Raw genomic sequence first — 44,534 nt, forward strand, 5'->3', positions numbered from 1 at the left:
ATTAGTTCATATACACTATATTTTCTTATAAATAGTTTATTCGATAAGGGGCCAACTAGCATTACCAGCCATTTGGGTAAGGCTTTTTTAGGTAACGGAAATTTTTCAGAATATTTTTCAGATAATACATCAGCTAATTATAATAAATCGGCATCATGAGCAGATGTAATTTATCTACCTTGAGCATTTGTGTTAAAACCTGCATTAAAGTTTACATATGCAACATCTCTCACATCTACAATTGCTATGCCTATTTTTGGAGCCTCCATTTTAAATTGGCCATCACCCAACATTTTAACGATGTTCATGCTTTCAGAACTAGTGTTTTGGTTTTTCGCTATTTCCCAAGCCTTTTTTTAGCTAAAGTTTTGGAATACGCATAAGGTTGATAACCGAGTGAAGTAGTTTCATTCCACAATTTTTCAGTGAGTTTATCTTCTGTATTATTTATGGTATCCATTACGTACGTTACCATCGCTAGACTACTACTCGGCAACACAACCTTTTTAACTGAATGGACTTCATTAGCAGAGTTTAAAACATTTTCTGTACCTAGTACAGCTGGATCTATAAGTTCTTTCTGAGCATCTTTTACATGAAAAGTAATAGGAGAAGCTGTATAGAAAAACAGTTCACAATCCTCCATAGCTTTTTTATATGAACCGTTCTTTAAAAGATCAGATTCAAAAAATTTGATAGCACCCTCTGCCTTTTCTGCAACTTCTATTAAGTGTGCTATTTTCTTCTTATTATTTAAATTTATTACTGCAGTATGAACTGTGAGACCTTCATCTAAAAGGTTTTTTACTAACCAATTTGCTACATATGCATTAGCACCAGTTACCATTACTGTTTTGGCCTTATTTATATATATAATAATTTTTTAATTTCGATATTAATCCATTCCAGAAAGTACTAACTCACAAACACCTGGTATAAGGGAGTTAATTTAAATTTTTGAATTCACTGGGGCTAAGACCAGTTTTTGATTTAAATAGGTTGCTAAAATGTTGTGGGTACTCAAACCCCAATGCATAACCAATTTCACTAATAGAATCTTTAGAATTTAGCAACTTATTTTTAGCCTTTTCTATAACAAAGAGGTGGATGTGTTCTTGGGTAGTTTTACCAGTTTCTTTTTTGAGCAAATCACTTAAATAATTAGGGGATAAGTTTAAGCTTTTTGCACAATAATTTACACTCGGAACTCCTTTCTTATTTGGGTTTTCCGATTCATAATACTCTATTAATAACTTTTCAAATTTTGAAACTAAATCGTTGTTTAAATTTGTCCGCGTGTAAAATTGCCGATCATAGTACCTTAGGCAATAGTCTAATAGCAACTCTATATTTGAAATAATCAGGTGCTGACTATGTCGATCTAAATTCTGGCTATATTCTCTAATAACTTTCGCCAATAGTTCTTCAATCGTCTTTCTTTCCTTTTCGGAAAGATGGAGCGCCTCATTAACTTCGTAATTGAAAAAAGAATATTGATTTATTTTGTTTACTAGATTGTGTTTCCTGATTAAGTCTGGATGGAAAACTAAGGTCCAACCTTCAATATTTTCATCTCCTTTCTCAAATCCACTCTCATATTCCATAACTTGTTCAGTATTTGAAAAAATCAAAGTTCCTGCTTCATAGTCATATGTATTTTTACCATATTTAATTTTACCATGATAATTAGAGGATTTCAGCGTAATTCGATAGAGGTTCATCACTATTTTGACATCCTGAAGTATAGTTGCCGTTTCGTAATCTTTTGCCTTTATAACGGTCACTAAAGGATGCTTAGGAGATTCTAAGCCTAGCACTTTATGAGCTTTACTAACTGATTTTATTATAAGAGTATTAGACATATAGGTGGTGAAAACGGTTTCAAATAAAAGAAATTATTTTACAAAATTTGATTTACTTAAATCACAAATTTACTGTCGTAATAACGATAATGCTTATGGATATTACTGAAATGATAAATGATATTACAGATTTGAGAGTGTAATCATTCTTTGTTTTTCTTATTAAAAATGTATTTTAAAACTATAGATTTACTTAGTTACAAGCAAGTTTATAAAAATAAAATATACAATTTGAAAGATGGATAAAGCCATTATACTTTTTATTGAAGACCTTTGGAAGAAAAACACCTCAGAGCAGGGGTTAATAAAAATGAAGAAGTGTATGAGTTAAAGACTGTATAATTATTCTTTAAGCTTCCCTATTATGATTGTTGAATTTTTTCTCAGAGAAATAAGAAGTTAGTATTAGTAACATTCCTAATACAGCACCACCAAAATCTCCATCTCCAATATAAAGGTGTGCTGCTGCTGCTAATAACACATCAAAGAAAAATCCGGCATAAGCCCATTCTTTCAATGTTTGAGATTTTTTTGTCAAGATGGCAATCAAACCTAATATTTTGGCAACTCCCAAAGGGTAAATGATATAAGGAGGATATCCTAACTTCACAAATTCTTTAACCATCTCTTCGTGATTAAAAAACTCCATTCCAGCTGAAAAAAGCATCAATGCTGTTAACAAACCAGTTGATACAAAATAGATAATTCTTATATTCTTATTACTCGTAGTTTTTACTTTTTTCATATCCCAAAATTAGCTATTTAAAAATCTAATTCCTTAAAGATTTTCAGGAATGATTAAATGATTTTACAGATTTGAACGCGCAATAGGTTTCTTTATTCCTTTTAATACTAATTTTGGCTTTTATCTTGACATAAAATGGGTAACTATATAAAAGGTCGGATGTTTGTATGTTAGTATTGTTCAGAGGAAAATTAGATGCTACCAAACTACCATTGGTGAAGCTAAAAGCTGTAATTCTTTATATATAATGTGCCTGTTGCACAACTATTGCCTTAAAGATAAGAAAAATAGTATCTTTAGTTATGCAAGGAAAAAAAGCATCTGAAATGTACCTGAAACTCGGCAAAAGCGCATTGTTAAAACTGACTCTATTTATATTTATTTAATTCGGTTTTTATTATTTTTAGCAATACTTTCAATTCATCTTTAGAAGTATCTATTTCAATAAAAAAAGAACCATCCGTTATTTCAGTATTTACATAAGTCGCAATTAAAAGTTGATCTTGAATTATGAGCCCTAGTTTTTGATTATCTCTCATTGCAACTTTCGATATATTTTCAAATTCTGTCCGCCCTTTTTGATCCAATTTAAAAAAGAAACCGTAGTGCTTTTCTGATTTTTTGAAAACCTTGGTCTTAACATACGATAATTTAACATTACAGATATTACCAATAAATACTGAAGATTTTGGTTTTACAAAATAGTATTCATCAGTTCCCTGTAGTCTTCTTTGAAGACCTAAGGAATCGTTCAATAAGTAAAAACCAGATGGTAAACCATCCGACTCCGTTAGCGATTTATCCCTAAAAACATTAGTTTTATTAATCTTCTTGAATCCAAAAGCAGATATAAGAAGAGCGATGAGTACTATCTTTATAGTAATGTTCATTAAACTTGTGTAAAAGGATACTCTATGGTTAGTTGCCTTGGCTAGAACTAAATTAGTAAAACAAAATTAACCAAAGGAAAATTCTGAGAATTTTCTCAATACATCTAGAATTAACTATATGCATTATGTCTGTTGCACAACTATTGCTTACCAATATCATAGTGCTCAGGGCAGGTTTAGGAGAAATACGTAAAACTTATTGAAAATTGGGTGAAAAGTGGAGCGGGAAGTCTTCCTTTAGCTTACTAAAAAAAAATGCTTAACAGGTCTTATGCAAAGTGTCTTGTTACTAATCAAAGTTATTTTTGTATAATTTCCTTCAATTCAGTGGTTTCCCAATCGGGAGTTTTATCGATAAAATCTTTAAACATTCCAATGTGACTTGCGCCACCTAAAATCATTATTCTTTTATCTTCTGGTTCCACCGTTTTTTGTATGATTGAATACATATATAAATTACGCTTGTACCATTCTGATACTAAATATGAACCTACAAAATTATCTTTATTACCACCTTGATTTGCAATACTCAAATACCAATTAATATCAGATTTTCGATTCGTATCATCGTTATAATAAAAAAGAATTTCTGATAAAGATTTGTTCGATGAAAACAAATTATTTTCAAATTTCTCAATTCTTTCAAGTTCAAGACGATCCTTTTCCAACAAGTGAAACTGTTTTGACTTTTTCATTTGATTAACCAAACTGTCATAAGGAAAATCAGTTCTATAATCCATCGCAAAAACCTGGTTGTGTTTAAGCATTTTGGCTACTCTGAAGCCTATTTGAATGATTTCCTTTCTTGAGGCATTACTGTAATTTGTATCCTTAAAATTAGTGTAAATTGAATCTAATTGATTTTGCTTAGAGTGAGGATATTCTAAAAATATTTTATCTGGTTTAAAATCAGCTATTCCTTCAGCTATTTTTTCTAGTTCCTTTTGATTTTCATCAGTCAGTACATCGGCAACATCAATTTCTAGAACATCGCCATTATTTTCTGGATTAAAATTAGCAAAGTGGAAAGTACCAAGTAATAACACGTTTATTGAAGGTACTTTTTTACTTTCCTTGGTTGACCTATTCTTTTCAGGGTTGTTTTTGGAACAGGCAATAAACAATATTATAAATATTAGGTTTAAAATTCTTCTCATCTTCATTTTTAATTACCGCAGTGTTTTATTTGAAACTAGCCTCCTAAAAGACGCTAATTTCGTGAATTAATACAGCGCCCAATTTTTATATTTTGCCTTTCTTTGTTTTGTTTTGAAAGCCGAATTTTAAGGTTTAGCCGACTCGCAAATATGGCTTAACCTCAATTAATCAAGTCATTAAATATGATACGCTGTTGCGTCAAGTCATTTCATTATTTTCTAGATTATTGACAAACAAATATCTGCTTTCCAGAATTATCATTAAATGCTTCTTCTTCAAAATCTCCAAACTTATGAGTAATATTAAAACTGTTCCATTCTAGGTATGCACCTAATTCCTGAGGGAAAAACAGTCTCATATCCAAATTTTGAATTGAATCAAACTCACCATTTATATAATAATGCCATTCTATGCGATTTATTTGAGTTTTATTTTCATATCGCATTTTCTGCTTTATCAATACCTCTCTTCCATCTTTGGTAGTATATTGAGCAATTTTTTTTTGTTCTTTTTCACCCTCAACAATAAATTGAATATTCGGATTAAAGCAGTCTAACAGAAATAAACCTCCTTCTTTGAGATGACTTTTAACCGCACCAAATACCTTAAATAAATCTTCATTTTTATATAAATGATGGATTGAATTAAAGGGAATAAAAATCAAATCGTATTTTTCAGGCAAGTCCAAAGTTCTCATATCTGCTTGAATAAAATCAACTTTTAAGCCAGCTTCTGAGGCCTTTAATTTTGCTTGTTCAAGCATTGAGGAAGAATTATCAACTCCGCTAATACTATAACCATCTTTTGCAATTGGAAGGGTAAGCCTCCCTGTACCACAACAAAGTTCAAGTATACGTGCATTCTTATTTTTTGGCAACCACTTCTTGTAAAATTCCAAATCGGTTAAGTCTGTGTTCATTCCATCATAGATATTTGCATCATAAATTAAATCACCAACTTTGTACTTACTATCCATTTTCTATTTAATTTTTATATTATTTATCGTGTGACAATTACCCACAACGTGCTTCTTTAGTTAGTAATAAATAGGGGTAACTAGAAAAAGAGAAGAACTAATTTAGTCAATAAAACTAAAACATTGTACGTTTCAAAGTTTATTTCCAAAGGTTCAAGAAGTAGTAATGTATTCTGTACTTTGTTGGTAACAGGCTTTTATTCAAAAGTGTATTTTCATTCCTTCATGAGTAGCTTTAAATCCTAAATCTTCGTAAAATTTAATTGCTTTCGGTCTTTTTTTGTCAGTTGTTAATTGTAATAAATGAGCATTACGTTCTTTTGCTCTATTTATAGCCCATTTAAACATCGCTTTCCCAATTCCAAGTCCTCTTTTGCCTTTCCTTATTCTCACAGCTTCTATCTGCGCTCTAATTCCGCCACGATACGTCAGATATTGAATAAATGATAACTGTAAAGTTCCCATAATTTCAGCTTTTTCATTTTCAACAACTATTAATTCTTGATTTTGGTCAGCGTTTATTTTTTCAAACGCATTCAGATATTCTTTCGGTAAAGGATTTTTGAAATTTTCTCTTTTTTTTCCAAGTTCATCGTCAGCAATCATTTCCACAATTATGGAGACATCGTTTTCTGTCGCTTTTCTAAAATTCATTATTCATTAGGTTTTTTGCTTGTTGCTAACGTTTGAACTAAACTAAGCCTTGGCGAAGACAAATTATTTATTTCATGAAGCTTAAAGAATATAAAGTTTAGCTGCCTAAAATTAAGAAATTTAGTGGTAAATTAAACAACCTTTTAGCACAATCAACCCTCTTTTAAAAGCTCTTTTAGCTTCCTTGCCAATCAAATCGAAAGTTCCAATCGTATTCAATCAAGACTACATTCATATTGAGACGCGCCTACTATAGCATGTCCTGCCAATCTAGGGAATGCTTAGTTATCATAATCAGTTACCTTTTAATCAATAATGATTTAATCTTGTCGATCAAATTGTCGGATATATTTTCTGGCTCTCCGAATGTAAATTCGGTTTCAAAACTATTTTCTAAACTTCGCATTCTTTCTTTGTTGCATTTAATCTCTCCTTCAAACCAATTGTCCCAAACAAAAAGAATTTTTTCATCGTTTTGTTCTAATTCATACAAATCAAAGTCAATCCCCTTGTCAAAGTGATTATATTCAGTAACAACCTTCCAGCCATCTTTTTTCAGCGATGCTATAATGGAATACCATTTTTTAGTTTTAATAGTTGTTGCTACTAGCTTATCCATTTTTAAATTTCCCTTTCTTTCAATGAATTGTGAAAATTCCAAAATCTTCTTTGGTTGTATTTCATCCAATTCCTTTCAATGTTTTTGATTCTGTTTTGAGTTAAAAAAATTACACATTGTTAGCAACCAGCATTTAACTATTCTGTGTACTCTTTCATTTCTTTTTTTATGTACTTATCAAAACTATCTTTTGTTATTCCTAGTTTATCGTTAATTAATAAATAAAAATCTTCATCTGAAGTACCATACTTTAATGACTCTATTAATCCTTTGATACCTTCTTTTTCGTAAATATTCTTCATAAGCAAAGCTCCAATTACATAGCGAAAATCAGATTTATATTCTCCATTAGGAATCGTTTTTTTAAGCTTTGAAATATCAGACAAATCGTATTCAGGATATTCAGCTAAAAACTGTTTTAACTTGAGCATATGTTCATGAAAAGAGTAAGTTGAAGTTCCTGAGAATAATGTAGCAATGCCTTCACCAACCCAAAGGTGAGGATCTTTAGGAACAACATGATACGTATAGAGATGGACTAATTCATGAGGGAAATAGGAAGAATTATTCCCTGAATAAATAATCATGTTTCTCCAACTTGCAATTCCTCCTTTTCCACTTGGATTATACATCCTATTCATATATTCATATCCCCAAGTTCGAGCAATATCTCTAGCATTACTTGCAACAAAGTAATCAAATTTAAGTGGATTCACTCCAAATTCTTTGGCCATTTCCAAATTGAACGCATTCATTTGCGCTGCTTCTTCAATTTTGAATTGATGAAATGGATGAATGTAATAATTAATGTTTCCAACTTTTTGATATTTAAATACGGTCTTTAAATATTCTGCACTGCTTATCAATAAGAGTTTGTTATTAATTTCTTTTGCATACACCGATGAAATAACATCAAGATGTATTTCTCCAGAATTATCTATATGAGAAAAAGAACTTATTAAAGACCAATATCCATTTTCAACTTCAAAAATTCCGATTATTTTACATTGTACTTTGTATTCCTTTTTCTTTAAATTTACTATATCAATTGCCCAAAAATTTTCATCTGGGACATTCATCTTTTCAAATGACCAATATGGGGATTTTGGATCTTGAAAATTGCCATCTGAAATATAATTCTGCCATAACTCAATTAATTTTTGCGCTACTTTGCTATCTGCATTCGTTACTTCTTCATGTATAAAAAAATCTATACCTCCTAGACTTTTGGATGCATCTAATTGTGCAATACCATTATTACAAATTGAAATTAATAGAAGGGTGCAAATTAATTTTCTCATTATGTTCTGTATACTAACGTTATCATATAATTGGGCGTTCGTGTTTATTTTTTTATTCCTATCCCTTTAAAAAATGTATAACAAAATGTTTCCCCTCCCATTGCTGTTTTAAATGGGCTAATAAATGAAGAAGTATTTGAAAGAGGAATAAATTTACTTTTCGGATTTTGAGCCGCTACCGTTTTTGTTTGTGCTCCAACTCCACATCCTGCCTCAAGTATCAAAGAGTCCTCATCCCAGATTGAATCATAATGTAGTAAGCTTGCAAGAGAGTTTGCTTGGTCGTTTAACCTATTTGCTTCCATTTCGGAATAACCATGTACATATTTATTCATTTTTTAATACCCTATTACGGCAGTCTGTCTCAAAACTACTATAGATTTGGAATAAAAATACGTATTTCTGTTTTTGATGGTAAGAAAAAGTAATTATTTGCAGTTGTATATATTTTGGGCTAAAAAAGCATCTAATGCCTATTTTTATGGTTTTAAAAAAGAAAAGATACCCTTTTATGCCTTTAAATAACGTGAGTTCTATATAACCTGCATAAAATATAGTTTCAAAATTTTTAAATTGTTTTAATCTAACAATCTTATTTTTAGATCATTACTTTCATTTTCTTTGCTCGCACAGGGACGAACGTAAAGAAAACAGCTAGTAGCTGTTTTTAGTGAAGCAGCCAGGCGGCGCGGGGAAACCAAAAGAAAAGACACTTTTTAGTTCATGTCATATCTGTTTTTCTTGAAGGTATTCATGAATCTTCGATTTCCAAGGTATTTTTGTCCAGAAAGTGGACAAAACCACAAGGCTTTCCTAAATTTTAGTTCACTAAGTTCTATTTTCTGTAAAGGAGTTCATGAATTTACATTTCTCCCCCGAAGGATCCTTTAAGTTTGTACTTTATAAAATTACTATGATGATGATGATGATAAAAAGAGGGGTCTGGGGGAGACTCATAACTCTCTTGAATGTTTATAACTTTGGTTTAAAATAAAAAAGAAACACCATATGTTGATATTATGGCTTATGCAGCATAAAAGTGAAAATGAATTTGTTTTATCCATAGAATACAGGGCCTTCATGCTGGGTCGTACCAACCACAGCCTGTCCCGGGAATACGGGGAACGCTTAGATATTGAGTACAGTTGTTTTAATTGAAATTTCTAAACTCGCTTGGGCTAAAACCTGTCTTCGCCTTAAACAAGTTACTGAAATGCTGAGGATACTCAAAACCTAATTCATATCCAACTTGACTAATCGATTTAGTGGAATTGAGTAAGTTGTTTTTTGCTTTGTCTATAATAAATGAATGGATATGTTCCTTGGCTGTCTTGCCTGTTTCTTTCTTGAGCAGGTCACTTAGATAATGGGGGGATAGATTCAGGGCTTTACCGCAATACACCACAGTTGGTATTCCACTCTGTATATGGTTATCTGACTTGTAATAAGAAATGAGTAACTTCTCAAACTTTGAAACGATACCATTATTTAGATTGGTTCGGGTGTAAAACTGTCTATCGTAGAACCGTAAGCAATAATCGAGTAACAACTCAATGTTCGAAATGATCAGATGTTGACTGTGCTGATCTAGGTTTTGACAGTATTCTTTGATTATTTTTTCTACCAGCTCCTCGATAGTTCTTTGCTCATCATCGGATACATGTAGTGCTTCGGTCAATTCGTAATTGAAAAAAGAGTATTGACTAATTTTATCGGATAACTGATGACTTCTGATCAGGTCAGGATGAAAGGCCAGCGTCCATCCTTCAATACCTTCAACGGGTTCAGTCTCAATACCATATTGCATGACCTGACCGGGTGCCGAAAAAATCAAAGTACCTTCTTCATAATCGTATGAGTTTCTCCCATATTTTATCCTGCCACTGTAGCTGGATGATTTTAAGATTATTCGATAGAAACCAATGACTACTTTGACATCTTCAAAAACCTGCGCACCTTCATAGTCCTTTGCTTTAAAAACAGATACTAAGGGGTGCTTGGGCTTTTTCAGTCCCAGCAATTTGTGGGCTTCATGAATTGAATTTATGACCAGTGTTTTCGACATAAAGCATAAGTTGATAACCTAAATATACATTCTTTATTCAAGCCTCCTAACTATTAATTTCATTTAATTATCAATTTGCATCACAAGTTTTCCTTTGCTGCGATTGGACATGCTGGCCTCCATCATTGCATGTAGGGACTTGGTATTTAGTTCAAATGACCGAGGAATGATAATGGGCCTAACGTGCCCGGATTCTACTAATTTTGAAAGCTTTTTCATGTCTTCTGCCACTTCAGGGGGTTTTGTATTAATCCTGAAAAAAGTATAATACGGACCGAGTCCCAATTTGTATTTAAGGTAACGCCAGCTCCAGTTTCGAATAAGTCGCAGGATACTGTCATCACCGTCACCGGCTGTTGTGACATATTTCCCACCCTTTTTGAGTCCGCTTTTCTTGGCCGCTTTCCAAGGATCTAGGCCACCAACCGTATCAAAAATAATATCAAACTCTTGACCTTTAAGAGCTTCAAAAACAGACTCTTCCTTATAATTTATTACTTTATCTGCACCCAACTCTTTTATAAACTCCACTGAGCTGCCGGTTGCCCAAACTTCAGCTGCGCCCATCGCTTTTGCTACTTGAATAGCTATAGAACCTACACCCCCTGAACCCCCATTGATGCATATTTTGTTCCCAGATATAAGATTACCACTCTTCAGCAGACCCTGAACGGCAGTCAAACCTACAGCAGGCAGGGAAGCTGCCTGTATAAAATCGAGGTTTTTTGGGATTCTGTGGGCATTATCTGCACGTATGCGCAGGTACTCTGCAAAACTGCCGGGCATGGTTTCGCCTGGATCGCCATACACTTTATCGCCTATTTTTAGATCCGTTTGGGTACCTTCTGCAATTTTTACAACTGTTCCGCTCGCATCAACACCCACCAGCCCTTTTCGCTGCAGGGGAAAAATCCCTTTGATCATTTTCCAGTCCACAGGGTTGACGGAAGATGCAGCAACCTTAATTAGAATTTCACCCTTACGAGGGGTGGGTACCTGAACATCATCCTTAACCACCAATACCTCATCTGAGGAAGGGGAACCTTTCTTAAGCATTACAGCTGCTTTCATTGTCTTCTTCATTACTTGATTTTTTAGTAGTTAGTTTTCCGATAATGCATCCAGGAGCATTGCTGCCACAAAAAAGCTGCTCTGCTGCTGTTGACCAGTGATCAATCGCCCGTCTCTTATCCCAAAAGCTTCGAATGGACCGGCAGCTTCGAAAGTTGTATCTGGTATTTTTCGTGCTTCGGACTCAATCGTTTCCTCAAAAACTTTTACCCCAACCATTTCATCGCTTATTTTTTCTTCTGCGTCTGAAAAGCCGGTCCATGTTTTGCCTTTAGCCAAAAGTTCTCCGTTACTCAATTTCGTCCAGAGCAATAGGCATGAAGCATGACAAACAGTGGCAACAAATTTACCTTGCTCGTAGAAGTCGCTCACCAATTGATGAAGCTTATCATCATCTTTAAAAGTGATTAATGGAGCGCCACCGCCCGCCAAGAAGACTGCATCATATTCATCCACATTTACGTTTTGGATTGACGGAGTGTTTTCCAGAAGTTGGCTGTATTCTTTGTGATGATTGAAGCCGATGGTTATCAAGTCATCAGGAGCTTGCGTTTGTTCATGCTCCGGATCAGACATAAGGTCATAAGTGACTTTACCACCTTTAGGAGATACCAATTTTACTTTGTGACCAGCTTTAATAAATTCAAAGAAAGGTCGTGTGAACTCTTCTGCGTAGAAGCCTACAGGAAAACCCTTCAGCATCGCGGGGTTCGACACGATCATTAAGATCTTCTTTTTATTTGTAGCATTCACTGCATGCCTTTTCTCTATTTTGCTCATAATACCTATATTTTGAGATTGATAAAATCTAATCAATACTCAAAAGTACATCTGTGCAAATAAGGTTACTAAAGGATTTTAACGAAAGAATAAATGAAACTGCAGAAATGGAATTTACGAAAGTGGATTCTTAATTGAGCTTAAAGGATATCGGAGATCGATTGTCCAGAAGCTTGTGGCGATCAGGCTTCAAATTAGAAAACGTGCTAGCCGATACTGGCTAATCCAGTGGAGAGAACTACGCCTATCTAGAGCAGAAAGGTATTAACAGTTACATTCCACCGCATGGAACGTATAAGGGCGGACCAGATGGCTTTGTCTATGTAAAAGAACAAGATTATTACCTCTGTCCTAATAACGAAATCGTACCCTTCAAAAAGGTATTTAATGATTATCGTACTGGGACAAAGAAAAAAGAATACCGCATATCGAGTAAAATATGCAGTCATTGTCCGTTAGCGAGTAGTTGTCTAGGAAAAACGGCTAAAGAGAAGAAATTTAGCGTGACTTATTACCGGGATGAATACGAGCGAAATAATGAACGCTTACAGGCACAAAAAGGCAAAAGAATGAAAGCAAAAAGGCAGGCGACTGTGGAGCCCGTCTTCGGAACAATCACTCAATTTATGGGACTAAGAAAGATCAATACGATAGGAATAAAACAAGCCAACAAAGTGATGCACCTTTCAGCTATGGCATATAACCCTTCGACGAAATGCTCAGGGCAAGCTTGAAGAAATACTTAAAATTCACTCAAAATAAGGTGAAAAGTGGGGTGGGAATGAAACCTTCCCTTTTATAAAATGATAAAATCAGTACTTCCAAACTGTTTTTCCGCCTATTTAAGCCCTATTAATTTGACGCTCTAACAATAAAGTAAAATAAAAAAGCCCTTCGTCCCCAAGTCTCAGGAGGCTTGAAATGATCATTTTTATCATAAATTATTGGCTTGTGTAACGACTACTAGTGTTGCCATTTCGTTGTTTTTATTCCGACTTGTTTTTCAAATCACTATAACCCTTAATTGCAATACCAGCACTGGCTATTGAGCCGAATATTCCAATTATATTGTTTCCAGAAAAAATTAAAAATATTCCTGCGATGAGTCCAATTATTCCAAGAGTTAATCCAGTTTTAGCTCTGTTGTTTTTTACCATTTTTTAATTTTAAGTTCCTTTTGAGTTAGTAATTCCGTAATTGGCTAAATTCCGACAAAGCTCCGTTTTTTATATTATTCAATTCAGATTACGATTCCGCTAAATTGTTAAAAATCTGTCGTGGCTTTCATTCAATATTTGAGTGAGAATTCAGAATTTAATTAGATTTTTTTATTAGCGCCTGAGCAAAATAAGGTTGTCCGCCGAGTGTACCAGAAACTCCTCCTTGCAAAATCCAACCTTCATTTATTCTTGATTGAACTTCATCGACAAGTTTCTTATTACTACTTACTCCAGCTACCATATATTGTGTATCCATATTTGTTTTTTTTATATTCTTAGTTTTGTTTGAGTTCCGCCAATGAATGGTAATGGTGGTTGTATGAAGCGGACGACCAAAGTGAGTCTGATTTCATAAAACATGTTAGCACCAGTTATTCATTCGGTAATTTCAAAAAAATCTTGTTCTGCGATTTTGGACTATGTAAAACTTGTACTAAAAAAATGAAAAATATAGGCAATTTGATTAACTTTCATATCATTTAATCTCTTCCAATACTTGGTTAGAAAGCTCGTTTCCATTTTCATCAATATAAACGAACCATACATTTTTTGTACAAGTCCTATCCAATACTTTTGTGTTTGAACTGCATTCTTGAATGGTTCCTTTTACTAAATAGCCCAAATTTGTTTTTTCAATAGCATAACCATATTCATTGAAAAAATCTCCATATACATTTTGCCATATTTTTTTTCCTTTTTTATCTGTCTTAACCACAAACATGTCATAGTTTCCTTTTCCGTATGAACTTGTGGAACCTACTATAACATAACCGTCATCTGTTGCCATAATAGAGCTTGCCTTATCGTAGCTTTTTCCGCCGAACTGTTGTGACCAAATCTCGTTACCATTAGGATAATTTTCTGTTAATAGGATTTGTGATGAATTCCCGTCTTTTGAATGAATAGTTGTAACCTTTATCGAACCATTGTCGGTAAGAATTTTGGGCTGAAACTGCAAGTTAGTTTTTTTGATGAATTTATTATTTAATATCCTATTTGTTGTTAGAAGTATGCCTTTAACTCTATTAAATTGATCGCGCTCTATTTTTAGGATGTAGTCAAAGACTAAAAGCTCATTTTTATTTAGCAATTCTAAATCTTGTGCTTCATCCCAACCATGCATTGAAATAGATAGTTTTTCATTCAAATAGTTTATAGTGAATTGCACATCTAATTCATTGCTGTAATACTGGCCAATATAACTTTCTATGTCAGTAAGTGTTACTTCTTCATTTAGAATCTTTGAGTATATACTTGATTTTCCTGAAGGATAAAATAGAATCATTTCATCATTGAAAAATCCTATCTTAATTTTATTGTCATAAGATATACTATATAGATTTTGTGCTTCTTGAACAAGTTCAATCGGGTTGTTATTACCATTTCTCCAAGTAAACTTTCCTTCTTTTTCTTCAATCCTAATTAGGTAGTTTTCTGGAGATAAATATTGGCCAATCAGTTGAGATTTTTGTAACTTATTCGAAATCCTTTCTAATTGTTTATCATATGAAACTTTAGTTTCTTTTTTAGGGAGAAGAGTGCTAGCTATTTCATCGGCAATAGCACCACTCCATAGATTGCTATTATTACTCATTACAAATACCGATAATTTTTCTTCTGGAAACCTTATCGTTTGAGAATGATAAGAACCTGTACCACCAGAATGATGAACAGACTTATAGTTTAATCTATTTTCCATTTCTAATCCAAATCCATAACTCGTAATCTCACTATTAGGTATTGGTTTCTGACTCTTAATTAGTAGCATGTTATTGTCGATTTGAGCATTTTGTATCGCTTGCTCAAAAATCAACTGATCTTTCAACGTTGTAAATAGAAATCCATCTCCATACAAATTGGTTATCATAGGATATTGTTGCCAAACTCCATCTCCCCAATCTGAGTAAGGAAATGCTTGATTGGGGATAGGCTTCATATAGTTTTTTAAAAATGTTGTACTGTTCATGCCCAATTCTTTGAAAAAGTTTTCAGAGTAATCATGAAAATTTTCACCGGTGACTTCGGTTATAATTTTGGTGAGTAATGTATATCCAGAATTGCTATACATATATCTAGATCCAGGTGTAAAAGCCAAATCTTGTTGTTTTTCGAGTAATGCGATAGCATCATCGTTATCAAGCCCTTCCCTTCTCCACCAAGGATCTTGCTGAATGCTCATTAAGTCATAAAAATCTCTTATTCCACTCGAATGATTGATTAGATGTCTAATTTTGATTTCATTCTTTACATTGGGATAAAGTTTAGGCAAGTACTTTCTAATGTCGTCTTCTAAACTCAATTTTTTCTTTAAGGATAACTCCAATATCATTAAGGCCGTAAATTGTTTTGCCGTTGATGCTATATTGGAACGCGAATTTTCATTGATTTTCACTTGATGTTGTAGACTGGCTAAACCTTGGTATTTCTCATAAATAATTTCACCATTCTGGACAACTCCTACGAACAAGCCAGGCTCATTGTCTAATAACTTTGATTGGACAATCGAATCGATTAACCTCAGTTGTTGTTGTCCATATGTCGAAATCGAAAGGAATAAAACGAACACAGTAATCATTTTTTGCATAACTTACTTTTTTGGTCAAAAGTAATGTGAACATTGGATACAAGAGATTCATATGATCATTTGAACCAAGTTTTATAGGTTATTTTTACTTATATACTGCTTAGGAGTCATCTTTGTAAACTTTTTAAAGGCTCTGTTGAATGTGGTTTTAGAATTAAAACCACATTCAATTGAAATTCCTAGCATTGTTTTCTTGATATGATCACCCTGTTCTAACTTTCGTGTGACTGCTTCAACACGCTTGTTGTTTACAAAATCATTGAAATTCATTTTAAATCTTTGGTTGATAACATTTGAAACAACATTGCGATTAGTATTCAATCGGAGAGCAACAGCAGTTAAGGTTAAAGTTGGATCTGAATAAACTTTATGTTCATCAAAAAGTGAGATTATCTTAACAGACCAAAGTTCATCCTTAACTATATCGTCCTCATTAATCGTTGCATTGCTTTCAAATTTGGCTGGTTCTTGACGATTAAGAATTTGATTAAATGGAAATTTGATAGGGTTACTTACCGAGTGTGTGTATCCAGTAAATGCTATATACAGAAAGAGTATTGAAAAACACAGATAATACCAATATTTGCTGCCGAATTCACCCCATTCAGGATTTAAGATAAAAAACAGTACTCGAAGCACAAGAATAAGACCAAACGCCAACATAAAACGTTCAACCCACTTGTATGATATTTCATCTGCATAGCTTACTTCTTGATTTGAAACCTTTCTATAATTCCAATAATACCTTAGACTCAGTCCTAGGTAGAATAGCATTGAGATCAGACCTGCCATTTGATACCAAAAATCTAAATCCTTATCTTTACCATCTGCATAAAAATAAAATTCCTCTAAGATCCATTTATCAGCTATAAAAACTACTAAGCTGTACAAAAGATAGAATACAGCTGGCATAAAGTGGATAACCGCTTTTCTTGGAAGTTTAAATTCACTATTTAATAGGCTTTGTGTGTATAAGTAGATTACCGGACCAATAAGCAGCAACTGTTGAAATGGCACGAAAAATAAGAATTCTCTATAACTTTTTATGGAATACCATCCTGCATAGCCCAGCATAAATGGGCAAATATATAGGCTACATAAGAATAGGAATAAGGCTAACCATTTACTCTCTTGTCTATTTTGATTAATACCTTTAATTAATAGCAAAACTGAAAAGATTAGAGCATTGAAGAAGAATATAAGCAGTATAGAACTTTTATGATTATAGTCAAAAAACAGTATGTTATCCAAATTCCTAAATTTTTAATAATTGTCTACGTTTCATTAATAAAATTCATGTAATAGAAATATCAACTATTAATGTACGGGCTCATATTTTAATTGGTGCTAATGTGTTCGTGAATGGTTTTGATGCGTTGAGACTAAGATAGCAAAAAGGAAAGAACCCATTGTTCAGCAGCTAGGAATTTCCGAAGGGGATTTCAGACGCAATGAACTATATACCTTGTGCCTGTTGCACAACTATTGTTTAAAGATGGGAAAAATCGTATTTTAGGTATGCAAGGCAAGACTTGTGCTGAGTTTACCGAAGTAAGAAATACCAAGAAAAGCTGTTTACTGATTTTGAGTTAAGTGAGCGCATCCCTCCAAACAACTTTTACCGTCGTCTGAAAGAAGCTACCGATCTTAATTTTCTCTACCCACTCACCAAAGGTTTTTGTGGAAGTAGCGACCATATTGAAATTAGACAGGTGAATAAATGCATGCAACAATCCGCTATTGCTTATAACCCTTCGACAAAATGCTCAGGGCAAGTTTGAAAAAATACTTGAAATTCACTCAAAATAAAGTACAAAGTGGGGCGAGAAGCCTCCACTTTGTGCAAATTATAAAATCAGGGCTTCAGGGCTTTTTTTGGCTCTATTTAAAGCCACTAAATATGGCTTTCCATTAAGACCAATGTATTCAAAAAGACCTTTAGTGGGGCTTAAAATAAGAAAGATTTTTGCAAATTATTGGCTTGTGCAACTACTACCGTTGTTGCCCACTAGCTTTCTACTTATATTTTGTTCAGATTTACCCAATAAAGATAATGGTCAGAAATATCCCAACTTTCGATTGGTGCTAACATTCCAGACTGTATTTCAAAATTACTTTTATCTGTAAAAATATAATCCAATACTGAACCAGTAATAAATGTACCAGAGTTCAAAATAGCTTCGCTTTCGGTTTGGCTTATTTCTTCAAGACTATTGTTGAACTCTTCATCTAATCTGGATATGAAATCAGTTCCTCCAATAAAAGGAATGTTTAAATCCCCAGTAAATATATACGGTATACTTTCTTGATTTACGAAGCTTTTTATTCTATCTATTTGATTATTCTTTTCTTGATCAGTACTTCCAGATTCAAAATGCGAGTTTAATATTACAATTTCTGTTTCGTTATTTAATTTAATTGTGGCTTTTAAAGCACGATTTTGATTGTAATAATCGATATAACGTATTCTTGGGTTTTCTAAATCAATTATTTCATATTTTGATAAAATAGCATTTCCCCAATAACCATTGATAAGAAGATTATTTCCATTTTGAAAAGATCTAGCCGCTCCATATGCAAAATTCATATTTGTTTTTTGTGCGAGATATTCTGCTTGATTTTGTACAACTGTTATGTCTAAATCAAGACCAACCTCTTGTAATGAAACTATATCTAAATCTAAGGAATTTATTAAGTCAGCTATCCGATCTAATTGCTCATAACTTCCGCCTATTTCGGTAGAAAACGGGTCGCAAGTTTGACAATAACCAAATTTAATATTGAATGTAGCAATTGATAATTCACCAGAAAATTCATTTTGTGTAATTCCATTGTTTTTAAAGAAAAATACATTTTCTTGTTCTTTTTCAAGGATAGAGAAATCTTCACAAGAAATAAAGATTAAAAGACAAACGAACATTAGTTTTTTCATAGCCTATAATTTACTCCTAATGAAATTAATCCAGCGAATCCCCATTTATTTTTAGGTGAATTTGTGTCAAAATTAAACTCTCTAATTTCAACTAAAGAGCCTAAACCTATGTTACTTTTTAAAGATAGATTTTTGAGAATTAGATAATCAAACCCATAACCAAATGTAATCTGAAAAGTACTTGTTTGAGTTTCAGCATTTCCTACAGATATTGAGTTTTTGAAGTAATTAATACTACTTATAAAGTGAAAATTAAATTCATTATCTCTATACTCATTTGGAAAAAATAAAAAGTCGCTTTTTATTCCAAAGACACTTTCGTTATTTACAAAACTTGAACCAATCAGTATTCCTGCTTGCAATTTGATTTTATTCAAATTTATTCCAACTGAAGGGTATGCAAACACAGCTTTAGTTGTGGAAACACCTTCAAGTCCTACATAATACTTACTTTTTTCCTGAGCACTGGAAATTAATGACACAAATAATATTATTAAAAAAATGTTTTTCATTTTTTGAGTTGTCTTTTTTCAAGCTTGTGGGCAATGTCTTGTGTATGAAACGTAGCGTGTAAAAAGACGCGAATTTTTATATTTTGTTTTTAACTTATCATTCTTAAAAGCCAAATTTAAAAATTTGGCGGTCTTTGCAATAAACACATACCTCTCGGGAAGCCTTTACTAGCTATGTTTTATACATGTTGTGCCTGTTGCACAACTATTGCCTAAAGATAGGAAAAATCGTATTTTTAGTTATGAAAGGCAAGACTTGTGCTGAGTTTATCGAAGTAACCATTGGAATTAGGCAGGCTAATAAGTGCATGCAACTATCCCCTATTACTTATAACCCTTCAACAAAATGCTCAGGACAGGCTTAAAGAAATACTTAAAATTCACTCAAAATAAGGTGAAAAGCAGGATGAGAAGCCTCCACTTTGTTCAAATTATAAAATCAGGGCTTCAGGGCTTTTTTTGGCTCTATTTAAAGCCACTAAATAGGGCTTCCCATTAAGGCCAATGTATTCAAAAAGACCTTTAATAGGATTTTAAATAAGAAAGATTTTTGCAACTTATTGGCTTGTGCAACGACTACTATTGTTAGCCACTGTGTTTACTCCGTTATAAATTCGTCTTTATTTTCTCTAATGTACTTTATTCTTAATTCTCCTATTTTCTCTGAATCATAAAGGTTATAAAATTCCGTGTCCAAATCGTTCAAAGGATTGTCTTTATATGATTCGCTAAAACTTTCCATAGTTCCATCGTCAAATTCCGCAAGTCTCTTTTTGTTTTCGGAATAGATTTTATTCGCTCGTTTTGTTAATTCCGCAAACTTTTCAGCTCCAATTGTCATAAATCCGACTTCCGCCATTTCCGCATATTGTCCACTCGAATTAAAATAAAATTGGTTAAATCCACCATTATTGACTTCTCCTTCGATTATCCAAGTTGCGAAAAAGGCTTGCTGTCCTTTCGAAAGTTTTTTGACATTTTTTAATTCATTTTCGTAGTCATCTCCGATAATCTCGTAAATGTTGTCAAAAATTGTTTGTTCAAGTTTGTCATCAGAAATTGAGTCCAAAATGCCAGCTGTCAATTCCTTATAGATTTTGCGATTTTTGAATTCATCAATACTATTTTTGGTCTGTTCAAGAAACTGCTCAAATTCAGCATCTTCTTTTGTTTTTTCGGGTTCATTTTTCCCTTTGCAACCGAATAAATTTAGTATAGAAGTTAAAATCATTATAGTTAAAATCTTTTTGCTCATTGATTGGCTTATATTGTGTCTAACTTGTTTGTGTATGATTTCGGCAAGGTTTGGTTAGTTTTGCGCCAATCGCTGTGCTTCCAATGGGTTGATGCGTTTGGGTAAGCACTTTGGACGGCGAGTAAAACTGACCTTGTCTTAACAGTTTCAGGTTATCCTGAAGTTTAAATGTAGTAAAATTTATCTAGCGAATGATTCCGCTTGACGAATTATACATGTTGTATTACACCGTATTTTTTTAGATTCAGGAATTTTGGATAACTCGGACCAGAACTAACACCACTCCAGCAATAAATATCGAGGTAAAAATAAGTTTGTTGTGTCTTGCTAACCAATTCGGAAGGAAAATATCAAAATTATCTTTTGTCGAATCAGAATATTTTCGGGCGATTATAGTCAGAGGGCAGAACATTTTGAAGATCAACAAAACAATTCCCTCGCTTACGATTAATCCAATTCCAACCCATGTGAAAGTATTAACTCGATTAGTTATTCCGGAATATAAAACGTAAAATATTACAAAGACAAAAAAAATCCAGATTGCCGTGTGGATCAACTTTATTGCAAAAAGTTTGTTCTCTGGATTCATACTTTCATATTTCAGGACGTGTCAATATGGTGTATAACGGTCAAGTAAAAAGCATTAGCGGATTAAAACGCACCAACTGTTCGGAAAGCAATTTACTTTATTAGATACAAAAACGCCTAGAAATTACTCCCAAAACCCTATTGCTTTTATACAATGTTGTATGCTGGCTTCTTTAATTCTGATTAGCCTTAGAGATGATGAGAAAGCTCTTTGCAACCATAAGAACGAGGATTGCAATGTACTTTGATAGCGAGGACAAATCTACATCAACACCCCATTTTTTGCTTCTACATTTGGTGGCAAATCTGATTCGCCAAGCATTTCTCTAAGGTCTATTTCGATTACTCTACACAGGGACATCATAGGAATATCATTTGCCATACCTTGAAATGGGTTTTCTGTGTAATCGCCTACTACCTCCATCATAACATATACCCAACCTATCAATGCAGTAATTGGAATAGAAAGCCATATGCCCCAATCGCCCAACTTCATCAACTCTGGTATCATACTAAATGGTAAAAGCAAAATGAATATTCCCACAAAATACCTACTCATATTGGCATATTGACGTGGTAACGGGAACTTTTTAATGCGCTCATTCTTGCCTTGCAGTTCGTAAAAACTTCTAAGGATATTACCCATTTCCATGTGACGAAAGTCGTCTATAAAATCTTGCGCTCTTAGCTTGACTAAGTCTCTTGATTGTTCATTAATTATTTGAGTTGCCGTGTTGACCTTGGAAATTAGCCTGTCGTGTTCTTCGGTGGTTAAAAATAATTTAAGCTCCGTTCTTGTGATTTCATCGTCCAACAGCCCTACACCGAATTTTTTCTGATACATTTTAGCGGTTCTTGTAGTATGCCCACCTTGACTGATATGCTCCCAAGCTGTGGCAACCAAAAGTTGACTTCTATGGGCATAAAGCCAAGCGATGTGCCTGTATATTAATCGTTTTTTAATTTGTTGGATTTCCGATTCACTTACCTTCTTTTCTTTGAAAAGGTTGGTTACGTATCCATCCACCATCATTCCCCAAGTACGACTGTCATTGACGATCCCACCCCAAATTTTGCGAGCCTCCCACATTCTATCGTAAGCCTGATTATTTTTAAAACCTACATAAAATGCCACTGCTGTACCAATAACAGAAACAGGTAGCCAGGGAATGTTTAGTGAAATAATTTCCAAGTAATATAAAGAAGCAATGGTAGCCATTAAAGACAACAACCATAAGACATGGTGTCCAGTCCAAGTGACCAAGCTACTAAAATTTATGCCTTTGGTTACAATCATAATTATTTTAAGTAATCTCTTTTAAAATATACTCAACAGTTTTGGCTATGAACAACACACTTCATATTGATTCTTAACTACAATCCCATTTGTTGCTTCATCAAGGCCATATATGCTGTGTCATCCATTTGTTTTCTCGCTGCGATAAGCTGTTCAGCGTCTGGACCCACGATATACCTCAATTGGTTTTTACTATCGGTAGCAGCTTCAAATATCTTTTCAGCAACAATTATAGGTTCAGAACTGTTACTTCCTGACTGTTGCATACCTTTCATGGCCTTTTGAAGAAATTCACCATACTCTGTCATGCTTTGGTCTATGTTCAAGCCCTGTATTAACGTATCTTCAAAATTGGTGTTAATCATACCTGGCTCAATCATTTTCACTTTAATACCAATGGCTTCTAATTCAAAAGACAAAGCTTCTGATAACCCTTCAACTGCAAACTTAGAACCGTGATAAAGCGTACCCAACGGAAAAGTTATCTTACCACCCATTGAAGAAATATTGATGATTGTTCCTTCTCCTGCTTTACGCATATGTGGAATGACATTCTTAGAAACCAACAAAGTCCCAATTACATTGACATCAAACTGCATTCGGATTGCATTTTTGGGAGTAGCTTCTAAAATACCGTAAGAACCATAACCCGCATTGTTTAGCAAAACATCAATTTTCCCAAACCGCTCAACCGTTTTTGTTACAGCATCTTTAATAGTATCTTCTTTGGTAACATCCAATGCTACGACAAATACATTCTCCAATGCCTTTAATTCAGTGTCTTGCTCAGGGTTTAAGCGGACAGTAGCAGCTACGTTCCATCCTTTTTTCTGAAAGTATTTTGCAGTTACACGACCTATTCCGGTGCTGCATCCTGTGATTAATATTGTCTTATTCATGTTATTGTGATTTTTAATTAAAAGTCTTTTCCCTTTAGGTTGTCAATTGTCATTTGTCCTGCCAACTTCAAAAAATGTCCCCAGCTTTGGTCGGTATTGAAATAAGCCACATTTTCAACCAAATGCTCTACCCGCTTTCTATTCGTTAATTCAAAACTGGTGGCATTAAAATCATTGATCAGGACAGATTTTTTGACATTTTCGAAGTTCAACGGATTTCCAAAATTTCCCACACCAGAGATAAAATCAGCAATTGTCTCTCCACAGCCTCCCCAGGTTAAATAGCCATTTAGCCAGATATTGGGTGGAATATCATTAACAGCAATACCTCCGTAATCGAGCTCTCGTATTGCCTGATGAACTCTTGCTTCGTTAGCCTTAAACGTATTGTTGTCTACTAATATCATACAGCCCAAGGAACCAAGTAATTTGTTGTTACAAAAGTCAGTTGCCTTGGTGAAGAAATCATCGGTATCTGTGGAAGTGTCTAAAGGAATCTCACCGAATATTTGACAGAATGCTTCGTTCTTGATGGCAAAATCAGCTTCGGAAAGGTTAGGAATAAGCACATAGTCGCTTTTGTTATACTTCGCATTTTCGGGCTTTAAGATTTCAGCCGAAGGTTGATGCTGAAGAAATGCTTCACTGGTTTGTTCCACACCTGGGTAATACGAACAGCAGGCAAATGTTTCTTCGGAAATTGCTATACGCAGTTCGTTTAGGAATTGTTCTCGTTGATCCCAGTTTTTTGAAGTAATAATGGTTTGAGGTCTTCCGCAGATGGCACCTCCATTCAGTTTACCCGCTGAAACTATTTGAATAGCCTGCCTTTTTATGTCTTTTTCTGACCATTTACCGGGTACAATGATGCAAGGATTGTTACCACCACATTCGGCAACCAAAGGAGCTTTTGCTGCATTTTGAATGGCGTGCGCCACTTCTGTAGAACCAGTGAAATAGATGGAATGCAGACCCTCAAGCTGAGACAGTGCCCTGCCCTGGTCAGCATCACAAAAAGCAAGGGCTCTGCACTCAATTAGCGGTGCGAAGACTTTTTCCCAAATCACATCAGTTGCTTCATTCAATTGATGGGGTTTATGCACAACGGCCTTGTTTTCTAAAAAAAGTGCCATTGCCATTTCAATGGAAGAACTGTAATTTCCAGCACCGGAGATGGCTATTACTCCAGCAGGTTTGTCCAGGGGGTTTATTTGAGTGGGCTTTCCCTCAATATGTAGGTATCCCTTTTGTTTTCCTGCTGCCAACTTGTCTTTTGAATGTATTGGAAACACATGGGCTTCAAATAGATTATTATCGATTTCCTTAATAGAAATGGGTTGAGGCATTTTCCCTTTTAGGAGACTCTCAAACAGTTTAGTGATTCCCATGAGCGTATTGGCCATGGGCATTACCGTACCACCCATTCCTTCTGCTTTACTTACTGCATTTTGACCTATCAGGTCGTTTTTCATCATTGCGTCTGTTTCCCCAAGTGAATTCGCATGCGTTTTTAAGTTTTGTTGAATTTTCTTCAGTAAGGATAATTTTTCTCTAATTGATGTTTTTGCCCAGTGCTTTGGGTCTAATTGGTTATAAGCTTCTTGTGCTGTCATTGTATTGAGATTAAATTTTAATTACAATACAAAGTTGTGGCGATTGGCTGGTTTGAACTTGCACTAAATGCGGGAGTACTAACACAAAATGCAGAATCAATTCAGATTGCGGTATTCAACAGGTGTATGCCCGGTTTTAGACTTGAATAATCGGGTAAAATAATGAGGATAGTTAAAGCCCAATTCATAGGCTATTTCACTAACCGAATGATCAGATGACAATAATCTGTTTTTTGCCAGCTCAATAACATAATCATTGATATGATCTTTGGGTGTTCTACCTGTTTCTTTCTTAACAAGGTCACTGAAATAATGAGGTGATAGATGAGCGATTTCAGCAAAGTATTGAATACTGGGCATTCCTAAATCAAGGATTTTTGGAGATCGAAAATATTCTTTAAGCGCTCTTTCGAATACTACAATTACATCTCTGCTCTGACTTACACGGGTATTGAATTGCCTTTCGTAGTACCTGAGGCTATAATTTAGAAGTAGTTCGATATTGGAAACAATCACTCGCTGGCTGTGATTATCAATGCGCTGCTGGTACTCGTTTTTTATTTGATTAACAGTCGTATTCATGGTTCTTTCTTCGTCTTCCGATAAATGCAGTGCTTCAATCACATCATAATTGAAAAACGAGTAGTCATCAATTTGACTACTTAAGTGTGAGTTGCGTATCAAATCTGGGTGAAAAAAAAGCATCCAGCCTTTGATTTCTCCGGGTTTATAAGGTTTGGTAAAGGTGTACAACTGACCAGGAGCGGTAAAGATCATTACCCCTTCATCAAAGTCAAAAGAATTTCTGCCATACTCTATACCGCAGCTTTGGTCCTTCAGCGACACCATATAGAAGTCATAAATTACTTTTGTGTTTACTTGTTCTTCCGTTACTTGGGTTTTAGATACATCTACTAATGAAATAAGCGGATGCTGGGGCTTTGGCAACCCTAGCAAACTATGCAAATGACTTATTGAACCTATTTTATATACAGACATTACTTGTCAAGTTAATTATTTTTAAAACTCGTCTCAAATGTATATTACTTGATTTTATTACGCTTACACAAAACGCTGATTTGGTAACACAGAAAAAGGAATTTCTTTTGTTGGGTCTGCTCAAAAGAGGAATGTGTGCGATAGTACTCTTTGCTCTTATGGGTTTTGTCTTTAGCTTGCGTACAACGTATTTGCGTATGGTTCAGTTGCATTGGCAAGGTCTAAGTTAATAAATAGAACACAAACCAGCAATTGACTATACACGTTGTGCCTGTTGCACAACTATTGCCTAAAGATAGGAAAAATCGTATTTTTAGGTATGCAAGGCAAGACTTGTGCTGAGTTTACCGAAGTAAGAAATACCAAGAAAAGCTGTTTACTGATTTTAAGTTAAGTGAGCGCATCCCTCCAAACAACTTTTACCGTCGTCTGAAAGAAACTATCGGTCTTGATTTACTCTACCCACTCACCAACGGTTTTTACGGGAGTAGCGACCATATTGGAATTAGACAGGTGAATAAATGCATGCAACAATCTGCTACTGCTTATAACCCTTCGACAAAATGCTCAGGGCAAGTCTCAAAAAATACTTGAAATTCACTCAAAATAAAGTACAAAGTGGGGCGAGAAGCCTCCACTTTGTGCAAATTATAAAATCAGGGCTTCAGGGCTTTTTTTGGCTCTATTTAAAGCCACTAAATATGGCTTCCCATTAAGACCAATGTATTCAAAAAGACCTTTAGTGGGGCTTAAAATAAGAAAGATTTTTGCAAATTATTGGCTTGTGAAACGACTACCGTTTTTGTGCCTAGTTATTTATTGTAAAATTCCAACTGCAATCCCTGAAATCATAACTCCCAAAAGAAAAACCGCTTGAAAAACTAAATCTATCTTTTTGTTATTTTCCTCTCTCCAATATTTTACAATCATTCTCAATGTTTTAAAACCTAAAAGCAAAACAGTTAACATTGCTAATAAGTATAAATATTTTGCAATTCTATAGTTTATAGTAAGCATTAAAATTAATGACGAAGTAGAACAAAAGAATGCGATTAATCCAATTCTAAAATTGATTTTTTTAATTTTATACAAAGGTGATTTTTTGAAAAGCACAAAAATTAGATTTGTAATTAATAGTAATATTGCAAAAACTAAAACAAGTCCAATGGCAATTTGTTTTCCAATAGTTCCTGATAATAACAAATTATATGTTAGGTTTTGTGCAAACTGGTCGCCAAGTCTAGAAGAGTTAGTAAACACAACAAAACCCCACTTTTTGTCTTTATCCAACGCAAAATATGTAGAGAAACCATCGTTATTACCACTATGAGTAAAGAGCTCGCTAATATTTAGAATGGATAATTTTATAAATCCCAATGTATAATCTTGCCTTAGAAGTCCTGATGCAATTTCTGAATGTGGCTTATAAAGTTCTTTAAATCCATTCTCAGACAACCCTTTTTCATTCATCATGGCAATCATCCATTTAGAAAAGTCAACCGCTTCTGAATGAATTGTTGTGGGTGCAACAAATATAGAGTCGTAACTACGCCATATGTCAGAGGCATATTTATCAATCCAAATCCCTTTAATATCATAAGGTTGGACTTTGTGTTTTTTGATGTAATAATCCTGTATAAACTTAGTGTGTTCCATTTTGAATGGAATTGCTACTCTCTTTTGAAATTCTTCCTCTAATCCTGCCCAATTAGTATTTAAAAGATGTTTTAAAACTTCCGCTAAATATTGATAGCCTTCTCCAGAATAATGATAATCCGTTCCAGGTTCAAATTGAATGAAGAGTTTTTTGTCAGGATAATCAGTACGCCAATTGGGAAATCCAGAGCGATGAGAAAGTACAATTCTGGCTGTTATTTTTTTATATCTTTCATCGTTATCGATATCTGGATTTGGTAAATATTCGTAAAGTGGTTTGTCTAAATTAAGTATTCCATCTTCAACGAAAGTCATTGCAAAAAAACCAAAAACCGATTTTGATATGGAAGCTCCTTCAAATATTGAATTGTCGTCGGCTAAAATCTGTTTTTCTTTATCAGCGAAACCTTTTACTTGATGATAAACTACTTTTCCTTCGTTAATTATTGCAATAGAGAGTGCTGAAATATTTAACGATTCCATCTCTTTATCAATGAATTTACCAACTTTTTCTTCAGAGATATTTGTTCCGAAAAGCGTTTTAATATTTTGTTTTTCTGATTGATTTTGGCAAGCAAATAAGAAGAATGATAAGAGCAGTAGCAAAAAATGAATCTGATTAATTTCTTTCATTCCGTAATTTTGGTTTTAATTAGGCACAACGCTCCGTGCGGACGCGGTAGGCGCGTTTAGCGACTATCGACATTCTGCACTTTGTTGTGCGTCGTTAATTTTTGATATCACTTTTAAAAGCCTTCAAACCTCTCAAACGAATTTCCGTTAAAGGTAAAAACTTCTCCATTGACTAATATAAAATATAAATTTCCATTACGATCACTATAAATATCCCAAATTAATTCACTCATATCTTCTTTGTGATATATACTTTTATAGTTATACAAATTCCTTCCATCATATTTCCATGCACCAGAGTCTCTATCTCCAAACCATATATTTCCTTCATTGTCTTCTTCAATTGCAAAAACAGATTGTAATCCTTTATTATTAGCAAATTGTTTCTTATTTGTATTTGCTTCAAATTCATTCATTGGGATTAGTTTTCCTTGTTCTTTTGAGAAATGTATTAAAGAATCCCCCTTTTTTAGAATTACACCAATTCCATTATTTCCTATCCATAGGTTACCTTTTGAATCTAACAGCATACTACGAATATGTAAAAACTCTTTATCTGAATCAAAATTCAATGATTGATCGACTATTTTATCAAATTCTTTTCCATTGAATCCAACAGCTCCTTGCATCAAAGTACCAAACCATATTTGACTATCTACAATATCCGTAATCCCCGATACAAAGAAATGAGAATTATTTGCTGTTAAGTTTAATGGAGGGTTTTCAAAAGAAATAAAAGACAAATCGTTTCCGTCATATCGATAAACTCCTACTTTGCTATAGTCTCTGAACCACAAGTCACTTTTCGAGACTATGATTGGGCTTTTGTTAATATCAATTGTAGGAATGTACTTTTTGTCAAATACTCTAAATTCATTTCCATCGAATCTCGTAATCTTTTTTCCATTATCTAACCAAATATTTTGAAGTTCATCTTCTTGAATATACGGAATTGAAGTATTTGGTAATCCATCTTTAGTAGTGAAGTAAGTGTATGTTTTACCGTTATATTTACATAGACCATTTTCTTTGCTACCTATCCAAAAGGCACCTTTACTATCTTCAAGTATTGAAATAATTCCGTCATTGAATCGAAAGATAGAGTCTGTTACTCCAATCTGATTTTGGGTATCAGCTTTTGTTTTAGTTGTCTCTTTATTGGCTTTCTCGCATGAAAACAAGGTAATACACAGAAATATGAAAATATTTATAATCATTGTTTTTTTGTGAAACTGTCTTTTATTCATATTGATCTTACCCTTATAACGCACAACGCCTCGTGCAAATGCAGTCTATTAACATTTTGCACATTGTTATGGGCTTCATACTTTTTTATAGACGCCACTTTGCAGCATCAATTTACCCTCTTTTAAACCACTAAGTAAATTCACAATTTTTGTTTGAGTAGATTCTCCCATTAATAGATTTAATCCAATTTTTGGAGGTCCAAATTTCTGTATTCGATCAATCATTTTTTCAAAGAACAAAATTCCATTATGAGTTTGGTCTTTTACTTTTATTTTTTTGAGATTTAGGTCTCTAAGAATTTTTTCAATTTCGTTCTCCGTGGCTAAAAAACTAATTTGTTGTTCATCTGCCCAAGGAACAGGGTAATTAATATTTTCATTACCTGTTTTGAGTATATCATAGTATAAGAAAACTCCCTTATCGACTAGAACTCTTTCTATTTCAGAGTAAAATTTCAATTTGTCATTAATATTCATTTGAACATGTTGCGTCCAAACTACATCGAAAACCATCTCTTCAAACGGTAGATTTGTCGCATCACCATGAATAAATTTTATCTTTGAAGAAAGCCCCACTAATTCAGATAATTTACTAGCAGTTCTAGTATATTCTTCGCTTAGATCAATACCAGTTACATCACACCCATATTCGTCCGCTAGCATTCTACAGGGACCTCCAATTCCACACCCAACATCCAAAACCTTAGAACCTCTAATTTCAACTGTTTCAGCGAGTTCTTTGGACACTTGTGCTCCTCTAACATGAAATTCATCAACAGTAGCAATGTCCTCTCTCTTAACGTTATCTAAATCAAATCCCAAATCCTGAAGGTGGCTTGCAATTTTTTCATACAAATTTACTTGATAATAATGTCTTTCAGTTTTTGTTGGAAATTGCTTCATCTTTTTCAGTTCTTTTTGTCATCACTACTATATCTAACTTTAAATATATACAATCTACACAGATTTTAATTGTTAAGAAGGAATTGCTGAGAGTAATAGATTATTTAGAATAGTTTGGTAGAACATTTACAGAATTTAGGGCGAATATTCGATTTTTTGACACCAGTATCCTTTCTATACAATTTCAAGGGGCCAATTTTATTGCCAACGGTCTCGGCTATGAGTAGTTGCATGGTTTAGCACTTAGCTTTGCAAGTACACACCAAACTGAAAATCCTCGCGGATTTTTAGAAGTAGGCGAGAACAAGCAATTACTTATAGCCAATGTTGCCATTAGTTATTTTTCATTGAGTTTGTATATATATCCTTTACTTACTGAAACGTAAATATCTTCTCCGTCAATTGCTATACCTGAAATTCCTGCTTCTCCTTTAGTATTAAATTTCCAATTTTCAGATCCATTTTTTTTATCCAGACAGATTAGTTTATTGTAGTCATTTATAAAAAGGACAGAATTTCCATTAATGGCGGGAATACTTTCAATGCTACCATTGGATTTATAATGCCAAAGTTTTTTGGAATTTAATTTGAGTCTACCAAATAGATTCTTCTTTTGCGTTATTTCATATGCGTAAAATAAACCAGAGCTTTCGCCAAAGTATAATTTGTCATTTTCCGCTATTATTGACCTGATTGATTTCTCTATACCAGTCTTTATTTTGTGCAATAATTTTCCATTATTAAAGTCATAAATATATATGAAGCCGTAACCTCCTACAACAATCATTTCGTGAATTGAAATTGGGTTAAAAAAATATGCATTCTTTTCTTTGGCTTCCCAAATTAATTTCCCAGAATTTAAATCAAGACTTCTAATTTTGTTTTCTGTACATTGAATAACCCTATCATTTTTTATTAATGGGGCAAAAGAATGACCTCCATTATTATAAGACCATTTTAGGGATTTTGTGGTTAAATCAAAGCAATTTGTCAAAGTAGTTCTTTGCACACCACCCACTACTATATGATTTTCTACAATCGACGAGGATTGACCACATCTATCTATTTCTAAGTTGTAAGCGGATATTACACTGCCATTATTAGTGTTTAGGTCAATAAGTTTCCCATCCATACAACAGACCAAAAGACTATTTTTGTTCTTAAGTAAGAGGTTGTTAATTATGAATGGATAGTCATATTCCCAAAATATGGAAAAATTATTTTTATCAAGACACATTACTTTACCTGCTACAAAACCTTTTTTGTCGAAATTAAACGCAACGTACAGCCTATCACCAATTATTAATGGTATTCGCGATGAGATGTTTCGCTCACCCTTTAATTTATATTCAAGTATTTTTATTACTGGCATTTCTTAATTAATGGCAACGGTTTTGTGTATGATTTCGTTGCGTGTTTCAGCAACTAAATTAGCAAATACAAACCGTATAGAAAATCCGCGAGGATTTTCGTAAGTAGGCGAGTACTAGCAATGAATTATACACGTCTAAAGTTTTTATTAATATATTCAGTTAGAATTTTATCTAAATCCTTTTTAAAACTTTTATAATCAAAATCTTTAGGTTTTCTTTTCATTTTTTCAATACGCTCAATAGAAACTAACATTTCTTTTTTAATCAGTTCAATTGTCTCCAATTCACTTAATCCTTGAATTATATTCCAGTCAAAGTTTGAATTTGTCACAAACCATTTTACTGAATGTTTCCAGCTTTCGACATCGTTTCTGAAAAATTGAGCAAAATCTCCATCAAATTTGAACAACTCAAAACCCCAAAAGTATTTGACCACAGAAGTTCCATAGTCTTTTCCTTCTAGGCTTTCTGAAATATATTTTTCGAGATTATTTAAATCTACTTTTAAATTATCATCCGAATATTCTATCGTAATAGTTCTCTTAATTTCGAATTCCATTTATTCTTTACTTTTTTTAATCCACTTACCAAATAAGATTCCAACTAAAATCGCGGGTAAAAGTCCAATTAATGTTATCCAAAAGAATGGTTTGAAAATATAATCCTCAAACGAGTCCCAAAAAGTGTCATAAGGTTCCATTCCTTCTTGCATAAATCCTGTCCAACCAACAAGGAAAGCAGTTATTATCAGGGTCAGAAATCCGTATTTTGCTCCTACTTTGTCAGAATCTTTTTTCTTTATCAGTATTTCATATCCAGCATTTTTTCCGAACCAATATGCAAGTCCGTAAAATATTCCAATTCCGATAATGATATTTATCCAGTAATTCCATGCGACCATCCATTGTGGATTTCCACCAGCAAGTAACATCATAAACAGAAACGCAATTAAAATTCCAATCGTTGCAGATTGTATGGCTTTTTTAATTCCGATTTTTTTAGCTATTTCAGGTGTCATTTTGCGTTTTCGGGAAATGTTGTACAACGGTTCTGTGTAAGCGTCAGTAATGGGAAAGTACTTGCGCACTTTCCCATTACTGACGCAACCAATTTATTAAAAAGGAATGAATTTCCGATTAGGAAATTCAGCCATTATTGCGTTTAAACATTGTTGTAAAACGTTTTTTAATTCCTATTCTGTTTTGCAGACTCTTCTAATTCGTCATCCAGATTAACATCCCAATTTAAATTTTGAAGTTGCCATACCTTATTGGGTCTATATAGAACAAAGGTGAAGCGCAGAGGTTGTCTGTCGTATTTGAGCAAATAACTTAGTAATTTCAAATTTTCGCCAATGCTTTTTTCTGTTATTAATTCATAACCATAATAGTCACCAATTAAAGGAAGTATGTCTTTAAATTTAGTCTTTAAACTTTCCACTCCATCTACGTTTCTTTCCATCCATTTATTAGTCGAAAACGCATAATCAATTGCTTTCATTGGTTCGTCATTAAATTGTCGAAAAAATTCGGTTACAATTTCTTTTTCAGAAGATTGTGCATTTATATTTTGAATAGATGTCATTGATGTTACAATCAATAATAGAATGATAGATTTTTTTTTCATTAGTTTTTCTTAAATGTTTTACAACGTCCCTCGTATGTTGCGTTTGCCTGCCGAAGGCGGCATATGCAATATACAAACTGTTAGGCAATGTTTTTATTCATCCATTATCTTTTCCAGTTCGCTTTTTTCTCCCTCGTAAATTTTAAAGAAGTCCGTTGGTTTGTCGGCTATTAGTTTAACCATTTCTTCTTGGTCGTGATTTAGTCGATATACTTTTCCTTTTTTATCTACAGCGATGTAATTTCCATCTTCCATATCCAAAATTGTGTAGAATAGTTTTTCGTCAAATTCAATTTCGAATGTGTAGTCCAATTCCAAAAGTTCAATTTGCTCTTTGGTTAGTGATTTTAATATTTTTTCCGCTGTCTTTTGGTCAGGGTTTTCCATTTTCAGATGCTCCAGTTCTATTTGGTTTTTCTGGATTTGGTTCAAATCAAATGTTTTATGAAAATACTCTGGATTATCTATTTCAATTTTGGTCAGTCCATCAGATTGATAATATAATTTAATCGGCTGGAAGAGATTTTCTTTTTTGTTCCAAACTGAAAGTCCAGTCAGATTAAAACAGGTTTTGTGATTTCTGTTTATAATCTCAAAATTTTTCGGGTTGTAACCTCGTGAAATATAAATTCCTCTTGGTTTGTGCATAAAACTAATTCCGTAAATTTTAGAAAGTCCTACTGCAGTTTTGATTTGAGGCATTTCCGATTCCAACAATTCAGCTATTTTAAGCCCGAATTGTTCAATATGTTTCTTTTTTGTCTTTCGATTGAAAATGCTCATTTCTAATGTTGCCCAACGTGGTTGTATATGCTTTGTTGCGTGTTTTAAGCACCTAATTTAGCAAATACAAACCGAATAGAAAATCCGTTCCAGGAAGATACTTTCAATTTTCCATCTTTAAATTTCATTGGGTTTGAGTAAGAATCTCCTTCTATTGGTAATTCAGCGAACCAAACGATTTTATCTTCTGTGTCTTTAGCATAAATATTACTTTTCCCTTCTGGAAATTGAAAATAATTCTCTCTTATAATTTGTAAACTATCAGTTTCAACGATTTCCTCTATCTCAGTATGAATTCCTTTTTTATTCATTTTCTATTACAAAATTAGCCCAATTCAGAGTGTTAAAATTTTCATTCCGATAATTTGATAATTCAGACTTATTAAACATCAATTCCACATTATTTTCGGTTCGTTCATAAGTCACAATCCAAGGCGAACAAATTCTATCAGTCAATTCAATTGATTCCGAAATCGAATTATTTTGGTTAGATATTTTTCCAACTATTTCAATTCGGTATGAGTTTTTTAGTTTCTCATATTTTGAAATTTCATATCCGTTTTGGCAATTCAGAGTTTCACAAATCGATTCCGCGAACTTTTTTCCTTTTTCAAGAGAATTTTGGTTTTCAGTAATTAATGTCAGTCGGAATTTTTTCATTTTCTCAAATTGGCTACAACGTCTCGGCTATGCTGCGTATCCCGAAGGGTATGCATTATAGGTAATGTTGTGTTTAGTTTTCTATTTTTTTTGCTGGATACGCATTTTCACCCATTATCCAATCCAATGTTTTAAATGATTCTTTGTCCGGATCCTTGAACTCAAGTAAGACCCAACTTTGAATATAGAAAAACCTATTTTCATCGATAGGAATTAAAATGTCATATGTTTTCCTTCCTGGTGCTAAATAGCCTATATTATTGTCTATGATTTTTACTTTCCCTACCGGACCAAACCCGAAATCATAAGTTCCCTCATATTTAATAAGTTCTTCCTTTTCAACGTCTATTTCCTGTTGTAAGTAGTTTATAGGTGTTTTGTATTCTTCACCTGTATAGATCTTGTAGATATCTTGCGAAATAGGTAATGCCAAATTAGAATAGTGATTACCTAGGATTATTATTGTTAAGTTCTCTTTAACTCTGTGTGTAATTTGATGGCAGAAACCTTGTACTCTTCCATTTGCTGTAAAAACCTTTTCACCGTCAATGCTTCCAAAATTAGGTAGTTCTGATAAAGTGGAACTTATTAGCTCTTTATTAATGAGGCCTTGAATAAATTTATTAAGATCCTCTGCTGTGGAATAAAGGGAGCCTCCTCCAATTTTTATGCTCATATTTACAAACTCTGCGTTAATGAGTTCACCAGTCTCATCAAACATATATCCGCTTGCCCGATTCTTTATAATTTTGGCTTCACTGTCCACTCCCGTATTTTGTAGGTCAACCTTGTTGAAAATATGTTGCTTTAAATAATTTTCATAGGAAAGACCACTTACTTTTTCAATAATGTAAGCGAGTAAAACATATCCAGAGTTACTATAATTATAGCGTTCGCCAGGTTCAAAATCTAGAGATTTTTGTTTGAATAGTTCAATTATTTCTTCTAAATCATATGCTAATTTATTTAGCTCATTATAATTAGGGAAACTATTCAAGTGTGGTATACCAGAGCGATGGGTTAATAATTGTCTAATACTAATTTCATCACCTCTGGGGTAGTCGGGGATAAATTGGGACAATGGGTCATCGAGTGAAATTTCGCCAGTTTCAACTAGATTTAGAACGGCAACTTCTGTAAAAACTTTGGAAATTGAGGCAATTCTAAATTTGGTTTCAGATGTGTTCTTAATCTCCCATTCTTTGTCGGCATACCCATAACCTTTCTGAAAAATAGGAATGCCATTTTGGTAAATGTTGATTAGCCCACTCCAAGCATTCATTTCAAGATAAGGCTTAATATAACTATCTATTTTAGTTTCTAGTTCTTTCAACTCCTGTGCGAACGTATTATGAGATATAAATACAATAAAAAATATGATAATAGTTTGCTTGAGTAATTTCATTAGTTTGTTTTAATTACACACAACGTAAAGTGTAAAAAGATACTACATTTTGGGTTTAGCACAGAGCCCGTTTTTTATATTTTGATTTAATTTTTCAGTTTTAAAAGCCAAATTAAAAACTTGGCGGCCTCAGCAAATAAAACACAAACCTTTCGTTTATCATTTAATTAGCTATGTTTTATACACCGTGCTGTATACTGGCTTTATGTTTTTTAATCAGTTTCTCTATTCCAAATTCAGGACTAGATAATACCTCTTTTGAAATTTTAGTTAAATGCTTTTTTGCTCCTTCCATCGACGCTTGAGCTAAAAATATCACATCAACTTTAGATTCCATTATTTTAATTTTATCAGCGATTCCTTTTTCATACGCATTAAAATTTCTGCTTTCAAAGCAAGACCAATATTCACTGCAATCACAGTTTAATATTTCTATTTTTTTATTTAATTCAGATGAGATTTTTAACAATAAATTCTGGCTTACTTCTTTTGTTGAATTAGCTGTAAAAGCTAATCCGATTTTCTCATAATTTTGAACAATATATTCAATAATAGGTTTATCTATTCTGTTAATAGTTGAATCATTATCACATTCCTCTCCATAAGTAGAACAAGTACAAATTAATAATGATGGGTTTTCTTTTTTAATTAATTCAATTTCTTTTTTAAATGACACGACATCAGTTTTGCCACTTGTCAAAGCTGTTTCAAGTAACTTTTCATTCACGAAATGGTTGATTTCAATATTTTCGTCAAACTTTCTTACCAATTTTTCAAATGTATCGATATGAATCGGTGATGTATGTAGAAATGCTATCATTTTTTTTTGCTTGTGTACAACGTGTTCGTGTAATGGCTAGTTACCTTGGTTAGCACTAAGTTAGCAAAAAGAAGATATACCTAAGGGAAATCCGCGAGGATTTTCAGAAGTAGACGAGAACAAGCAATTACTTATACACGTTGTTGGCAGTAGTAATTTTAACTGTTGATATTTCTAAGGTATTCCGATATTCTTTTTGTTTCTGATTGAGTAAAAATTGGTTCAAAGTAGTTGATATAATTATTTAATTCATTTAATGTTTTGATTTTAACGTATTTAAATTCTTCATTAGGTTTTTCGTTTATCATTACCACTACATTTCTAATAGGAATTTGTTTTTCTCCCCAATGATGGTTGTTCAAACTTAAATAATTGTATTCAGATGCGTTGCTCAGTAATACGAATAATGCAAAGTTGGTTCTCCTAATTTGTTCTATTGGTGACCTTAAATCTAAATTTTTAATTGATTTTTTACTCCAATTTTTTGTTTCAAGGATAAAAATTCCTGCATGTGTAATTAGTAGATGATCGATCTGAATGCTAAATATCCTATCATTGTTCTTTCTATTATAAACTGGTGGATTAAAGTTTAATGAAAAGTCATTAAACAAGATATAATCATCAGATAGTTTCTCTAATTCTTTTACTACTAAATTTTCTCCAATGGCTCCAGCTATTAGTGGATTTATGCTTTCTAAAACATTTTTAATGTGTAAAGCGTTTGAAATTTTTGGTTTACTATGATTAGCTATTATTGAATCTTTATTCAGAGTTAATTCATCTAATTCTTGACTGATTTTTTGAACGATGGAACTAAGGTTGCTTGTCTTCTTTTCGACTATTTTATTATAGTTTTTCTCCAATCTTTTTCTTTTAATTTCAGTACTTTTTATTTGAAGTTTTTTAAAAAAATCAGTGAGAATAAATTTAGGTTGTGCAGTTTGTAATGTTTCAAGTTTGCTGATTAATGAAGAAATTTTGGTATTTAAACTTTCACCAATTTCAAATCTTGACTTTTCATAAAATTCTTGATTATAAGTTAATTGATTACTTAGATGAAGAATCTGATCATTTATATCATTTTCTGCATCTATTAATATTTGTTTTTTTGTTGATTTAAAATTGGATAGGTAAACTTTAATATCTTTAATAGAATTGAATTCGGTAATTCCATTCTCAGTTAGTTTGGTCCGAATTTGCTTTAGTGATTCTATTTGGCCAATTATTTTAGTCACTATGATTTTATTACTGCCAACGTAAAGTGTAAAAAGCGTTTTAATGCTTTTTTACATAGTGTTAAGTTTAGTTGTTCTACCCAAATGTAAGGAATTTTCCCCTTTCTTACAGTGGGGTAAACTAACGGAGTTTCAACAGGCCGCGCAAATCATGAAAAGCCAACACTTGATGGAGGGATCAGTGGCGGCTATGGGCCTTTATCCCTGATAAGGTACGTAGCTGGCAATGAAGCAAAGCGTTAAAATCAAACCCTGCTCTAGGGCTTATTTTTAGCATGAAGCGGTTCGGGAAGAAAAAAGCATTTCTTGACTTTATCATTTTTTTTCGATACCTTAACCAAAGTCTTTAGTACGTTTCCTACGTTTGCAAATGCGAATTTGCACGATGCAATCGAAAAGACTTTGACTTCCGCTTTTTAAAAAATCTAAGCCTTAAAAATACTTGCCAATCCTTACTTTTTTAACGCATCCATCCGTTAAGTTTTGTCCGATGGGCTGCTTGAAATTAAACTTAACGGTCTCGGCTATGATTTCGTTGTGGAATCATCCGCAGGATTATTCCGCCGAAATCCAGCCGTTTGATTTATACTTTTACTTTGGTGTGGCACAAAACCACAATGAATTATAGCCATTGTTGTGGCACGTTATTTAATAAATTCTGCGAGGTCTTCGTTTATCATCTTTAAGTATGATTTATAAATCTTTTTTTGCTCTTGATGATTAGATTTTAAATTGGTCAACAAATTCCGTCCCTCATTTAATTTACTATTTGTACTTTCTGTGGTATCTGATTCTAAGATTTCAATTTTTTGTAATTCTTGAATTATATTAAAAGATTTGGTGTTCAATCCATCCAACTCTTCGGTGTCAAAATCATAAAACATATGAATATGGTGATGTTCAAATGAATTCGGATTTACGGTTCTCTGGGATATTACTTCTATTGTATTCTGAATTATTTCAGGTAGAGTTCCGGGACCGTCTTGACGCAAAACGATGTCAATTTTATGAATCATCAATCCAAGTAATTCCTGATGGTCATAATAATATTCTGATGCTTTCTTGGCAGCATTAATTCGTTCGGTCCAATATATTTTTTTCAGTTCTTTTTTATACCTCCTACTTTCCAAAACAGTATCTATCAATGTCTTAAATATAAAGCCTATTGCTGTAAAAGTAGTAGCTATAAAGAGAGTGCCTATTTCGGGATTTTCTCGTAATATCTTAAATATAAATTCCAAATTCCAAGGTTTGTTTTAATGTGCCACAACGGTCTCGGCTATGAGTAGTTGCGTGGGTTAGCACTTAACTCTGCAAGTACACACCAAACTGAAAATCCTCGCGGATTTTCAGAAGTAGGCGAGAACAAGCAATTACTTATAGCCATTGTTGGCGGTTCGTTTTTTATTTCTTTTTAACGTTAAACACTTTCTCCAAAAGTCAATAAATTACTATCTGGGTCAAGTATTGCAAACTCCTTTTGTTTCCAAGGTTTTACTTCCAACTTGCCGTTCGGGTGAATTTTAGTTTTATTGTGCAATAATGATTTATAAAATTCGTCAATATTGTCAGTCCGAATATAAACTTGTCCATAATTTTCTTTCGGGTCAAGTTCTTTAAATTCAAAGAAATGGATTTGGATTTGGTCTTTTTCCATCATCAAATATCCGTCAAAATCAGCGCTCCCAAATTGTTTAAATCCTAATCGGTTTGAGTAAAACTCCCGTGTCACATTTTTGTCACGCATTGGTAATTTTGGATGGATGTCTGTTAGCATAATTTTCTAATAAGTCTTTAAATTCAATCTTTTAATATTCTAAATCAGTTTAATATCGACCATTTATTTCCCTTGTTTAAGACAGTTTTGTTAAATGACCGCCAACGGTCTTGTAGTCGAGTAGACCAGGGGAGTTTCACCCCAAGCCTCTCACAGAACCGTACGTGATAGTCTCCCATCATACGGCTCTTGTTATACAAATCTAAATTAACGTTTTCACTTTGTATATCCCATTTTCCAATGGTAAAATAGATTAGGAAACTGTTCCTGAATTCTAAAGAACCATTTGTAAGCACGTTTTATACTAGTCTTATAACGTTTATACCTTTTTCTTGCCCATTTCACTAAACGATTGTTTAATAGTTTAAAAACTCCGTGGAGCATAGATTTCCTGAATTTCGCATAGTAATTGATCCATCCTCTAATCATGGGATTAAGGATTTTGGCAATACCTACGATACTATTAGAGGTCATTCTATGCACTTTAAGTTCTGCTAACTTAGCTGCAATACGTTTTCTTGAACTTATACTAATGCTACAATCGAAGCCTAGAAATAGCCCACTTCGCTTTTTAGATTTGGAAGTCCTAGGTTGAAAAGAATAGCCTAGAAAATCAAACTTAACGTTGTGGTATTTTCCTTTTCTGCGATAATCCTTACAGTACACAATTTTGGTCTTTTCTGGATGTAACTCCAAACCAATTTGATGCATTCTGTTTTGGATAGCCTTTAGTGTTTGTTTAGCATGCTTTTGACTTTTACAGTTTACGATAACATCGTCGGCATAACGTGTATAGCTTACTGTTCTGTCAGTCTGTTCTAACCATCTGTCAAACCCGTAATGTAGAAAGAGGTTCGCTAATAAAGGGCTTATTACACCACCCTGTGGCGTTCCTTTTCCTTGTTTTACGAACAGTTTTCCAGTTTTGTTCATTACTGGACATGCGAGCCAACGTACTATATAGAGTCTGACCCAGTCTTCTGGTACATGTCTCTCTACGGCAAGCATCAGTTTGTGGTGGTCAATATTATCAAAGAACCCTTTAATGTCCAGATCGATTACCCAGTCTGTTTCCCAGCAGTTTTTCCTGACCTGTTCAAGTGCTTGATGCGCACTCTTTTTAGGTCTGTAACCAAATGAATTTTGACTGAATTCCTTTTCCAATCGAGGTTCTAGAAACATCTTGACCACCATTTGTCCAATTCGGTCACTTACAGTAGGTATTCCCAATTTTCGGACTTTTCCGGACTTTTTGGGGATCTCCACTTCTTTGACCGGAGGGGGGAAATAGCTTCCCGATGCCATACGATTCCAAAGCTTATACAGGTTTTCAGACAGGTTAGTATCGAATTGTTCGATACTGACTAAGTCTATACCTGCGCTTCCTTTGTTGGCTCGCACTCTTTTGTAAGCTTGCCATATCATGGCTTTGCTTATAGGTATTGATTTTGTTTCATCGCATAAAGTCATCCTCAAATAGTGAGTTGTTAAATGTAATGCAACTGTACAACCTAACCCCTTTGCTCCATTTCCATTACAGAAACTTCAACGCTACTACGGGTTAGTCCGTCCCTGAAAATAACTTTGGTATTCTACCTCTAGGTTGATCCTATTGTGTATTTTCCTTAGCATTTATAGTCAGGTTCCCGAGTTCCGTAACTAAGCCTAGATAAAATTCATGCCCCCTGAATGACGCCTGCCGCATAGCCAATAAATAGGTGGTCGCTATACTCTTAACTCCGTATCATACTTCGTAGCTTTTGACAGGGTGTACCTACTTCTCGACACCTCAAAAGGGGTTCACTTTCGTTCATCTCTAATATCCATACCTGACTAATTCTTGATTAGCCGTTTCCTAAACGCTCAGCACCTTTGCTCTTTACAAAAGCACCTTTAGGTGGTTTAACGCCTTCTCCTATAAGACGACATTGGTGGGTCGGTTCCACCATCTTAATTACAGTTCACAACGAATATTACCGTTCGTTGCTTGCTCGGCACACTATGAAACGTAGCGTGTAAAAAGACGCTAACTTTTCGGATTAACACGAGCCGAATTTTTAAATTTTTCTTTTTATCTTTATTTTACTAAAAGCCAAATTTAAAAATTTGGCGGTCTTCACAAATACAAACAAACCTCTCGGAAAGCCTGTAGCAGCTATGTTTTATATACGATGTTATAAGCAGTTTTTATCCACCTTTAGATTCCTTTTTTACCTTTTCCCACTCTCTTTTTAGCATTTGTTGTATTTCTGAAATAAATAGGTCAATTTTTTCAGATGCTTCATTTAAATCTCCAGTATTCTTATATTTTTTTTGATAGAACTCTACAAAATAGTCGATAAGATTCAAGGTGCTTAAATCGTCTTTTGGATTAAATCTTAATTTTAAGATTATTAATCTTGATATTAAATCCTTTGAAGTTGGAAGTTCATTCTTACCAAATGCATTATTTGTTAGAGAATCAAAATAATGTTTTTGATGTTCGTAACTGGCTTCCTCCATTGTTGATTGGGACGGATTTTCGTGCTCAATATTTTCTATTTTACGTTCGTAGAGAACAAGCGTTTCTTTCATTGTAGCTGCGACCTCTGCTACTTCATTTCTAATAATCGCTAGCCATTTGATTCTTTCTGTTGTAACTACATCAATATATTTTGAAGTCTTAAGATTTCTTCTTGTTGAAAAATAACCAATAATTGTAGCGAAGAATGTTAGAAATACACCGACTAAAATTATAATATCCTTTATTTCTAAATCCATTTTTAATTCTTTAATCTTCGCTGAATAATTTCATAATCAAAATCCCAAGTCCAAGTCCAACAATTCCACCAATTAGTTTAGCATTATTATCTTTTGCTCTTTCTTTTTCTTGTCGAGCGTTTATTAATTCATTCCAGTTTGAGAATCCAGCTCGATTCAGATAACTATAGATGTATTCTCTTGCTAATCCACCATTTTGAAGAAGAATTTCATAGCGCTGATAGTCATTCAAATCCGCTGTATTAGATTCGATTTTTTGAGTTAATAACTCAAGTTCTTTGTATGTATTATTCGCTAACATTTTCGTCTTTCTTTTCGTTAAGTGTTTGTAGTTTTCCGCTATGAATTAAAGCATTTATTGCTCCGACAGCTTTTGATGAGTCCAAATTTGCGTTATAAAGTCTGTCGTCTAATTTAGAAAGAGCATTAAGACAATCGTTAAGTTTACTATCAGTAACTTTTTTATCTTTTTCCATTTCTAAAATTCGTTTCTCCAATGTCTCAATTCGAGATTTGTGAACTTCTGAAGCTATCTTCATTATTATTTTATTTAGAAACGGGATTTTAATCATTTCTCATAGTTTTGTTAAATTGCTTACAACGGCTTCGTATATGAAAAGTAGCGTGAAAAATAAGTGATAACTTTTCGGATTAAACACAAGTCGAATTTTTAAATTTTACTTTTTATTTTTTTATTGGAAATCGTCAAATTTAAAAATTTAGCGACTTCTTAAAAATGCCCAAACCATTGTGTTAGTAATTACTTGCGCTATTTTTTATATACATTGTTGTGCATAGTTTTTTTCTCAATATCAAATAAATGTTCGTGATAGATATGATTAAAATTTAAACTATTTTCTAATGCAACAAATTCTTCAACCCATTGGATTCTGTCAGACGAAAAATCCTCAAGTAATTCTTTCCATTTTTTTATATTCTCCTCATACTTGATTATTTGGTCTTCGCTTTCTATTGATAGAAGCTTCTTTCTTTCTTTTAGGTTGAACTCAATTTCCGCCATACTAACTTGCATAGATTTTTGCATTTCAGCTATTTTTAAGTTCAGTTTTCCAATTATTTCATGTAATTCTGTTTTGGGCAAATAAATTTTTAATTGTTCTTTTGATATATCATTTTTGACCTGTAATTCTCTAATTGAATTCAGTATTTCGCTAAGTCTATCTATACTATTATGGTCTATATCCGAAAAATAGGTTTTCAATATCGTGTATAGCCATTTGTTATAATCTTCGTGATATTTTAATAATGAACTTCTTTTACTATTTGCGAGCTCTATTTTAGTTTGATTTTTATACTCTAAGTCCTTTTTAACATTTTCAACTAGTAATGTAATTTCTTTGATGTCTTCTTTAGTAGCTAAATTTTTCCCTTTTTCTTCGAGATATGTTTTGAAAAAAGCTAAGTAAACACCAATTAAAAGTATAAGTATTTCTATAATTAATTCTATCTGGTATTTCATTTGGTCAAAATTATGCACAACGTAAAATGTAAAAAGCGTTTTAATGCTTTTTTACATAGTGTTAAGTTTAGTTGTTCTACCCAAATGTAAGGAATTTTCCCCTTTCTTACAGTGGGGTAAACTAACGGAGTTTCAACAGGCCGCGCAAATCATGAA

At 33.4% G+C, this 44,534-nt stretch carries 46 protein-coding genes; 1 reads left to right on the forward strand and 45 read right to left on the reverse strand.

Annotation, left to right across the window (positions count from 1 at the left end; genetic code table 11):
* Nucleotides 1-170: 170 nt before the first annotated feature.
* The 14 genes from WBG07_RS10090 to WBG07_RS10155 all read right to left on the reverse strand — a co-directional run bounded on the left by WBG07_RS10090 (nt 171) and on the right by WBG07_RS10155 (nt 12,121).
* Nucleotides 171-308, reverse strand: coding sequence for a hypothetical protein (locus WBG07_RS10090; protein ID WP_340200881.1), 138 nt, complete (start codon nt 306-308; stop codon nt 171-173).
* Nucleotides 309-337: 29 nt separating this feature from the next.
* Nucleotides 338-847, reverse strand: coding sequence for an NAD-dependent epimerase/dehydratase family protein (locus WBG07_RS10095; protein ID WP_340200883.1), 510 nt, complete (start codon nt 845-847; stop codon nt 338-340).
* Nucleotides 848-944: 97 nt separating this feature from the next.
* Nucleotides 945-1,817 (reverse strand): helix-turn-helix domain-containing protein, encoded by an 873-nt coding sequence (locus WBG07_RS10100; protein ID WP_340200885.1) that lies wholly within the window; start codon nt 1,815-1,817, stop codon nt 945-947.
* Between the two features lie 394 nt (nt 1,818-2,211).
* Entirely contained in the window at nt 2,212-2,607 is a 396-nt protein-coding gene (locus tag WBG07_RS10105; RefSeq protein WP_340200887.1) for a DoxX family protein, read from the reverse strand.
* Nucleotides 2,608-2,975: 368 nt separating this feature from the next.
* A complete protein-coding gene (locus WBG07_RS10110; protein ID WP_340200888.1) occupies nt 2,976-3,497 on the reverse strand; it encodes a hypothetical protein in 522 nt (173 codons plus the stop codon).
* A gap of 299 nt (nt 3,498-3,796) precedes the next feature.
* The gene (locus WBG07_RS10115; protein WP_340200890.1) at nt 3,797-4,654 is read right to left on the reverse strand and encodes a DUF5694 domain-containing protein; all 858 of its coding nucleotides are present in this window, start codon (nt 4,652-4,654) and stop codon (nt 3,797-3,799) included.
* Nucleotides 4,655-4,878: 224 nt separating this feature from the next.
* Complete coding sequence (locus WBG07_RS10120; protein WP_340200891.1) at nt 4,879-5,631, reverse strand: class I SAM-dependent methyltransferase; 753 nt, start codon at nt 5,629-5,631, stop codon at nt 4,879-4,881.
* 201 nt (nt 5,632-5,832) lie between these two features.
* On the reverse strand, nt 5,833-6,285 hold the full coding sequence (locus WBG07_RS10125) for a GNAT family N-acetyltransferase (RefSeq protein ID WP_340200892.1): 453 nt from the start codon (nt 6,283-6,285) through the stop codon (nt 5,833-5,835).
* A 298-nt stretch (nt 6,286-6,583) separates the two neighbouring features.
* Nucleotides 6,584-6,973 (reverse strand): hypothetical protein, encoded by a 390-nt coding sequence (locus WBG07_RS10130; protein ID WP_340200893.1) that lies wholly within the window; start codon nt 6,971-6,973, stop codon nt 6,584-6,586.
* Between the two features lie 68 nt (nt 6,974-7,041).
* On the reverse strand, nt 7,042-8,205 hold the full coding sequence (locus WBG07_RS10135) for a hypothetical protein (RefSeq protein ID WP_340200894.1): 1,164 nt from the start codon (nt 8,203-8,205) through the stop codon (nt 7,042-7,044).
* A gap of 44 nt (nt 8,206-8,249) precedes the next feature.
* Nucleotides 8,250-8,540 carry a hypothetical protein gene (locus WBG07_RS10140; RefSeq protein ID WP_340200896.1) on the reverse strand — a complete coding sequence of 97 codons (291 nt, stop codon included), beginning with the start codon at nt 8,538-8,540 and terminating at the stop codon, nt 8,250-8,252.
* An 815-nt stretch (nt 8,541-9,355) separates the two neighbouring features.
* On the reverse strand, nt 9,356-10,270 hold the full coding sequence (locus WBG07_RS10145) for a helix-turn-helix domain-containing protein (protein ID WP_340200898.1): 915 nt from the start codon (nt 10,268-10,270) through the stop codon (nt 9,356-9,358).
* Between the two features lie 63 nt (nt 10,271-10,333).
* Entirely contained in the window at nt 10,334-11,353 is a 1,020-nt protein-coding gene (locus WBG07_RS10150; RefSeq protein WP_340200899.1) for an NAD(P)-dependent alcohol dehydrogenase, read from the reverse strand.
* A gap of 18 nt (nt 11,354-11,371) precedes the next feature.
* Nucleotides 11,372-12,121, reverse strand: coding sequence for a type 1 glutamine amidotransferase domain-containing protein (locus tag WBG07_RS10155; RefSeq protein WP_340200900.1), 750 nt, complete (start codon nt 12,119-12,121; stop codon nt 11,372-11,374).
* A gap of 362 nt (nt 12,122-12,483) precedes the next feature.
* On the opposite strand from WBG07_RS10155, the gene WBG07_RS10160 reads away from it, so the two are divergent.
* Entirely contained in the window at nt 12,484-12,855 is a 372-nt protein-coding gene (locus tag WBG07_RS10160) for a transposase (protein ID WP_340200971.1), read from the forward strand.
* A 252-nt stretch (nt 12,856-13,107) separates the two neighbouring features.
* Here WBG07_RS10160 and WBG07_RS10165 read toward each other — a convergent pair whose 3' ends face one another.
* The 31 genes from WBG07_RS10165 to WBG07_RS10315 form a co-directional block, all read right to left on the reverse strand.
* Entirely contained in the window at nt 13,108-13,278 is a 171-nt protein-coding gene (locus WBG07_RS10165) for a hypothetical protein (RefSeq protein ID WP_340200901.1), read from the reverse strand.
* A gap of 157 nt (nt 13,279-13,435) precedes the next feature.
* Complete coding sequence (locus tag WBG07_RS10170) at nt 13,436-13,597, reverse strand: hypothetical protein (RefSeq protein ID WP_340200902.1); 162 nt, start codon at nt 13,595-13,597, stop codon at nt 13,436-13,438.
* Nucleotides 13,598-13,816: 219 nt separating this feature from the next.
* On the reverse strand, nt 13,817-15,925 hold the full coding sequence (locus WBG07_RS10175) for a serine hydrolase domain-containing protein (RefSeq protein WP_340200904.1): 2,109 nt from the start codon (nt 15,923-15,925) through the stop codon (nt 13,817-13,819).
* 72 nt (nt 15,926-15,997) lie between these two features.
* Nucleotides 15,998-17,092 carry a helix-turn-helix domain-containing protein gene (locus WBG07_RS10180; protein ID WP_340200906.1) on the reverse strand — a complete coding sequence of 365 codons (1,095 nt, stop codon included), beginning with the start codon at nt 17,090-17,092 and terminating at the stop codon, nt 15,998-16,000.
* Nucleotides 17,093-17,945: 853 nt separating this feature from the next.
* A complete protein-coding gene (locus tag WBG07_RS10185; RefSeq protein WP_340200907.1) occupies nt 17,946-18,857 on the reverse strand; it encodes an endonuclease/exonuclease/phosphatase family protein in 912 nt (303 codons plus the stop codon).
* Nucleotides 18,854-19,369 carry a hypothetical protein gene (locus tag WBG07_RS10190; protein ID WP_340200909.1) on the reverse strand — a complete coding sequence of 172 codons (516 nt, stop codon included), beginning with the start codon at nt 19,367-19,369 and terminating at the stop codon, nt 18,854-18,856. The genes WBG07_RS10185 and WBG07_RS10190 overlap by 4 nt, the downstream gene beginning before the upstream one ends.
* 598 nt (nt 19,370-19,967) lie before the next feature.
* Nucleotides 19,968-20,624 (reverse strand): DMP19 family protein, encoded by a 657-nt coding sequence (locus WBG07_RS10195; protein WP_340200911.1) that lies wholly within the window; start codon nt 20,622-20,624, stop codon nt 19,968-19,970.
* An 850-nt stretch (nt 20,625-21,474) separates the two neighbouring features.
* Complete coding sequence (locus tag WBG07_RS10200) at nt 21,475-22,509, reverse strand: bestrophin family protein (RefSeq protein ID WP_340200912.1); 1,035 nt, start codon at nt 22,507-22,509, stop codon at nt 21,475-21,477.
* A gap of 77 nt (nt 22,510-22,586) precedes the next feature.
* Entirely contained in the window at nt 22,587-23,408 is an 822-nt protein-coding gene (locus tag WBG07_RS10205; protein WP_340200914.1) for an SDR family oxidoreductase, read from the reverse strand.
* 17 nt (nt 23,409-23,425) lie between these two features.
* Complete coding sequence (locus WBG07_RS10210; RefSeq protein WP_340200916.1) at nt 23,426-25,021, reverse strand: aldehyde dehydrogenase family protein; 1,596 nt, start codon at nt 25,019-25,021, stop codon at nt 23,426-23,428.
* A 96-nt stretch (nt 25,022-25,117) separates the two neighbouring features.
* Nucleotides 25,118-26,020, reverse strand: coding sequence for a helix-turn-helix domain-containing protein (locus tag WBG07_RS10215; RefSeq protein WP_340200918.1), 903 nt, complete (start codon nt 26,018-26,020; stop codon nt 25,118-25,120).
* An 816-nt stretch (nt 26,021-26,836) separates the two neighbouring features.
* Entirely contained in the window at nt 26,837-28,309 is a 1,473-nt protein-coding gene (locus tag WBG07_RS10220; protein ID WP_340200920.1) for a serine hydrolase domain-containing protein, read from the reverse strand.
* A 113-nt stretch (nt 28,310-28,422) separates the two neighbouring features.
* Nucleotides 28,423-29,526, reverse strand: coding sequence for a two-component regulator propeller domain-containing protein (locus WBG07_RS10225; RefSeq protein WP_340200922.1), 1,104 nt, complete (start codon nt 29,524-29,526; stop codon nt 28,423-28,425).
* Nucleotides 29,527-29,631: 105 nt separating this feature from the next.
* On the reverse strand, nt 29,632-30,459 hold the full coding sequence (locus WBG07_RS10230) for a class I SAM-dependent methyltransferase (RefSeq protein ID WP_340200924.1): 828 nt from the start codon (nt 30,457-30,459) through the stop codon (nt 29,632-29,634).
* A gap of 337 nt (nt 30,460-30,796) precedes the next feature.
* Nucleotides 30,797-31,831: an outer membrane protein assembly factor BamB family protein gene (locus tag WBG07_RS10235; RefSeq protein ID WP_340200927.1), complete on the reverse strand. Its 1,035-nt coding sequence runs from the start codon at nt 31,829-31,831 to the stop codon at nt 30,797-30,799.
* Between the two features lie 125 nt (nt 31,832-31,956).
* Nucleotides 31,957-32,391 (reverse strand): hypothetical protein, encoded by a 435-nt coding sequence (locus WBG07_RS10240; protein ID WP_340200929.1) that lies wholly within the window; start codon nt 32,389-32,391, stop codon nt 31,957-31,959.
* A complete protein-coding gene (locus WBG07_RS10245; protein ID WP_340200931.1) occupies nt 32,392-32,850 on the reverse strand; it encodes a hypothetical protein in 459 nt (152 codons plus the stop codon).
* A gap of 167 nt (nt 32,851-33,017) precedes the next feature.
* A complete protein-coding gene (locus WBG07_RS10250) occupies nt 33,018-33,416 on the reverse strand; it encodes a hypothetical protein (protein ID WP_340200932.1) in 399 nt (132 codons plus the stop codon).
* A gap of 135 nt (nt 33,417-33,551) precedes the next feature.
* Complete coding sequence (locus tag WBG07_RS10255; RefSeq protein ID WP_340200934.1) at nt 33,552-34,241, reverse strand: hypothetical protein; 690 nt, start codon at nt 34,239-34,241, stop codon at nt 33,552-33,554.
* A gap of 44 nt (nt 34,242-34,285) precedes the next feature.
* Nucleotides 34,286-34,552, reverse strand: a complete 267-nt coding sequence (locus WBG07_RS10260; protein WP_340200936.1) for a hypothetical protein — start codon at nt 34,550-34,552, stop codon at nt 34,286-34,288.
* Nucleotides 34,545-34,901 carry a hypothetical protein gene (locus tag WBG07_RS10265; protein ID WP_340200938.1) on the reverse strand — a complete coding sequence of 119 codons (357 nt, stop codon included), beginning with the start codon at nt 34,899-34,901 and terminating at the stop codon, nt 34,545-34,547. The genes WBG07_RS10260 and WBG07_RS10265 overlap by 8 nt, the downstream gene beginning before the upstream one ends.
* A 73-nt stretch (nt 34,902-34,974) precedes the next feature.
* Nucleotides 34,975-36,306 carry a serine hydrolase domain-containing protein gene (locus WBG07_RS10270; protein ID WP_340200940.1) on the reverse strand — a complete coding sequence of 444 codons (1,332 nt, stop codon included), beginning with the start codon at nt 36,304-36,306 and terminating at the stop codon, nt 34,975-34,977.
* Nucleotides 36,307-36,484: 178 nt separating this feature from the next.
* Complete coding sequence (locus tag WBG07_RS10275; protein WP_340200941.1) at nt 36,485-37,126, reverse strand: hypothetical protein; 642 nt, start codon at nt 37,124-37,126, stop codon at nt 36,485-36,487.
* A gap of 158 nt (nt 37,127-37,284) precedes the next feature.
* Nucleotides 37,285-38,361: a nuclease-related domain-containing protein gene (locus tag WBG07_RS10280; protein WP_340200943.1), complete on the reverse strand. Its 1,077-nt coding sequence runs from the start codon at nt 38,359-38,361 to the stop codon at nt 37,285-37,287.
* Between the two features lie 644 nt (nt 38,362-39,005).
* Nucleotides 39,006-39,602, reverse strand: a complete 597-nt coding sequence (locus tag WBG07_RS10285; RefSeq protein WP_340200945.1) for a hypothetical protein — start codon at nt 39,600-39,602, stop codon at nt 39,006-39,008.
* Nucleotides 39,603-39,781: 179 nt separating this feature from the next.
* Entirely contained in the window at nt 39,782-40,138 is a 357-nt protein-coding gene (locus WBG07_RS10290; protein ID WP_340200946.1) for a bleomycin resistance protein, read from the reverse strand.
* A 216-nt stretch (nt 40,139-40,354) separates the two neighbouring features.
* Entirely contained in the window at nt 40,355-41,563 is a 1,209-nt protein-coding gene (ltrA, locus tag WBG07_RS10295; RefSeq protein ID WP_340200948.1) for a group II intron reverse transcriptase/maturase, read from the reverse strand.
* A 762-nt stretch (nt 41,564-42,325) separates the two neighbouring features.
* A complete protein-coding gene (locus WBG07_RS10300) occupies nt 42,326-42,898 on the reverse strand; it encodes a hypothetical protein (RefSeq protein ID WP_340200950.1) in 573 nt (190 codons plus the stop codon).
* A gap of 10 nt (nt 42,899-42,908) precedes the next feature.
* Complete coding sequence (locus WBG07_RS10305; RefSeq protein WP_340200952.1) at nt 42,909-43,199, reverse strand: hypothetical protein; 291 nt, start codon at nt 43,197-43,199, stop codon at nt 42,909-42,911.
* The gene (locus tag WBG07_RS10310; RefSeq protein WP_340200954.1) at nt 43,186-43,470 is read right to left on the reverse strand and encodes a hypothetical protein; all 285 of its coding nucleotides are present in this window, start codon (nt 43,468-43,470) and stop codon (nt 43,186-43,188) included. The genes WBG07_RS10305 and WBG07_RS10310 overlap by 14 nt, the downstream gene beginning before the upstream one ends.
* A gap of 197 nt (nt 43,471-43,667) precedes the next feature.
* A complete protein-coding gene (locus tag WBG07_RS10315; protein WP_340200955.1) occupies nt 43,668-44,378 on the reverse strand; it encodes a hypothetical protein in 711 nt (236 codons plus the stop codon).
* Nucleotides 44,379-44,534 lie beyond the last annotated feature (156 nt).

The sequence above is a fragment of the Ascidiimonas meishanensis genome, from assembly GCF_037782385.1.
GTDB lineage: Bacteria > Bacteroidota > Bacteroidia > Flavobacteriales > Flavobacteriaceae > Ascidiimonas > Ascidiimonas meishanensis.

Bases quoted from the DNA above. Each gene is read 5' to 3' on its own strand.
- WBG07_RS10090 (WP_340200881.1), bottom strand. From the start codon at position 308: ATGAACATCGTTAAAATGTTGGGTGATGGCCAATTTAAAATGGAGGCT.
- WBG07_RS10095 (WP_340200883.1), bottom strand. From the start codon at position 847: ATGGTAACTGGTGCTAATGCATATGTAGCAAATTGGTTAGTAAAAAAC.
- WBG07_RS10105 (WP_340200887.1), bottom strand. From the start codon at position 2,607: ATGAAAAAAGTAAAAACTACGAGTAATAAGAATATAAGAATTATCTAT.
- WBG07_RS10110 (WP_340200888.1), bottom strand. From the start codon at position 3,497: ATGAACATTACTATAAAGATAGTACTCATCGCTCTTCTTATATCTGCT.
- WBG07_RS10115 (WP_340200890.1), bottom strand. From the start codon at position 4,654: ATGAGAAGAATTTTAAACCTAATATTTATAATATTGTTTATTGCCTGT.
- WBG07_RS10120 (WP_340200891.1), bottom strand. From the start codon at position 5,631: ATGGATAGTAAGTACAAAGTTGGTGATTTAATTTATGATGCAAATATC.
- WBG07_RS10125 (WP_340200892.1), bottom strand. From the start codon at position 6,285: ATGAATTTTAGAAAAGCGACAGAAAACGATGTCTCCATAATTGTGGAA.
- WBG07_RS10135 (WP_340200894.1), bottom strand. From the start codon at position 8,205: ATGAGAAAATTAATTTGCACCCTTCTATTAATTTCAATTTGTAATAAT.
- WBG07_RS10140 (WP_340200896.1), bottom strand. From the start codon at position 8,540: ATGAATAAATATGTACATGGTTATTCCGAAATGGAAGCAAATAGGTTA.
- WBG07_RS10145 (WP_340200898.1), bottom strand. From the start codon at position 10,270: ATGTCGAAAACACTGGTCATAAATTCAATTCATGAAGCCCACAAATTG.
- WBG07_RS10150 (WP_340200899.1), bottom strand. From the start codon at position 11,353: ATGAAGAAGACAATGAAAGCAGCTGTAATGCTTAAGAAAGGTTCCCCT.
- WBG07_RS10155 (WP_340200900.1), bottom strand. From the start codon at position 12,121: ATGAGCAAAATAGAGAAAAGGCATGCAGTGAATGCTACAAATAAAAAG.
- WBG07_RS10165 (WP_340200901.1), bottom strand. From the start codon at position 13,278: ATGGTAAAAAACAACAGAGCTAAAACTGGATTAACTCTTGGAATAATT.
- WBG07_RS10170 (WP_340200902.1), bottom strand. From the start codon at position 13,597: ATGGATACACAATATATGGTAGCTGGAGTAAGTAGTAATAAGAAACTT.
- WBG07_RS10175 (WP_340200904.1), bottom strand. From the start codon at position 15,925: ATGCAAAAAATGATTACTGTGTTCGTTTTATTCCTTTCGATTTCGACA.
- WBG07_RS10185 (WP_340200907.1), bottom strand. From the start codon at position 18,857: ATGAAAAAACTAATGTTCGTTTGTCTTTTAATCTTTATTTCTTGTGAA.
- WBG07_RS10190 (WP_340200909.1), bottom strand. From the start codon at position 19,369: ATGAAAAACATTTTTTTAATAATATTATTTGTGTCATTAATTTCCAGT.
- WBG07_RS10195 (WP_340200911.1), bottom strand. From the start codon at position 20,624: ATGAGCAAAAAGATTTTAACTATAATGATTTTAACTTCTATACTAAAT.
- WBG07_RS10200 (WP_340200912.1), bottom strand. From the start codon at position 22,509: ATGATTGTAACCAAAGGCATAAATTTTAGTAGCTTGGTCACTTGGACT.
- WBG07_RS10205 (WP_340200914.1), bottom strand. From the start codon at position 23,408: ATGAATAAGACAATATTAATCACAGGATGCAGCACCGGAATAGGTCGT.
- WBG07_RS10210 (WP_340200916.1), bottom strand. From the start codon at position 25,021: ATGACAGCACAAGAAGCTTATAACCAATTAGACCCAAAGCACTGGGCA.
- WBG07_RS10215 (WP_340200918.1), bottom strand. From the start codon at position 26,020: ATGTCTGTATATAAAATAGGTTCAATAAGTCATTTGCATAGTTTGCTA.
- WBG07_RS10220 (WP_340200920.1), bottom strand. From the start codon at position 28,309: ATGAAAGAAATTAATCAGATTCATTTTTTGCTACTGCTCTTATCATTC.
- WBG07_RS10225 (WP_340200922.1), bottom strand. From the start codon at position 29,526: ATGATTATAAATATTTTCATATTTCTGTGTATTACCTTGTTTTCATGC.
- WBG07_RS10230 (WP_340200924.1), bottom strand. From the start codon at position 30,459: ATGAAGCAATTTCCAACAAAAACTGAAAGACATTATTATCAAGTAAAT.
- WBG07_RS10235 (WP_340200927.1), bottom strand. From the start codon at position 31,831: ATGCCAGTAATAAAAATACTTGAATATAAATTAAAGGGTGAGCGAAAC.
- WBG07_RS10240 (WP_340200929.1), bottom strand. From the start codon at position 32,391: ATGGAATTCGAAATTAAGAGAACTATTACGATAGAATATTCGGATGAT.
- WBG07_RS10245 (WP_340200931.1), bottom strand. From the start codon at position 32,850: ATGACACCTGAAATAGCTAAAAAAATCGGAATTAAAAAAGCCATACAA.
- WBG07_RS10250 (WP_340200932.1), bottom strand. From the start codon at position 33,416: ATGACATCTATTCAAAATATAAATGCACAATCTTCTGAAAAAGAAATT.
- WBG07_RS10255 (WP_340200934.1), bottom strand. From the start codon at position 34,241: ATGAGCATTTTCAATCGAAAGACAAAAAAGAAACATATTGAACAATTC.
- WBG07_RS10260 (WP_340200936.1), bottom strand. From the start codon at position 34,552: ATGAATAAAAAAGGAATTCATACTGAGATAGAGGAAATCGTTGAAACT.
- WBG07_RS10265 (WP_340200938.1), bottom strand. From the start codon at position 34,901: ATGAAAAAATTCCGACTGACATTAATTACTGAAAACCAAAATTCTCTT.
- WBG07_RS10270 (WP_340200940.1), bottom strand. From the start codon at position 36,306: ATGAAATTACTCAAGCAAACTATTATCATATTTTTTATTGTATTTATA.
- WBG07_RS10275 (WP_340200941.1), bottom strand. From the start codon at position 37,126: ATGATAGCATTTCTACATACATCACCGATTCATATCGATACATTTGAA.
- WBG07_RS10290 (WP_340200946.1), bottom strand. From the start codon at position 40,138: ATGCTAACAGACATCCATCCAAAATTACCAATGCGTGACAAAAATGTG.
- ltrA (WP_340200948.1), bottom strand. From the start codon at position 41,563: ATGATATGGCAAGCTTACAAAAGAGTGCGAGCCAACAAAGGAAGCGCA.
- WBG07_RS10300 (WP_340200950.1), bottom strand. From the start codon at position 42,898: ATGGATTTAGAAATAAAGGATATTATAATTTTAGTCGGTGTATTTCTA.
- WBG07_RS10305 (WP_340200952.1), bottom strand. From the start codon at position 43,199: ATGTTAGCGAATAATACATACAAAGAACTTGAGTTATTAACTCAAAAA.
- WBG07_RS10310 (WP_340200954.1), bottom strand. From the start codon at position 43,470: ATGATTAAAATCCCGTTTCTAAATAAAATAATAATGAAGATAGCTTCA.
- WBG07_RS10315 (WP_340200955.1), bottom strand. From the start codon at position 44,378: ATGAAATACCAGATAGAATTAATTATAGAAATACTTATACTTTTAATT.